The sequence below is a fragment of the Agrobacterium sp. DE0009 genome, assembly GCF_007680755.1.
Taxonomy (GTDB): Bacteria; Pseudomonadota; Alphaproteobacteria; order Rhizobiales; family Rhizobiaceae; genus Agrobacterium; species Agrobacterium tumefaciens_B.
In genome coordinates this window covers 111,545-167,128 of the sequence record NZ_VEIU01000001.1, presented here as the reverse complement: position 1 = coordinate 167,128, position 55,584 = coordinate 111,545, and the positions used below count along the sequence as shown (strand labels likewise).

The following is a 55,584-nucleotide window of genomic DNA, read 5'->3' as shown; positions in this document are numbered from 1 at the left end:
CGCCCACCTGATTCTCGTCGGGCGAACACTCACAGGCAAATCAGGACAAAGAAAAGGCGTCACCCGACTTTTCGGGTAACACCTTTCCGAGAGGGGAGTTTGTGTTAGCGGCGGGCGGCGCGGTCGACGCTGCGTCCCGCGTCCTGCGTTGCATCAACGGCGTTTGCCGTATCCCGGCCCATACCACGGATGGTATTGCCGCAGGAACTCAGGGTGACAACGGTCAGCAAAGCCACGAAAACGGTAGAAAGAATACGTGTGATCATGTGAAACAACTCCCCTATGACTTGCCGTCCACGGCAAGCGCCGATGTGATGTGCGTCACAATAACGTGAGTCCAAAAAAACGGTTCCAGCGGCGTTTCAAAAAATCCCGTCGATGAAAATTAACATGGTTTTGAACTTCACAGGCGACACTCCAGCAGCAGTGCAGGTTTAGGATAACTTCCGTGGGCGACATGACCGAATTCAACAAACGGCTCCTGGTGATGACGGCGGGCGGCGTGAACCCCAATGTCATGATCAACGCGCTCTCAGCGCAGTTCCCGGATATTCACGTGTTCCTGGAAGAGCCGGAAGGCAAATCGGCCATTCTGAAGCGACGGGCGCGGCGGCTCGGCTGGATTGTTGCTCTCGGCCAGATGGCGACGATGATCGCTTCCCGGCTTGGCAAACGTGTCGCCGCCCGAAGAAGCAGTGAGATCATCGCCGAGCACGGTCTTGTCGCAGACCTCTCTCCCGACATTCCCGTTACTCGCTTTACCTCGCTCAATGACGAGGAATGCCGCAAGGCCGCCAATATGCTGGAACCGGCGGTGATCTTCACCATTTCCTGCCGCCTGCTGACGGCACAGACACTGCGTTCCCTCCGCTGCCCGGTCATCAATTTCCACGCCGGTATCAACCCTGCCTATCGCGGCCAGATGGGCGGTTATTGGGCGCTCGTGGAAAAGGACCGCAGCAACTTCGGCGCAACCGTGCATCTGGTGGACAAGGGCGTCGATACCGGCGCGACGCTTTATGAAAAGCGGCTGAAACCCTCCTCTTCCGACACCATCGCCACCTACCCGCTGCTTCTGACGGCGGGTTCGGTCGATATCGCCATCAGCGCCATCGAAGACGCATTTTCCGGCAGCCTCTCCCCACAGCCACCTTCCCACGGCCGATCCGTCCTGCGGTTTCCGCCGACGATCTGGACATGGCTCTGGAACGGCCTGACGAAACGAATCTGGTGACGGCCGTGGAGGCAGCTGCAAGCGAGCTTCGTCGCAGATGCAGGCCTGTCTTGCCGCAACAACTACAGACTTCGCCCTGGAATCCGTGCATGATAATAAAAAGGAACATGCACAAATTGCCCGATAACGTCACCACGTCCGCTATCCCCGCCTCCATCGAAGCCTCGCCCGCGCAGGTGCTCGGCGCGACTGATCTATCCGGTGTTTTTCCGAAGGGTGTGCGGGTCTATCTTACCGATACCGGGGCGGCCTCGCAGGAAAAGCTTGTGCAAGCCGCAGCGCATCTGCACGACTTGGGTTATGTGCCAGTGCCGCATCTCGCAGCACGGCGCCTTCCCTCCCGCGCAGGATTTGAGGAACAGGTAAAGCGGCTGGCGGGCGAAGCGGGCGTGACCGATGTCCTTGTTGTCGGCGGTGGCGTCGACCGGCCCGTGGGGCCCTTCGCATCCAGCATGGACCTGCTCTCGACAGGCCTGTTGGACAGTTGTGGGATCACGCAGATCGCCATTGCCGGCCACCCGGAGGGCAGCCCGGACTTCAGCGACGATATCGCGGTAAACGCCCTGAAGCTGAAACGTGAGTTTGCCGAACGGACGAACGCCGACATGCGCATCGTCACCCAGTTCGGTTTCGATCCCGGCCGCTTTATCGCCTGGGCGGAAGGGCTCGCCCTCTCCGGCATCGATTTGCCGGTTCATATCGGTGTGTCCGGCCCGGCCAAAATCACGACGCTTCTGAAATATGCCGCCCTCTGCGGGGTCGGCAACTCCATCGCCTATCTCAAGAAAAACGCGCTGTCCTTGACGACGCTTGCAAAAGGCCATTCGCCGGAAGGTGTCGTGGGCCCGATTGAGCGTCACTGGCGCGCCAATACGCAAGGGCCGATCCAGCAAATTCACGTCTTCCCCTTCGGCGGCCTGCAGAATTCAGCCGATTGGCTGGTTCAACGCGGAAGTTGGAAAAGGGACCCAACCGCCCACGCCTTGTCCCCGGATTCGATGACGGGATAGCGAGTGATAGAGGCTGCGCACCAGCGTGGCCGCTGCGCCTGCCTGCGATATCAGGCCGCCTTGGCAACCTCTCCAAAAGCATTTCGAATGCTCTCCGCCACGGCCAGAACCGGGCGTGAGGCCTTATCACCCATGATCAGGCGGATATCGAAACTGCCAAGCTCCGGCAGGCCCTCCTTGTCACCCAGGATCACCATGTCGTTCTGGACATAGGAGCGCGGCAACGGCGCGATGGCAAGATCCGCCACGATCGCCGCGCGTTGCGCCATGGTATGGCCACTGAGATAGGCCACGCGGAAATTGCGCCCGCGCCGTTCCAGCGAGTTGATCGCTTCCGAGCGCCAGATGCAGCCTTCTTCCCAGATCGAGATCGGCAGCGGATCACGCAGATGAGCAGTCCCGCATTTCGCGCCGGCCCAGACCAGCCGCTCGCGCATCAACACCTCGCCGGTGTCGCGCAATGGATGCGAGGCACAGTTGACCAGGGCAAGGTCAAGCCGCCGTTCATCCATGCGCTTGTAAAGATTGGAACTGGAATCGATGGTGACATCGATCATGATGCCCGGGAAAACATCGGCAAAACGCTTGAGAATGCCTGGCAGCAGGCCACGCTCGCCGATATCTTCCGGCGCGCCCAGCCGGACGACACCCGACAGTTCCGGCATGACGAAACGCGACACCGCCTCATTGGAAAGCGCGATCATGCGCCGCGCGTAGGTGAGCAGCGTTTCGCCGTGCGCGGTCAAGGTGACGGAGCGCGCGTCTCGCAGGAAGAGCGTCGTCTTCAACTGCTCCTCCAGCTTCTTGATCTGCATTGAAACGGCCGAAGGCGTCCTGAACACGACTTCCGCAGCGGTGGAGAAATTCCCTGTTTCCGCAATTGCGACGAAGGTTCTCAAGATGTCGTTATCCAGCAACGGCAGTGGTTGGCGGAAAGTCACGGTCATGGCACGTACCTTCAAATATTTTGATTTATAGATGGATATCATTTCGTTTGATTGAATGTCAACCGAGGCGCATCCTTCTGACATGCATTGATGGCGCGCACTGGTCGCCGGGAATGAGTGTCAAAGGCATTGATAGGGTTACACCCTGCTCGACAATTCATTCCGAAATTTGATGAATGACATAAGATTCATTCTATTGCCTGATGGAACAGGCAAGCGCATACCGAAGTCGCAAACAGGATCGTGGTTCACGAAAGGACAAAGACATGACCATGGTACATTATCTGCCGGTAACGAACCGGTCTCCACATCGTCCGTCACCCGGAGGCTGGCTCAATCGCCTCTCAGAACAGGTCGCTGCCCGTTATGCGGAATGGCGCCGCGACAGGATGCTTCGTACACTGGAGGGCCTGCCGCCCGAAACCTTAAAGGACATTGGATGGCCGACAGCCGAAACCCCCAGCATGCGCGACATCCGCAAGTGATGGATAACCGATGGCTCGCAATCTTTGAATGCATTGCGAGCCACCACTATAATCTTAAGTTATATCATGAAGGGCGCAAATAAGCCTGCCTGTTTTGCATGCGACAGACCGCCTGTATAAAAGGCGCATCGCAAAATTTGCTTATTTCAAAAGCGATTCTTTGACAGCTCCATTTTCGCGACGTATTTTTCGCGAAAGATGTCGCAATGGGGACATCCAGAATACCAATTCCAAGAGAGGAATTGTGTATTCGCAACGGAGCACGGGCAAATGAGCAGAGACTCCCAGAAAAAGCGCTCAATCGTCTTTTTTCTCATTCCGCAATTTACCATGCTGCCTTTTACCGGAGCCATCGAGACACTTCGCCTGGCCAACCAGATGCTGGGTTACACGGCCTACCAATGGCGCCTGGCGTCTCTGGATGGCGGCAAGGTCATGTCCTCAAGCCGTATCTGTCTTGAGGCCGATACCTGTCTTGCCGACGAACGACGTTTCATTAACGGTGAAAAGCGTCCGGATATGGCAATCGTCTGTTCGGGTCTGAATGTGGAGCAATACGGCAATAAATCCGTCAATGCCTGGCTGCGCGAAGCCTATAATCGCGGCATCACGCTCGGCAGCCTCTGTACGGCCACCCACATTCTCGCCGAGGCGGGGCTTCTCAACGGCAAGCGCTGCGCAATCCATTGGGAGAACCTCCCGAGCTTTGCCGAAGCCTTTCCGCAGGTCGAGGTCTATGCCGACCTCTACGAAGTCGACAGCAACATCTACACCTGCGCCGGCGGGACCGCATCGCTGGACATGATGCTGAGCCTGATCGGCCAGGATTTCGGTGAGAACCTCGTCAACCGCGTTTGCGAACAACAGCTGACGGACCGGGTGCGCAGCCCGAACGATCGCCAGCGCCTGCCACTGCGTGCACGACTTGGTGTCCAGAACAGCAAGGTTCTTTCGATTATCGAGTTGATGGAAGGCAATCTGTCGGAACCGCTCTCCCTGCTTGATATTGCCGACGCCGCCGATCTGTCGCGGCGGCAGGTAGAACGCCTCTTCCGCCAGGAAATGGGCCGCTCCCCCGCCCGATATTATCTCGAAATCCGCCTCGATCGCGCACGGCATCTGCTGATCCAGTCCGCAATGCCGGTCGTTGAGGTTGCGGTTGCCTGCGGTTTCGTTTCCGCCTCGCATTTTTCGAAGTGTTATCGCGAAATCTACAATCGCACGCCGCAGCAGGAACGCGCCGAGCGCAAACTGTTGATGAGCGCGTCACGAATGGCAATGGCGAGCCAGGCGGGCAAAGCCGCGCATTGAAGACGCGGCCTTACAAAGCCTCGGACACGATCGCAGGCAGATCGAAGACAAAGCACCTCCGTCATGCAGGAGTTGATCCGGCATCCGGCCACGGCGCGTCGGCGCCGTGAAAGAGTATCTCGCGATTAAGGACTTGATCGCGCTGGACCCTCGACCGAATTCGGGGTGACGGAAGTGAAGATGAGTATCCTACATCACCCAAACGGCCGGACCGCATGGGCGAGGTCCTCCGCGGTCATGCCATCTCCGGCCCGATGGCCCGCCTCACCGTGCAGCCAGACACCGGCGGCAGCGGCCTCGAAAGCGGGCGTTCCCTGGGCCAGCAACGCGCCGACAATACCCGCAAGCACATCGCCCGAACCCGCCGTGGCAAGGCTTGCCGGTGCGTTGGCGTTAACGACTGCCCTGCCATCGGGGGCAGCGATGATGGTATCGGCCCCTTTGTAAACCAGCACAGCGCCGCTGAGAGCCGCCGCTTCTTGCGCCTTCTCAATCTTGCCCAGCGTCCTGTCGTCGGCGAGATCGGGAAACAATCTGGCAAATTCACCCTCATGCGGCGTCATCACGAATTTGCCCTGCCCGGCTCGGATCGCCTCGAACAGGGTGTCGGTCTGCGCCTTGAATGCGGTGATCGCGTCAGCATCCAGCACGACAGCCTTGTCTCCAAGCAGCGACACGAACCGCCTTGCCTTGTCGAGATCGCCGAACCCCGGACCGATCACAAAGGTGCCGTGGCGATTGTCGTCGAGCCACGCGCGAAGCTCGTCCTCGTCGTCCATCGGCGTGTTCATCACCGCCGTCAACGTCACCGAGAGCACGTCCAGCGCTTTCCTGGGCGCTGCAACGGTGACGATGCCTGCGCCTGCCTTCATCGCCGCCATCGCCGTCATTCGGCTGGCACCCGTTGCGTGCGGCGGGCCGGCAAAGACCGTCAGATGCCCTCGGCGAAATTTGTGGGTTTCGATCTCCTGCGCCGGCAAGGCATCGCGCCACACAAGCGGATCGTTTTCCGATACAGACCCCGCATGATCGAGCAGGATGCGCGAGGGAATGCCGATGTCGAAAACCTCTAGCGAGCCGCACAGCTCCCGCCCCGGCATCAGCAGATGCCCCGGCTTGCGTGCCATGAAGGTCACCGTCCGTTCCGCCCGGAATGCCGCCCCGAGAGGAACGCCCCGTCGGCCGCAGAGCCCTGACGGCAGATCGACCGCAAGAACCGGAACTTTCGCCGCCGAAACGGCATCAATCACGCGCACAAGCTCTTGCGGAACATCGCGAGAAAGTCCCGCTCCGAAAACGGCGTCGATCACCACATCGTCCGGCTGCGGCGCGTATTCAGCCAGGGGCAAAGGCTTGACGCCGCTCCGCTCGAATGCTCGCCCCGCGTCACCCTTCAGAGCGTCTACATCGCCCAGATGATGAGCCGTCACCGCCGCTCCGCTCTGCAGAAGCGCCCGCGCCGCCACATAACCATCGCCACCATTATTGCCGCCTCCACAAAGAACGACGAAACGCCGCGCCTGCGGATAGTGCCGCAACGCAGAAGCTGCGACCGCCTGGCCCGCCCGCTCCATCAGGTCATAAAGCGGGATGCCTGACTGGCCGGCTGCCGCGTCGATCCGGGCCATGGTTTCGGGGGCAATGAGAAGCAGGTGCCTAAGAGATGTCATACCCCGATCATCCCTGCAAAACGCGGCAAAGGCAATCGATACAAAAATGAGCAGATTCCAGTGAGGAAATAATAGTCAATTGCATAAAATATAAACAAATCAACATTTAAGCGATCATAAAATTATAAATATTCAAAATTACTAAAATAATACAAATCGGTCGAAATGCAGATGATTTTTTAGAAGTCTGACGAGAAATTGGCTGGAAAATCGCAAAAACTAGATGCATTTTGTGCTGGTGGGGCCGGTGAGCGAAGTTTTTTCTTCAAGCTGGCTTCCGATCTGGCACAATACGTGCATTCTTGTGGCAGAGCGGGATTTACCTGCTTTAACGGGAGAAGCGGAGAGATATTTTCTCATGAAAAAGATCGAAGCGATCATTAAGCCTTTCAAGCTCGACGAAGTGAAGGAAGCCCTTCAGGAAGTCGGTCTTCAGGGAATCACGGTCACGGAAGCAAAAGGCTTTGGTCGTCAGAAGGGACACACGGAACTCTACCGCGGTGCAGAGTACGTTGTGGACTTTTTGCCGAAGGTGAAAGTCGAAGTCGTATTGGCAGATGAGAATGCGGAAGCCGTCATTGAGGCGATCCGCAATGCGGCACAGACAGGACGCATCGGCGATGGAAAGATTTTCGTTTCCAATGTCGAGGAAGTCATCCGCATCCGTACCGGTGAAACAGGCGTTGACGCCATATAATTAAAAACGTCCCGAGCCGGGGAGGCTTGGGTTTTCACCTCGTCATCATCACACTCAAGGAAAATGTTTAAATGACGACCGCAAACGATATCTTGAAGCAGATCAAGGATAACGACATCAAGTTCGTGGACCTGCGCTTTACCGACCCCAAGGGCAAGCTGCAGCACGTCACCATGGACATTGTCTGTGTGGACGAAGACATGTTCGCCGATGGCGTCATGTTCGACGGCTCCTCGATCGCCGGTTGGAAGGCCATCAACGAGTCCGACATGGTGCTGATGCCCGATCCGGCCACGGCCCATGTCGATCCGTTCTTTGCCCAGTCCACCCTGGTCATCCTTTGCGACATTCTCGACCCGGTTTCGGGTGAAGCCTACAACCGCGACCCGCGCGGCACCGCCAAGAAGGCCGAAGCCTACCTCAAGGCATCAGGTATCGGCGACACGGTTTTCGTCGGCCCCGAGCCTGAATTCTTCGTCTTCGACGACGTGAAGTACAAGGCAGACCCCTACAATACCGGCTTCAAGCTCGATTCGTCCGAACTGCCGTCCAACGACGACACCGACTACGAGACCGGCAACCTCGGTCACCGTCCGCGCGTCAAGGGCGGTTACTTCCCGGTTCCGCCGATCGACAGCCTGCAGGACATGCGTTCCGAAATGTTGACGGTTCTCGCCGAAATGGGTGTCGTCGTCGAAAAGCATCACCACGAAGTGGCTGCTGCACAGCACGAGCTGGGTGTGAAGTTCGATACGCTCGTCTCCAGCGCCGACAAGATGCAGATCTACAAGTATGTCGTGCACCAGGTCGCCAATGCCTATGGCAAGACGGCAACCTTCATGCCGAAGCCGATCTTCGGCGACAACGGCTCGGGCATGCACGTTCACCAGTCCATCTGGAAGGGCGGCAAGCCGACTTTCGCAGGCGACGAATATGCCGGTCTTTCCGAGACCTGCCTCTATTACATCGGTGGCATCATCAAGCACGCCAAGGCGATCAATGCCTTCACCAACCCCACCACCAACTCCTACAAGCGTCTGGTGCCGGGTTATGAAGCGCCGGTTCTGCTCGCTTACTCCGCGCGCAACCGTTCCGCCTCCTGCCGTATCCCCTTCGGCTCCAATCCGAAGGCCAAGCGCGTCGAAGTCCGCTTCCCGGACCCGACCCAGAACCCCTATCTCGGTTTTGCGGCCATGCTGATGGCCGGCCTCGACGGCATCAAGAACAAGATCCATCCCGGCAAGCCGATGGACAAGGACCTTTACGACCTTCCCGCCAAGGAACTGAAGAAGATCCCAACCGTCTGCGGTTCGCTGCGTGAAGCGCTGGAAAGCCTCGACAAGGACCGCAAGTTCCTGACCGCCGGCGGCGTGTTCGACGACGACCAGATCGACTCGTTCATCGAGCTGAAGATGCAGGAAGTCATGCGTTTCGAAATGACCCCTCACCCGGTCGAATTCGACATGTACTACTCGGCCTGATCGGTCCTGCGAGCGCTCCACCGGGGCGCTCCAGTCATCGCGGCGGTTTTCCCCGGAAAGCCGCCGTTTTTTATTCTACCTGATGTGACGCAAGCCCATGCCAACGAAACCAGTCTCTCAGCCCGCACGCTTCACGGACTGGCTCATCTTTCTGGCTGTGCCGTTCTTTTTCTCCAGCAACGTCATTTTCGGCCGTGGCGTCGTCGGCGAAGTCTCGCCTTTCATTGCCGCCTTCATCCGCTGGATCGGCTCGACCCTCATCATCGCACCTTTCATGGTGGCCGACTGGCGCAATTGCCTTGCCTTCGTCCGGCGCAAGACCCTGCTCTGGCTCATTCTGGGTATGCTCGGCATGGGCGTCTGCGGGGGCGTGGTCTATTGGGGCCTCACCATGACGACGGCCGCCAATGGCACGCTGATCTACACCACGTCGTCGCTGTTCATCATCCTGTTCCAGCGCATCTTTCAGGGCCGGGTCATCAGGAGGCTGGAAGTGGCCGGCATGGTGATCGCATTTACCGGCGTTGCCGCCATCGTGCTCAAGGGCGACCTCTCCGCGCTGCGTCACATGAATTTCAACATCGGCGATTTCGCAATCCTGACCGCCGCCATCGCCTTCGCGACCTATTCGCTGCTTCTGCGCGATCCGGCGGCCCGGCAGATGGCCTCCTTCAGCCTTTTTGGGCTGATCGCCTTTTCCGGCGCGCTGGTGCTTCTGCCGCCGGCGGCACTGGAACTGGCGCAGGGCGGCATGTTGCCCGCCACAGGCCTGGCCTGGGCGAAAATCGGCGGCATCATTCTCTTCGCCTCGCTTCTCGCCTTTTATTGCTTCACCCATACGGTACGCGTTTTCGGCCCGGCGACGGCAGGCATTAACCTTTACATGATGCCGCCAGTATCAATCGTCATGGCGACGCTGTTCCTCGGCGAGACTTTCGAGAGCTACCACGCCATCGGCATCGTGCTGGTCACGGGCGGCGTCATTCTGGCCACCGCGCCGATTGGCAGAAAGCGCTGAGCCTTTCGGCAGCCGCCGCCGCGACCGCTAGCCCTTGATATTTCCTAATCTACACCCAACTAATATTGGGAAAGGAAGTACATGCCATGAAACAAAGAGACGCAAAATTTACGCTTGGCGAGATCGTTCGCCACAAGGTGTTTCCGTTCCGCGGTGTGGTAATCGACGTGGACCCGGAATATTCCAATACCGAGGAATGGTGGAATGCCATCCCTGCGGAAATTCGGCCGGAACGCGACCAGCCCTTCTACCATCTCCTCGCCGAAAACGACGAGACTGAATACGTCGCTTATGTCTCCGAGCAGAACCTCGTCCACGACGAAAACGAGACGCCGCTGAGAAATCCCAATATCGGCCGCATCTTTGACAAGGCGCCAAACGGGGAATGGCGTCCGAAAATGTCCACGGCGCACTGACGCCCGCCAAGCATTTCCCTCCTCCCGGGGATGTCGAACGCGCATAAAAAAACCGGTCTGTCGCCAGACCGGTTTTCTGTTTTTTCTGAAGCTTGCGCTTAAATCAGGGCTTCGGCGCGCCCTTGGCAGCGTCCTGAGCGGCTTCCAGCTTCTTGCGAGCCTCTTCCGCCTTCTTCTGCATGCCTTCCTGCAGGCTGCGCTGGCTTTCGGCCAACTGCGACTGCGTGATCGCCGGGCCGTCATAGGCGCCGGTGAAGCCGGAAAGCGCGATCTTGATGGGGTTCGGCGCGCGGCGGAAGTTGATGGAGGTGAAGACCACCTCGCTACCCTTCTTGAGCGACGCGATCATGGCATCGGTCAGCGGAACTTCGGCCGTGCACTTGTCGGGAAGGCAAACGGCGTAGTCGAGCTTCTGGCCCTTGCCTCCGTCGATCTGCATCATCACACCAGGAGGAATGAGACGCGCGGTCGGAACGGAAACCTGCAACAGCTTGCGGTTGACCTTGCCTTCAACGGTGATGAGGCCGACCGCCGTAATCATCTGGCCATTCTGGGCGAGAACCACGTTCTGCACGACGCAGACATCGTTGTCTTCCTGCTTGGAGCAGGTCTTGAACCAGCCGAGCGGAGGAGCGCCAGCGCCGCCCTGGGCAGCCGGGGCAGCATCCTGCGCCTGCGAGATGGCCGGAGCGGAAACTGCGCCGAGAGAAAGGACCAGAGCGGACAGAGCCGTCCGGGTGAATGTGTTTGCCTTGTGCATCATAAGAGTTCCGTCTCCTGAATGTCTGCCAGAACAGAACCGCAAAGTCCTGTTCGCCGATGGCGGTATCCTTCTGCCCGTTCAACTGTCGTTTAAATGAGGCAAATGCGTGACCCGTCTCTTCCGGCCACCCTGTTACATGCCGATCGCGGCGATATCCAGCACTTCTTTAACTTTTTCTTGAGCGGAGCCAAGATTTCCCGCTCCCGCATGGGTCGTGCAATGTCCCTGTGCTACATATCTGCCAGAATCATGACGATAAACCATCGTGACGATCATCGGACGGACAGTTAGACAGGATAATAACATGCGCAACCTTGCGGCCCTCATCCCCGCATTGTTCCTTTTGGGATCATCCCTGCTTCCAGGCGGCGCCGCGCAGGCACAGCCGCTGCACGGCATCTCCATGCATGGCACACCTGCCCTTCCTGCCGATTTCCGGCACTTGCCCTATGTCAATCCGGACGTGAAAAAAGGCGGGCGTATTTCCTATGGCGTGGTCGGCACGTTCGACAGCCTGAACCCCTTCGTTCTCAAGGGAATGCGCACCACGGCGCGCGGCGTCTGGGATCCGGAATTCGGCAATCTGCTTTACGAGCCACTGATGCTGCGCTCTAGCGACGAGCCCTTCAGCCTGTATGGCCTGCTGGCCGAAACCGTGGAGTGGGACGAGGAGCGAAGCTTCGTCCAGTTCAACATCAACCCCAAGGCAAAATGGTCGGATGGCGAGCCCGTCACGCCTGACGATGTGATCTTCAGCTTCAACCTCCTCAAGGAGAAGGGCCGGCCGCCCTTCAACACCCGCCTTGCGGGCGTGGCCAAGATGGAGAAGACCGGCGATCGCAGCGTGCGCTTCACCTTCAACGACAAGGCGAATCGCGAGACCCCGCTCATTCTCGCCTCCTCGACACCGATCCTGCCGAAACATGCGACGGATCCTGAAAAATTCGAACAGGCGGGCCTTGGCGACGTTATCGGCTCCGGCCCCTACCGAATCAAGACGCTGCGCCCGGGTGAACGAATCATCTGGGAGAGAAACCCCGACTACTGGGGCAAGGATATTCCCGGCAAAGTTGGCTTCGATAATTACGACGAAATCAGCATCACCTATTTCCTCCAGGTCACCACCATGTTCGAGGCCTTCAAGAAGGGCGATATCGACATCTACCCCGAAGGCGACGCCATCAACGGCACCTCCGATACCTCCCATTGGGGACAGGCTTACAATTTCCCGGCCGTCCATCGCGGCGATATCGTCAAGGACGTGTTCCAGCCACGCCTGCCGACCGGCATGTTCGGCCTCGTCTTCAACACCCGCCGAGCCGTCTTCGCTGACGAAAAGGTACGCGAAGGTCTGACCTATGCGTTCGATTTCGAATGGATGAACAAAAACATCCTCGGCGGCTCCTTCAAGCGCACCCAGAGCTACTGGCAGAACTCGCCGCTCGGCGCCTATGGTAACGCCGCCGACGAGCGTGAGCTAGCGCTGCTCGGTGACGCGGCGAAGACCATGTCTCCGGAACTGCTGGCCGGCACCTACGCCCTGCCCACGACAGACGGCACGGGCGCCGACCGCAAGGTGCTCAAAATGGCCGTCGACAAGCTTAAAGAGGCTGGTTACAGCATCAAGAACGGCAAGATGTCCGATACCAATGGCCGCCAGCTCGCCTTCGAAATCATGACGCAGAACCCGGCGCAGGAACGCATCGCGCTAGCCTATCAGCGTTCGCTGAACCTGATCGGCGTCGCCATGGGCATCCGCTCGGTCGATGACGGGCAATATCAGGCCCGCTCGAACAGCTTCGATTACGACATGATCATCCGCTCCCTGCCCTCGTCGCTTTCGCCTGGCATGGAGCAACTGAACCGCTGGAATTCGCTTTCGCGTGATGCGCAGGGCAGCTTCAACTATGCAGGTGTTGCCAATCCCGATATAGACCGGATGATAGAGGCGCTGTTGCAGGCCCGTTCAACGGAAGATTTCCAGGCAGCCGTGCGCGCCTACGACCGCCTGCTGGTGGCGGGACATTATATCATTCCGCTCTATTATATAGGCGCCCAATGGGTCGCGCGCTGGAAATATATCGACCGCCCGGATATGACACCCATACAGGGCAATCAGAAACAGACCTGGTGGGATGCGCGGGCGCAATAACCTGCCGCCATCATGTCGATCATATAAGGAATATCAGCCATGGAACGCATCGTTGTCGACGTCGTATCGGACATGGTCTGCCCATGGTGTTATCTCGGTAAAGCTCGGCTCGATCTTGCCATTGCCGAGGTGCAGGACGAAATCAGCGTCGATGTGAACTGGCGTCCCTATCGCCTCAACCCCGATTATCCGCCAGAAGGCGTCGACCAGAAAGCCGCACTCGAGGAAAAGCTCGGCAAGGAACGTCTGGAACAGGCCCATGCGACGCTGGTCCAGCTGGGCAAGGAAGTCGGCATCAACTACGATTTCGACGCGATCAAGATCGGCCCGAACACGCTCGATGCCCACCGCCTGTCGCTCTGGGCCCATTCCGAAGGCCGCGACGTTCAGGAACGCGTCGTGACCGGCCTGTTCAAGGCCAATTTCGAAGAGGGCCGTAATATCGGCGATCACACCGTGCTGACAGACATTGCCGCAAAGGCTGGCATGGATGCGAAAGTCATCGAGCGGCTGCTGGCTTCAGATGCGGACAAGGATACGGTCATCGCTGAAATCGATGCTGCCCAGCAGATGGGCGTCGCCGGCGTGCCCTTTTTCATCATCGACCAGAAATATGCCATAAGCGGTGCACAAACACCCGATGTCCTGATTGCTGCATTGCGGGATATTGCAAAAATCAAGGCGGACGAGCATAGATCGATGAACTGACGGTCAAATCACCGGCGGTTTTCAACAACTCGATTTTTGCCGGTGTTTCCGTGTCCGACCAGACCCTGAAAGGCATTCTGCTCGCCTTTGCAGCCTTCGCTGCTTATGCCTGGAGCGATGCCAGCGTTAAACTCATTGAAGGCCAGATTTCGCCGATTGAATCGGCCTTCTTCGGAGCCCTGTTCGGCCTCGTCGCCCTACCCTTCATCCGCAAGCGCAATGACAGCTGGCTGGATGTGGTAAAGACGACCAACCGGCCTTTGTGGATCATCCGTTTTTTCGCCGCCGGCACGGGCGCGGTCGGCAGCGTCACCGCTTTCACCCATCTGTCCATGGCCGAAGCCTTCGCGCTGATCTTCCTGCTCCCCTCCTTCGTCACCATCATGTCGGTGGTGTTTTTGAAGGAACAGGTCGGCATCCGCCGCTGGTCCGCCGTCATCATCGGCTTCCTTGGCGTGCTCGTCATCCTGCGGCCGGGCTTCCGTGAACTTGGCATCGGTCATCTCGGTGCCATCATCGGCGGCTTCAGCGGCGCGCTCAGCATCGTCATCTTCCGCGCCATGGGCCCATCGGAAAAGAACGTCTCGCTGTATGGCGCGGGGGTGCTCGGCTGTCTCACCATCAGCGGCATCGCCATGGTGCCGACATTCATCATGCCGGGTGGCGAACAATGGCTGCTGCTGGCGGGATATGGCCTGCTCGGCGCGCTCGGCAACGTCCTGGTCATGTATGCCGCCCAATATGCGCCCGCCGCCATGATCGGCCCGACGCAATATAGCCAGATGCTCTGGGCCATCCTGTTCGGTTATCTGATTTTCGGTGATCGTATCGACGGATGGATGCTGATCGGCATCGCCCTCATCGTCGGCTCCGGCCTGTTGACGCTGATCCGTGAAAAGCAGAGAAAAGTACCGCTGCCCGCCTCGATCGCCGCGACCGACCAGAACGTGGCCGTCGGCATCACGCCGGAAGACAGCCGCTAGCTGAAAGCATGCAAAAACCGGCGACGCTCTGCACGCCGCCGGTCTGCCCGTCGATCAATCACAAACCCTGACCCGATACATGTCGCCCCAGGCATTCTGCCTCCAGGCCACATGGCAGCGGGGATAGACCGGCTGGTAGACAACAGGCGGACCATAGGCCGGAGAAGCGTAAACAGGCGGACCGTATGCAGGCGCATAATAGGCCGGGCCGTAAGCGTAGCCCGGATGTCTTGCCCCGGCAATCAGCGCTCCGCCAATGATCGTGCCGGCAATGCCTGCGGCAAGGCCGCGGCCGAAATTATTGCGCGCTTCCGCTTGGCTGGTGGTGGCAATTGTGGTGCCCGCAATTGTCAAAGCAACCAGACCAGCGGTGGCAAACCTGTTGATATTGGTCCACATCGTCCTGCTCCTTAAAAACCCGGCGGCAATCACTGATCCGCCGCACCGGGTATGAGGAAAAGATTACGCCCGCGAAGACTACCGATACATGTCCGTTTCGTTACATCGGGGTAATTTTCGCTGAGCCGCGTGGGGGGCATTTGTGAGTGGCCACACCCACCAACGCCGCGTCAGGACCGAGCCAGCTCCGCCAGTTGCGTCATGATCATCGCCGCTCCCGTCAGCCGCTTTTCCGGCGTCGGCAGATCGCGGTTGAGGAACAGGCTGTGATCGGGTCGGATCTTCGCCATCGATCCCTGCTTGCCGATATACCCCACCAGCGCTGCCGGGTTCGGGAACTCCTTGTTGCGGAACTGCACCACGACGCCCTTCGGACCAGCATCGAGTTTCTCGACATTGGCAATGCGGCAGAGCGACTTGATGTAGACGATTTTGAGGAGGTGCTGCACCTCTTTCGGCAAGGGGCCGAAGCGGTCGATCATTTCCGCGCCGAAACCGTCGATCTCGCTGATATCCGCAAGCTCGCCAAGGCGGCGGTAAAGACCCATGCGCAGATGCAGATCAGGAACATAATCTTCCGGGATCATGACCGAGGTGCCCACAGAGATTTGCGGCGACCAGCCGCTATCCTGCACCTGCTCGTCACCCTTCACTTCTGCGACAGCTTCTTCCAGCATCTGCTGGTAAAGCTCGAAGCCGACTTCCTTGATATGGCCGGATTGTTCCTCGCCGAGCAGATTGCCCGCGCCGCGAATATCAAGGTCGTGGCTCGCCAGCTGGAAACCCGCGCCGAGCGTATCGAGCGATTGAAGCACCTTCAGCCGGCGCTCGGCAGTCGTCGTCAGTACCTTGTTGACCGGCAGGGTGAAGAGCGCGAAGGCCCGCACCTTGGAACGGCCGACACGGCCGCGCAGCTGGTAAAGCTGGGCGAGACCGAACATATCGGCGCGGTGCACGATCAGCGTATTGGCCGTCGGCACGTCAAGGCCGGATTCGACGATGGTGGTCGACAGCAGCACATCGTATTTGCCGTCATAGAAGGCATTCATGATGTCTTCCAGCTCGCCCGCCGCCATCTGGCCATGCGCCACCGCCACCTTCAGCTCCGGCACATCCGATTGCAGGAAGGCGTGGATATCGGCGAGATCGGCAAGCCGCGGACAGACGTAAAAACTCTGGCCGCCGCGGTAATGCTCACGCATCAGCGTCTCGCGAATGACGAGCGGATCAAACGGCGAGATGAAAGTGCGCACCGCCATGCGGTCGACAGGCGGCGTGGTGATGAGCGAGAGTTCGCGGACACCGGTCATGGCGAGCTGCAAGGTGCGCGGAATGGGCGTCGCCGATAGCGTCAGCACATGCACATCGCTTTTCAGTTCCTTCAGCCGCTCCTTGTGCTTCACGCCGAAATGTTGCTCTTCATCGATGATCAGCAGGCCGAGATTGGCAAAGCTGATACCCGCACCGAGAAGCGCGTGCGTGCCGACGACGATGTCGGTCTTGCCATCGGCGACTTCCTTTTTGGTCAGCGCCAGTTCCTTGGAACCAACAAGGCGCGACGCCTGCTGCACGCGGATGGGCAACCCGCGGAAACGCTCCGAGAAAGTCCGGAAATGCTGGCGGGCGAGCAGCGTGGTCGGAACCACGACAGCCACCTGCACGCCATTCATGGCGGCAAGGAAAGCGGCGCGCAGGGCCACTTCCGTCTTGCCGAAGCCGACGTCGCCGCAGATAAGGCGGTCCATCGGCCGGCCGGCCGCGAGATCATCCCGCACCGCCTCGATGGCGTTCAGCTGGTCCTCGGTTTCGTCGTAGGGGAAACGAGCTGCAAACTCGTCGTAGAGCCCGTCCGGCGCAATGAGCTCCGGCGCATGGCGCACCAGGCGCGCGGCCGCAATGCGGATGAGCTCATCGGCCATGTCGAGAAGGCGCTTCTTGAGCTTGGCCTTGCGCATCTGCCATGCGCCGCCGCCGAGCTTGTCGAGCGTTGCCTCTGCCGCATCCGAGCCGTAACGCGAGAGAAGATCGATGTTTTCAACCGGCAGAAACAGCTTGGCATCATCGGCATAGTGCAGTTCTAGACAGGCACGCGGTGCGCCCGCCGCCTCTATGGTCTGCAAACCGACAAAACGGCCAATGCCGTGTTCCGCGTGAACGACGAGCGAGCCCTCGTCCAGCCCGGCCACTTCCGAAATGAAATCCGCACCGCGCTTGCGGCGCTTGGAGCGCCGCACCATGCGGTCGCCGAGAATATCCTGCTCGCCGATAACGGCGAGATTTCCGGTTTCGAAACCCGCCTCAAGGCTCAGCACCGCCGAGGCGGCCTCGCCCTTGCCAAGCTTCTCCACCTCTTTCAGCGAGGCAACCGGCTTGATCTTCTCAAGCCCGTGCTCGTTCAGCACCTGCAGCAGCCGGTCGAGCGAACCTTCCGACCAGCCTGTTATCAGCACCTTCCAGCCCTGGGCGCGGCGCTCGGCTATGTGTTTCACGGCCAATGCAAAGACATTGACCCGCTCTTCGCTTTCGCCTTCGGTTGGCTGCCGCGCCCAGCGCGGGCCGACATGCGCGTCCAGCGTGGCGACGGGCCTTCCCTCGCTATCTTGCTCATTAAAGGGTGTCAGACGCACCGCATTGACGGCAGAAAGGGCCGTGTCGAAATCCTTGCCGTTGAGATAAAGCTGGCCGGGAGACACGGGCTTGTAGGGCGCACCCTGCGTCGATCCTTTCGTCTCACCGGAACTGCGTCGCGCTTCGTAATAATCGAGCACCAGCTTGGACCGCTCCTTGGCCGCCTCTTTCGCCGTATGGTCCGTGACGATGCGAAAACCCTTGAGATAATCGAAGGCGGTTTCCAGCTTCTCGTAAAACAGCGGCAGCCAGTGCTCCATGCCGGCATAACGGCGGCCTTCGGAGACGGCCTGATAAAGCGCATCGTCGCGCGTCGCAGCACCGAAAAGCGAGAGGTAATTCTTGCGGAACCGGCTGATCGTATCGGGCGTCAGCGTCACTTCGCTCATCGGATTGAGGTCGAGCGACCGCGCCTGGCCGATGGTGCGCTGGCTGGCCGGATCGAAGGTGCGGATGCTCTCCAGCGTATCCCCGAAGAAATCGAGCCGCACAGGCTCTTCGGTCCCTGGCACGAAAACATCGAGAATGCCGCCGCGCACGGCGAACTCGCCCACTTCACGCACCGTCGCCACCCGGTCGAAACCGTTGCGCTCCAGCCGCGCGGCGATATCCTCCATGCGGATCTGGTTGCCGGGTTTTGCGGAGAAGCCAAGGCTTTCGATGATGTCGCGCGGCGCCATCTTCTGCAGCATGGCGTTGACGGTAACGAGAACGATGGCGGGATGCGGTTTTTTGGCGTGACTGATGAGACCGGCAAGCGCCGCCAGACGGCGCGCCGACGTGTCGGCGCTTGGTGACACGCGGTCATAGGGAAGGCAGTCCCAGGCCGGCAGCGTCATGACCGGAATATCGGGCGCAACAAAGCCGAGGATTTGTTCGAGATCGGCGATACGCTGGCCATCCGACATCACATAGGCAACCGAGGTGCCTGCGCGCGCCATCTCGGCAAGCAGCAGCGCCTCCATGCCTGCGGGCACGTTTCCGATGGTCAGCGGCGTATCGGCCGACGACACCAGCTTTGCATCGAATCCGGCTATCATGGTTTCAGGCTTTCAGTTTGTCTGCGGTGACGAGATCGAAATCGGGACGATAGGATGCGATCTTCATGAACAGAGGGGTCTGGAACTTTTCAGGAATGGCAAGGGCACCCGTCACCATCTTGACGAGGTCATTGTCTTCTTCCGACATGATGACTTCAAGCTCATCGAGCTGCTCATCGGTAAGCAGCGCGATATTGTCTTCTGCGAATTGCCCGAGAACGAGGTCCATCTCGCGAATGCCGCGGTGCCAGCAGCGGTAAAGTATCCGCCGGCGTCTCGGATCGAGATCGGCACTCGTGCGCACCAGTCCAGTCATCGCATTCACCTTTCGGTTGACCATTCAACAGCATGTTGATCGCGACCTCCTATAGAACAGGAGGCGAACGCTTGGGAACCGGTTTTTATCGAAATAATGCCACGGCCGCGAAAATCTGCCGGTGATAACCCGGCTTTGTGACCCGCGAAGTCTTGCATAAGCCATTCCCTTCCCTGATTTTGCTGGCCATGCGCCCGGCCATTCTCGATCCGCTGTTTGCCTCCGTCTCCACGCTCGCCGGCGTGGGGCCGAAGCTTGCCGATCTCCTGGCGAAACTTCTGGGACGGGAGAGTGCGGACGATACGCGCGTCATTGACCTTTTGTTCCATGCGCCCTCCAATGTCATCGACCGGCGGAACCGCCCCGGCATCGCGCTCGCAGCCCCGGGCGCCATTGTCACCATTCAGGGACGCATTGACCGTCACCAGCCGCCACCGCCGGGAAACCGCTCCGCCCCCTATCGCGTCTTCCTGCATGACGAAACCGGCGAACTGGCTCTGACCTTCTTCCGCGCCAAGGGTGACTGGCTGTCCAAGGCGCTGCCTGTCGATGAAGAGGTTCTGGTCAGCGGCAAGGTGGACTGGTTCAACGGCCGCGCCTCCATGGTGCACCCGGATTTCATGGTGAAGCTTTCCGAGGCGGACAACCTGCCTTTGGTCGAAGCCGTCTATCCCATGACCGCCGGCCTTTCCGCCAAGGTGTTGCGCAAGGCGATCGAAGGCGGGCTGTCGAAGCTGCCGGTTTTCCCGGAATGGATCGACGAGACGCTCAAGACCCGGCAGGGCTTCGGTGACGTGGCGTCCAGCTTCCGCGAATTGCACGACCCGCGCGACAGCGCCGATATCGAACCGCAAGCCCCGGCGCGCCGACGGCTTGCCTATGACGAATTCCTGGCTGGGCAATTGTCCCTGGCGCTGGTGCGCCAGCGGCTGCGCAAGGTCGCGGGCCAGCCGATCCGCGCCAAAGGCGATACCGCCGCAAAGATCCTGTCGCAACTGCCCTTCTCGCTGACGGCAAGCCAGAGCGCGGCGGTGAAGGATATCCTGACCGACATGGCTGGCGAAGACCGCATGTTGCGGCTGTTGCAGGGCGATGTGGGGGCCGGCAAGACGCTGGTAGCGTTGATGGCCATGGCGACGGCGGTGGAAGCCGGCGGACAGGCGGTGCTGATGGCGCCGACGGAAATCCTCGCCCGCCAGCACTATGCCACCATCTCCAAACTCGCGCAGGCCGTGGGCCTCACGGTGGAAGTGCTGACCGGCCGTACCAAGGGCAAGGAACGCCGCGAGATAGAGGAGCGCGTCGCATCGGGTGAAGCGCAGATCGTCATCGGCACCCATGCGCTATTTCAGGATAGCGTCACCTATAAGAACCTCGTGCTGGCCGTGGTGGATGAACAGCACCGTTTCGGCGTGCATCAGCGCCTGCGCCTCACTGCCAAGGGCATCACGCCGCATATGCTGGTCATGACCGCCACGCCCATTCCACGCACGCTGGTTCTGGCTGCCTTCGGGGACATGGATGTCTCAAAGCTCACCGAAAAACCGGCGGGCCGCAAACCCATCCAGACCGTGACGATCCCCACCGAACGCATCGGCGATATTGTCGAGAGGCTGCGCGCAGCGCTGAAGGAAGGCAAGAAGGCCTACTGGATTTGCCCGCTGGTGGAGGAGACGGAGGAGTCCGACCTGATGTCGGCGGAGGAGCGACACGCGGTTCTCTCGCAGATGCTCGGCGCAAATATCGGGCTCATTCACGGACGTATGAGCGGCCCGGAAAAAGACGCCGCCATGTTGGCCTTCAAGAACGGCGAAACCCGGCTTCTGGTGGCAACGACAGTGGTCGAAGTGGGCGTCGACGTGCCTGACGCGACGATCATGGTCATCGAACATGCCGAACGTTTCGGCCTTGCCCAGCTTCACCAGCTGCGCGGCCGCGTCGGACGCGGCGATGAGGCCTCCACCTGCATCCTGCTTTACAAGGGCCCACTCAGCGAAAACGGTCGCGCACGGCTCTCCATCCTGCGCGACAGCGAAGACGGATTCCTGATCGCGGAAGAGGATCTGAAGCTGCGCGGCGAAGGGGAATTGCTCGGCACACGTCAATCAGGCACGCCGGGCTTCCGCATCGCCAGCCTGGAAGCCCACGCCGATCTTCTCGAAATCGCCCGCAAGGACGCAGCCTATGTCATCGAGCGTGATCCCGAGCTGACAGGTCCACGCGGCGATGCGCTACGCACCTTGCTCTACCTGCACCGCCGCGACGAAGCGATCCGCTTCCTGCACGCCGGCTGAAAGTGATCGCCATGAACATGATCGACCCCCGCCGCCCGCCACCCGCCTTCCGCAAGGGATACGCGCTGTGCTCGCCGCAGAACATCCTGCAACCCGAGACATTTGCGAAGAGCGAGAAAAAGGCGATCGGCAAGATGTTCAAAAAGCCCGGCCGCAAGAAGGCTTGGAGCCTGGCGCTGGAAGAAGGCTGGAGCGTGAGGCTGGTCTATATGCGGCTTTTCGTGCCGGTGTTCCATGCCACGACCACGGGAACAGAGGTGGATGATCTGGATGATGAGGATTGATATGGTCCATTGAATGGACTAATATAACGCTAACTTTAACGCCCGAGGTTAGCCGTGCAGATATCCGTGACTGATGCAAAAAGTCAGCTTACCGAACTGGTGCGCCGCGCCGAAGCCGGTGATGAGGTCATTCTCACTCGTCATGGCCACGCAGCCGTGCGGCTGGTTCCGGTCACCGTCGTGGCGGATAAAACATCCCGTAGCGCCGCGCTCGCAAAAGTGCGCGCGACTGTCGCCAATAAAGGCGATAATGGCCCGGATGCCGCGCATAGTCAGGATTTTCTCTATGACGAGCACGGCCTTCCGAAATGATCGTTATCGATACGTCGGCTCTGATGACGATCCTGCTCGATGAACCCAAAGCGGATGCCTGCGCCTCAGCGCTCGAAACTGATGAACCTCTGCTCATTTCAGCGGGGACGCTTGCGGAGGCCATGATCGTGGCGCAGCGGCGCGACCGCAGCCGGGAACTAGAGATGCTGATCGAAGGTCTGGGCGCCGAAATCAAGCCCGTCACCCCCAAATCGGCGCATGGCATTTCGGAAGCTTATCGCATTTGGGGCAAGGGCGTTCATCCTGCCGGACTAAATTTCGGCGACTGCATTGCCTACGAGCTGGCGAAAACAGAGGGTTGCCGTTTGCTTTATGTCGGTAACGACTTTTCGCAGACGGACATCCCGGGCGTTCTCTAGATTAGACCGGCGCAATCATCTTCGGCGGCGTGAAATCCGGCGCCACGAGACCACCCGAGATCAGCAGTTTTGCCGCGTCTTCCGGGGTCATGTCCAGCATCACGATCTTGTCCTTGGGCACGAACAGCAGGAAACCAGCCGTCGGCACCGGTGTCGGCGGCAGGAACACGGCGACCATCTGCTGACCCATCTCGTTGAAGCGATGCGCAAGCTCGCCCTTTGCTTCGGACGCTACAAAGACCATCGCCCATGTGCCCGAGGACGGGAACTCGATGAGGCCGACCTTCTTGAACGAGTTCGAGTGCTCCTTCAGAACGGATTCGAACAGCTGCTTGATGCTTTTATAGATCGGCCGCACCAGCGGCATGCGGTTGAGGATGGATTCGCCCACGCCGACGATCCATTTGCCGATCAGATTATTTCCGAGGAAGCCGATGAGGGTAATGCCGATGACGGCGATCAGCAGGCCAAAGCCGGGAATGGCGACATCGAAATATTGCTCGGGATCGTAACGGGCGGGAATGTAGGGCTTCACCCAGCTGTCGGCCCATTGCAGGAAACTCCACACCAGCCACATGGTGATGGTGACGGGCGCGAGGATCAGAACGCCCGTAAGGAAGCTGTTGCGCAACCGTGTCGCAAAGGAAATTTTGGGAGGAATGTCGGTCATTTACCGTTCGCGTTAAGCGCTGTCGCTATCGAAACCCGGATGAAAACTGACAATGCCGGATGGCGTTCCCCCATGCAAGCGAAGAACTGTGAAATATTCGTCAGGAATCCCAAGGGCGCCAAGGCCTTCGACGGCGCGAAAACCGAAGCGTCCATAATAATCGGGATCGCCAGCAACGACACATCCCGACGCGCTCAGCCGATCGAGCGCACCAAGCCCCTCACGCACCAGCCGTGAGCCGATGCCCTCGCCCTGCCGTTCCGGCGTCACCGAAAGCGGCGCAAGACAAAACCAGCCTGTCTCGCCGCTTGAAAGCGTCACGGGCGAGAAGCCGATATGGCCGACGATCCCTTCGCTGTCTTCGGCCACGAGCGAAACGGTGAGCGCACCGGCCTCACGCAGCCGCGCCACGATCAGATGTTCGGCCTTGTCGCTGTGGTCGACGTTACGGAAGGCTTCTTCCGTAACGCGGGCAATCGCCTCTTCGTCACCCTGCCGCTCCGGCCGGATGATCATTCCACCGTGACCGATTTTGCAAGGTTGCGCGGCTGGTCGACATCCGTCCCCATGAAAACGGCGGTATGATAGGCCAGCAACTGGATGGGCAACGAGAAGACCATCGGTGCGATCAATTCATCGACGGTCGGCAGCGTGATTGTCGCCATGGTATCGAGCTTGGAAGCAGCAGCTCCCTTCTCATCCGTGATGAAGATGATCCGGCCGCCACGGGCTGCGACCTCCTGCATGTTCGACACGGTCTTTTCGAAGAAGCGATCATGCGGTGCGATGACAATAACAGGCATGTTCTCGTCGATGAGCGCGATGGGGCCGTGCTTCAGCTCGCCAGCGGCATAACCTTCTGCGTGAATATAGGAGATTTCCTTGAGCTTCAGCGCACCTTCCAGCGCCAGCGGAAAGCTGGTGCCCCGGCCGAGATAAAGCACGTCCTTGAAACGCGACAGATCGCGCGACAGCGCCTCGATCTGCGGTTGGATGATGTTGAGCACCTTGCTCATGATGCGTGGCATCTCGATCAGATGCTGCACGAGTTCGGTTTCCTGCCGAGGTGTGATCGTGCCGCGCGCCTTGCCGGCGGCAATCGCCAGCGACGCGAGCACGGCGAGTTGGCAGGTGAAAGCCTTGGTGGAGGCGACACCGATTTCCGGCCCGGCAAGGATCGGGAAAATCGCATCCGATTCGCGTGCGATCGTCGATTCCCGTACATTGACGATGGCGCCGATCTTGAGATCATTTTCCTTGCAATAGCGCAGCGACGCCAGCGTATCGGCGGTCTCGCCGGATTGCGAAATGAACAGCGCCGCCTGCGATGGCTGAAGCGGCATTTCGCGATAACGGAACTCGGAGGCCACATCGATTTCCACCGGCAGGCGCGCATAACGCTCGAACCAGTATTTGCCGATCAGGCCGGAAAGATAAGCCGTACCGCAGGCGGAAATCGCGAGGCCGGAAAGCTTGGCGAAATCGATGGCTTTATCGGCTTCCTTCACTGTCTTGGAGGCGAAATCCACATAATGGCTGAGCGCGTGAGAAATGACTTCCGGCTGCTCGTAGATTTCCTTTTCCATGAAGTGACGGTGGTTGCCCTTGTCGACCACATAGGCCGTCGCCTGCGAAATCTGCCGCTCGCGCTTCACCGGTCTGCCGGAGAAATCGATGATCTCAGCACCCTGACGGGTCACGATGGCACAGTCGCCATCGACCAGATAGGTGATTTCGTTGGTGAAGGGCGAGAGCGCGATGGCATCCGACCCCAGGAACATTTCTCCGCGGCCATAACCGACGGCAAGCGGCGGGCCGGAGCGCGCCGAAAGCAGCGTGCCGGGATCGTCCTTGAACATCACCACCAGCGCAAAGGCGCCCGTGACGCGGTTGAGCATCTTCAGCATCGCCTCACGATGACCAAGACCATCGCGGGTGTATTTGGCCAGAAGCTGGGCAACCACTTCCGTGTCGGTCTGGGTGGTGAAGGTGGCGCCCTCGGCGGTCAGTTCTTCGCGCAGTTCGGCGAAGTTCTCGATGATACCGTTATGGACGACGGCTACGCCATCGACGAAATGTGGGTGCGCGTTGGTTTCGTTTGGCACACCATGGGTCGCCCAGCGGGTGTGCGCGATGCCGACCACGCCCGGCAGCGGCTGTTCGGACACCAGCTTTTCGAGATTGAACAGCTTGCCCTCGGCACGGCGGCGATCCATCGCGCCATTGTCGATGGTGGCAACGCCGGCTGAATCGTAACCACGATATTCGAGGCGCTTCAGCGCATCGACAAGCCGTTCAGCAACGGGCTCAGTTCCGACAATTCCGACAATTCCGCACATGTATATCTCCAGACGACGATCTCTTCGCCGAAACTACTCATCTTTCCCGCGCAATCAGCAATGATGCCGACGGTCAGGCTCAGTATCGTTTGGTAGCGTCCTTCAAGACGACTTCTTCTTTGCGTCCTTCAGCGCCTTTGCCCGCTCGCGGACCACCGTCGCCCGACCCGGCTTCACCTCCTGGCGCGCGCGCCCAAAAGCCAACGCATCGGCGGGCACATCATCGGTAATGACGCTGCCGCAAGCGATATAAGCCCCCTCGCCAATCGTCACGGGTGCGACCAGCGACGAGTTCGAGCCGACGAAGCTGTTGGCGCCGATCCGCGTTTCAGCCTTGTTGTAGCCATCGTAATTGCAGGTGATCGTGCCGGCACCGATGTTACTGCCAGCGCCGATAAAGGCATCGCCGATATAGGTCAGGTGATTGACCTTGGCGCCCTCGCCTATCTCGGCCTTTTTAACCTCGCAAAAATTGCCGACCTTGGAATTAGCGTGCAGGTTTGCCCCCGGGCGCAGCCGCGCATAGGGACCGATCTCGGCGCCTTGTGCAACATGCGCGCCTTCCAGATGCGAGAAGGCATGGATAACGACGCCGGACTCGATCGTCACCCCGGGTCCGAAGAAAACATTGGGTTCAATCAGTGTATCCTGTCCGATCACCGTATCGAAGGCGAGGAACACGGTCTCGGGCGCGATCATGGAAACGCCGTCCACCATCAATTCATGACGCCGGCGCTCCTGCCAGAGCCTTTCGATGAAGGCCAGTTCCGCGCGGTTGTTGCAGCCAACCAGTTCGGCCTCCGGCGCATCGATGGCGACAGCGCGGCGGCCAAGCGAGCGGGCGATTTCCACCACGTCGGTCAGGTAATATTCGCCCTTTGCATTGCTGTTGCCGATGCGGTCGAGCAGATCAAGCGCATTGCGGCCATTGATCGCCATCAAGCCACTATTGCACCATGTGACCTTGCGCTCCGCATCGGTTGCGTCTTTTTCCTCACGGATTGCCACCAGCTCGCCATCCTTGACGAGCAACCGGCCATAACCCGTTGGACGCTCGGTATGAAATCCGATTACGGCGACATCGGCGCCGGCCGCGATGGCATCTCTCGCCCGGTCGAGCGTTGCGGACGTGATAAGCGGCACATCGCCATAGGCCACGATGACATCATCGAAGCCGCGAGCGATGGCGGCGCGGGCGGCAAGAACGGCGTGGCCCGTGCCCTTCCGCTCTGTCTGCAGGAAAGCTTCGACCTCAACACCCGGCAGGCTCGCTGCCGCCGTGACGTTTTCGGCATCCCGTCCAACCACGAGGGCAACCGTTCCCACACCCGATCCTGCCACAGCGCCGACCACGTGCGCAATCATCGGACGCCCGGCGACCGGATGCAGCACCTTGGATTTCGACGATTTCATGCGCGTGCTGTCGCCCGCTGCGAGAATTACGGCTAGAGAGCTGCGCTCCATAAGACCTCCGACACCTTGTCACGACCGCAGGAAGCCGCGACGACGGCATATGTTTGACTTCGCGCCGCCCGGCGGACAGGCGGACGCATCGATAATTTCATTCCGGAATTGCTATAGCGGCGGCCCGCTTAAGAAACCATGCAAATATGCACCAAATTTCCGCACCGATTTTCATCAATCGTGATCAACGCCAGAGCGGAATCATCTATTTGCGCGGGTTGCGGGCGGTGAACTCCAGCACCTGCTGGCGACCGTTTTCGATAAGCCTTTCCATCTCGCGCCGCGCCGTAACCTCGTCGCGCTGACGAAATGCCTCGACAAGTCTCAGATGGGAGGCGGAGACATCGGATATCTCGTTTGGATCGGTATCCGGGTTGCTCATCCGGAAAATGCCAACGAGCGCCGCCTTGATCAATGACCCCACCGTGCGCATGAACGGGTTGCCGGACATTTCCGTGATGAGCACGTGGAAATTCATATCCGCGAGCGCCCGTTTCTCCTTGGAATAAGCGGTATTTCCCATCTCGTTGGCATAGGCGGCGAGCCTGGTGATGTCTGCATCCTTCGCCCTGACGGCGGCGAGCGCGGCACCATAGGGTTCGAAAGCGTGGCGGATATCGTAGAGATGCAGCAGAAATTCGTCACTGACCCCGGCTTCGAAATGCCAGAGCAGCACTTCGCTGTCGAACATGTTCCAGCTGTCACGCTCCGTTACCCGCGTTCCGATCCGCGCCTTCGGCGAAATCATTCCTTTGGCGGTCAGCGTCTTCATCGCCTCGCGCAGCACGGTGCGGGAGACTTTCAGCCGCTCCATCAACTCGGCATCACCGGGAAGAATGTCGCCAGTTTTGAAGGTGCCGGAGACAATATCCAGACCGAGTTTGTGAACGACCTGTGCATGATTGGTCCGCAGCTTTCGAAAACCGATCGCTGCATCGAGCATTCCGCGCTGCAAATGTCATGTCCTTCCGTTCGGCTGGCGATCCCAAAAAATCGCGCCAGACGCGTATATCTCAAGTCAGATTATAGTGAAAAACATCAAGTTGCGTGAAAAGCAAAGGCAAACTTCGTTCAAGCAATAAAACCAGTGAAAATAACAAAGGCCGCGCATGAATTCATGCACGGCCTGCGTTGATGAAGTGGTCGCTACTCTCTCCGGTCATGCCAGACCTGATCCGGCATCCAGCCACGGCGTGTCTGCGCCGTCAGAAGACTCTTTGCGATCAGGACTTGATCGCGCTGGATCCCGGCTGAAAGCCGGGATGACGGCGTGCGGATGCGGCCTAGGCGACGCGCGTCATTACTGCGGCAGCTTGTCATCCACGCCGGCGACGTAGAAGTTGAGGCCCAGCAGCACCTTGTCTTCAGCCTTTTCACCAGCCTTCAGCCACTCCGAACCGTCCTGCTTCTTCACCGGGCCGGTGAAGGGGTGCAGTTCGCCGGACTTGATCTTGGCTTCGGTTTCCTCAGCCATCTTCTTCACGTCGTCGGGCATGTTGGTGTAGGGGGCCATGGTCAGGATGCCGTCCTTCAGGCCGTCCCAGACCGATTCGGACTTCCAGGTGCCGTCAAGAAGCGCCTGCGTGCGCTTGATGTAATAAGCGCCCCAGGTGTCCTTGATGGCGGTCAGCTGCGTCTCGGGGCCGGCCTTGATCATGTCGGAAGCCTGACCGAAAGCCTTGATGCCGCGCTCGGCTGCAACCTGCATCGGCGCCGTCGTGTCGGTGTGCTGCGTCAGGATGTCGACACCCTGGTCGATCAGCGCCTTGGCGGCATCGGCTTCCTTGCCGGGGTCGAACCATGTGTTGGCCCAGACGACCTTGACCTTGAAGTCCGGATTGACGGACTGTGCGCCGAGAACGAAGGCGTCGATGCCCATCACCACTTCAGGGATCGGGAAGGATGCGATGTAACCGGCAACGCCCTTCTTGGACATTTTCGCGGCGATCTGGCCCTGAATGTAACGGCCTTCATAGAAGCGCGAATTGTAGGTCGCAACGTTCTCAGCCGTCTTGAAGCCGGTGGCATGCTCGAACTTCACCTTCGGGAATTTCTGGGCAACCTTCACGGTGGCGTCCATGAAGCCGAAGGAGGTGGTGAACACCAGCTCGCAGCCCGAACGGGCCATACGCTCGATAGCGCGTTCGGCATCCGGGCCTTCCGGAACGCTTTCGAGGAACGGCGTCTCGATCTTGTCGCCGAAGTGCTTCTGCAACTCTTCGCGCCCGATATCATGTGCCTGTGTCCAGCCGCCATCTGTGCGGCTGCCGACATAGATGAAGCAGACCTTCTTGGCGTCTGCGGCTTCAGCGGAGGAAACAACGCCTCCAAGTGCCGCGATGGAAGCGGCAAGTGCGATGACCAGTTTTTTCATTTTTACCCCTGTTGGTTTGGAGACGTGAGAATTTTTCATCTGTCCGGCACGAAGGATTTGCCGAGCGATGCCGGTGTGTTGATCAACGTCGTGCGGCGATTATGCGAGATGATGACCAGCACGACAATGGTTGCAAGATATGGTAGCGCCGAAAGCAGCTGCGACGGCACCCCGATGCCGAAGGCCTGCGCGTGCAGCTGCCCGATGGTCACCGCGCCGAACAGATAACCGCCAGCCAGCAGACGCCACGGACGCCAGGACGCGAAGACGACAAGCGCCAGTGCGATCCATCCGCGCCCGGCGGACATGTTTTCCACCCATTGCGGCGTGTAGACGAGTGACAGCTGCGCACCGGCCAGACCGGCACACGCGCCGCCGAACATGACGGTTAGATAACGGGTCCGGATAACGTTGATGCCGAGCGCATGGGCCGAAGCATGGCTGTCGCCGATAGCGCGGATTTTCAGGCCCGTACGGCTCTTGAACAGGAACCAGCCTATGCCGGCGACAAGCGCTATGGAGAGGTAGAAGATCAGATCCTGCCGGAATAGGAGCGGCCCGATGAAGGGTATTTCCGACAACACAGGAAACACGATCGGCTGCAGCTTGATGCCCGGCAGACCAACGAAGCTTTCGCCCAGCATGCCCGATACACCGAGGCCGAGAATGGTCAGCGCGAGGCCGGTCGCCACCTGGTTCGTCACCAGCGTCAGCGTCAGGAAGCCGAACAGCAGCGAAAACACCGCGCCCGAGGCAATGCCGGCGAGAATGCCGAGATAAGGCGAACCCGTCATATGCGCGGTCGCGAAAGCGCAGACCGCCCCCATGATCATCATGCCCTCGACGCCGAGATTGAGCACGCCCGAGCGCTCCACCACCAGCTCGCCGGAGGCGGCTATGACGAGCGGCGTCGCGGCGGTGATGACGGTGAGGAGAATGGCCTGAAGCATATCCATCATGCCGCTCCTTCTCTGCGATGCGCCCTGCCGGAAAAAACGACACGGATGCGATAGAAGATCAGCGTGTCGCAGGAGAGCACGAAGAACAGCATCAGCCCCTGAAACACGCGCGTGACCTTGTCCGAAACACCGATCGAAAGCTGGGCTGCCTCGCCGCCGAGATAGGTCAGCGCCAGAACCAGGCCGGAGAGGATGATGCCGAGCGGATTGAGGCGGCCAAGAAAGGCGACGATGATGGCGGTAAATCCATAGCCCGGCGAAATGCTGGGCTGCAGGTGGCCGATGGAGCCGGACGCCTCCGAAATGCCGGCAAGCCCGGCCAGCGCGCCGGAAAGCAGCAGCGAAAACCACACCATGCGGCTGGAGGAGAAACCGGCAAATCGCCCTGCCCGGGCCGACTGGCCAAGCACGGTGACTTCGAAGCCCTTCAGCATGTAACGCATCATGAACCACAGCGCGATGGCCGCAACGATGGCGAAGACGAAGCCCCAATGCGCCCGGCCGGACGCCAGCATTTCCGGCAGCACGGCGCTTTCGTTGAAGGGTTTCGTCTGCGGAAAATTATAGCCCGCCGGATCGCGCCAGATTCCGCGCGTCAACCAGTCGAGAAACAGCTGCGCGACATAGACCAGCATCAGGCTGACGAGAATTTCATTGGTGTTGAACTTGGTCTTCAACAGCGCCGGAATACCCGCATAAAGCGCGCCACCGGCAGCGCCCATCACCATCATCAGCGGCAGGATGAGCGGGGAATGCCAGTCGGGATAAAGCACCGGCAGAATGGAACCGGTAATCGCACCGATGGTGAATTGCCCCTCCGCGCCGATATTCCAGTTGTTGGAGCGATAACAGATGGAAAGACCAACGCCGATCAGGATCAGCGGCGCGGCCTTGATCGCCAGCTCATGCAGCGACCAGACCTCAAGCAGCGGCTCGACGAAAAAGGCATAAAGCGCATGGGCCGGATTTTTGCCAAGCATGGCGAACATGATGGCGCCGACCAGCAGCGTCAGCACCAGCGCCAGAAGGGGCGAAAGCAGGGTGAAAAGTTTCGAGACCCCTGCGCGTTTTTCAAGTTCAATGCGCATGCTGGGCGGCTCCCGAATGTGACGTGTGAATGCCGCCCATCAATAGGCCGATCTTTTCAAGCGTCATCTCCTCCACCGGATGAACATCGGAAAGCTTGCCGTCGGAAATGACTGCGATATTGGTGGCGACTTCGAAGATTTCATCGAGATCCTGGCTGATGACGATAACGGCCGAGCCGGCCTTGGCGAGATCGACAAGCGCCTGACGGATGCGGCTCGCCGCACCCGCATCCACACCCCAGGTCGGCTGGTTGACGACGAGCACGGACGGCTGGCGGTCAAGCTCGCGCCCGACGATGAATTTCTGCAGATTGCCACCCGAAAGCGATCCGGCCAGCGGATCAGCGCCGCTCTTGCGCACATCCATGTTTTCGCAAATACGGCGCGCCGCCGCCTTGATCACCGAGCCCCTGATGACCCGAAGGAACCCGCCGGCGAGAAATGCCTTGCGGTCGGACCGCGCGCGCGCAAGCAACAGATTGTCGGAAAGGCTCATGCCGGGAACGGCAGCGTGACCGTGGCGCTCCTCCGGCACGAAACCCGCCCCCATCAGCCGGCGGCCATTGATGCCGAGTCGACCGACCGGCTTGCCGCGCAGATGGATAGCGTCGTTATTGTAGACGGGATACTCGCCGGAGAGCGCATCGAACAGCTCGCCCTGCCCGTTGCCGGCCACACCGGCAATCGCCAGCACCTCGCCTGCGCGAACATTCATCGAGATCGATTTAAGCGCCACCGCGAATGGCGTGCGCGGTGCAACTGACAGCCCCATCACCTCGATCTGCGGCGCGCCGAGCGCTTCGCCCGTCGCCCGCGAGACGCTGGCGACATCGCTGCCGACCATCATACGCGCCAGCGACGCCGGCGTCTCCTTGCGCGGATCGCAAGCTCCCGTCACCTTGCCGTGGCGCAGGACCGTGGCGCGGTCGCAAATGCGCTGCACCTCTTCCAGCCTGTGGCTGATATAAAGCACCGAACGGCCTTCCGACTTTAGTTTTGCCAGCGTCTCAAACAGCTTGTCGGCTTCCTGCGGCGTCAGCACCGAGGTCGGCTCGTCGAGGATGATGAGGCGCGGGTTCTGCAACAGGGCGCGGACGATCTCGATCCGCTGGCGTTCTCCGACCGAAAGATCGGCCACATGCGCGTATGGATCAAGCGGCAGGCCATAGGCGCGCGACAACGTCTCGGCTTCCTTCGCGATTTCCTTCAATGATATTTTTGGGTCTAGCGACAGGGCGATATTTTCAGCAACCGTCAGCGCTTCGAACAGTGAGAAGTGCTGGAACACCATGCCGATGCCGAGCCGGCGCGCTTCGCTTGGCGAGCCGACGGATACCGGCTGGCCCTGCCACACGATCTCGCCTTCGCTTGGCGCGAGAACGCCGAACAACATCTTCACAAGCGTGGATTTGCCGGCGCCGTTTTCACCCAGAAGCGCGTGGATTTCACCCGTCGCGATATCGAGGTCAATGCCATTGCAGGCGGCAAAATTGCCGAAAAGTTTGGTCAGCTTGCGAACCGACAGGAGAGGCACGGCCTCTGGCGCCATAGTTCCAGTCACGAGTTCCCTCTCTCACCAGCCATCCATGCCTTCTTCGAGGCGTTTCAACGGCCGTGGTCATTGTTCCCAATCGCGCGGCAAGTCGTATGCAATGCTGCGCCATCATGATGTATTGATAACTGTTTTGCTGCTGCGCACAACTGAAAAAGACGGTGCTTAAATGCAATTTGCACAAACAATAAACAGCTTTATCTTTTCATCATTCTGCCCCGAGGGACGGGAAAAACTGCAGGATTCCGCCAATGCAATAGAGGTAGATGCCGCTCGCCACAAAACCGATGACCGCCCAGGTGGGCGTCTGGAAGTGCATGAGCAGGGCATAACCGCCAAGCGCGCACCAGATGGCGACGACCAGCAGATTAAGCGGCCGCAGCCGCTTCACCCGCACCGGGTGCAGGAAGTTGATCGGCAGGAATGTCAGGAACACGGAGACTGTCACGACAGTCATCGCGGTGGTCGCGCTGGCATCCATCACGAACAGGGTAAAGATCACCATGTTCCATACGACGGGGAAGCCCGAGAAGAAATACTCATCGGTCTTCATGCCCATATCGGCATAATAGATGGCGCTCGATACCACGATCATGCCGGCCGCCACAAATGACCATGGTTCGCCGATCATGCCACTCTGGTAAAGCGCAAAGGCGGGCAGGAGCACATAGGTGACATAGTCGATGATATTGTCCAGCGTATCGCCGGACCAGTTTGGCAGTACTTCCTTGACCCGCACCTTGCGTGCGATGGGTCCGTCGATGCCATCAACGAGCAGCGCCAGCCCCAGCCACCAGAACATATCCACGAAGCGGTGTTCGGAAGCCGCGACGACGCCGAGGAAGGCCAGAAATGAGCCGGATGCCGTCAGAATATGAACGGAAAAGGCGCGGATTTCCGCATAGGGAACACGCTTGTAGTTGAAAATTTTCATGGTCAGCGTCTGCGCCCCGTTTATTCATCCGCCCTGTTCCTTCCGGTATGCGGCCATTCACCACGCTTTGCAACCGGCTGATTTCGCTTATCCTAGGACTAATATAGCCCGGCCATCAACGAATCGTCTTGATGGCATGTTCCCGTACCCATGTGGATTTGCCCCGGCAAAGGCACTATGTTGGTGCGGAAATAACAATGGATCAGGACCATGAGACACTTTGATATTGCTATTACCGGTGCGGGCCTTGCGGGCCAGATAGCGGCCATCGCTTTGGCGCGCGCCGGCCGGCATGTGGTTCTCATCGCTCCCTCCAGCGGCCGCAGGGACCAGCGCACCACGGCGCTGATGGATCAGTCCATCCGGTTCATGGACCGACTCGGCCTGTGGCAGCGCATAGCCCCTTCGGCGGCTCGCCTTTCGACCATGCAGATCATTGACGGCACGGACCGACTGCTGCGTGCGCCGACGGTCCAGTTCCGCTCGTCCGAAATCGGCCTTGACGCTTTCGGCTGGAACATTCCCAATGAAGCGCTGCTCAGCGTTCTCACCGAAGCGGTTGAACAGGAGAACAATATCACGCGGCTGGAAACGACAGCGGAGACGATTGATATCGGCAATGACCGCGTCTCCGTAACGCTTGGGGACAAAGAGGTCGTCTCGGCCGATTTTCTGATTGGGGCCGATGGCAGGAAATCGATGGTGCGGGAAGCGGCAGGCATCGGCGTCAAGTCGTGGACCTATCCGCAGACTGCCGTGGTTCTGAACCTCAGCCACACCCGCCCGCACGGCAATGTCTCGACGGAATTCCACACGCCGACCGGGCCTTTCACACAGGTCCCGCTGCCGGGAGATCGCTCCAGCCTCGTCTGGGTCGTCACGCCGGAGCAAGCGAAAGAACTGACGGCCTTACCGCTCGATACGCTGAGCCTTAAGGTTGAAGAACGCATGCAGTCGATGCTCGGCACCGTGACCGTCGATGACAGCGTGCAGGCATGGCCGCTCTCCTCCATGACCGCGCATCGCTTCGGCAAGGGTCGTGTCGCCCTGATCGGCGAGGCTGCGCACGGCTTCCCGCCTATCGGCGCGCAGGGGCTAAACCTCAGCCTTCGCGACATTATTGCCCTGACCGAACTGCTGGGCGCCGTCTCCGACCGCCCGATTGCCGCAGACGCTGGCAGCAGTTTCGACCGCAGGCGGCGCGCGGACGTCTATAGCCGCACGCTGAGCGTCGATCTTCTCAACCGATCCCTGCTATCGGATTTTCTGCCGGTGCAGGTGGCTCGGGCGGCGGGCCTGCATGTCCTCTCCGGCATCGGCACACTCAGGAGCATCGTCATGCGCGAGGGCATCGAGCCCGGTCGCGGACTGAAGGCCCTGCCCTCGCTCCTGTTCGGCAGCTTCAAAAAGGCTGGATAAAATAAACCACGCCCGTCAGCGTGAAGACTGAAAGCACCGTCGAAATCAGGATCGTTGCAGACGCCCGCTCCTGCCAGACATGATATTGCTGGCCTATGACGAAGACATTCGTCGCGGTCGGCAGCGCCGCCAGCAGCACGGCGGAGTAGATCCAGACCGGTTCGAAGCGCCCGAGCGATGACAGCAGCATATAAGCCGCCAGCGGATGCAGGATAAGCTTTGCGGGCACGATATAGCTGATCTCCACCGGCACCCGTTTCATCGGCCGCAACGCCAGCGTCACGCCCATGGCAAACAGGGCACAGGGAGCGGCCGATTGTGCCAGATAATCAACCAGCCGCTGCACCGCCTCCGGCGGCTGCCAGGAGAGCGAGGCGGCCAGGAACCCCGCAATGACCGAGACGATGAAGGGATGGGTGATGACCTTGCGCGCCACATCCAGGGCAAGTTTGCCTGCCGAGCGCTTGTCGCCACCCGCAACCGCCATCATCGCTGGCGCCACGATGAAGTGGGCAGCATTTTCAAGACAGACGATCAGTGCCACCGGCACCGCCGCTTTTTCCCCTAGCGCCAGAAGCGCGATGCCCGGCCCCATATAACCGATGTTACCGTAGCTCGCCGCAAAGCTCTGGATCGTGGTTTCGGAAAGACTGTTTTTCCGCACAAAGCGGCTGATCAGAAACACCAAGATGAAAACGCCGTAGGTGCAGGCAAGGCTTGCCGCGACAAAATCCATCCGCGCCAGCTCTTCCACCGGCGTCTTGGAGACGAGCTTGAAAAACAGGGCCGGCAGCGCCGCGTAGATGATGAAGGTATTCAGCCAGCCCATCGCCTCGACCGGCTGCTTCGTGAGACGCGCCGCCACGTAACCGATGAAGATCAGGCCGAAAAATGGCAACAGCAATCCCACGATATCGGCCACGATCATTCCCCTCGCCTAATATGTCAGCGGAGGCTTAGCCGATTTTCATCAGGATCGGAAAGGTCTCCTGGAACCAGATCGCCACATTGGTGATGAAACCGGACATGAAAGCGAGGCCGGTGAGCACCAGTAACACGCCCAGCAGCTTTTCAACCAAGCCGAGATGGCGGCGGAAGCGGACAAGGAAACGCATGAAGGACCCGGAAAACGCCGCCGCGATCCAGAACGGCACCGCAAGGCCAAGCGAATAGACTGCAAGCAGCATCGCGCCGTCGCCCACGGTATCACGCGCGGCGGCGACACCCAGGATCGCCCCGAGTACTGGACCTATGCAGGGTGTCCAGCCGAAGGCGAAGGCAAGCCCCATCACATAAGCGCCTGACACTGTCGCTGGCTTGCCCCCACTTTGAAACCGCGCTTCGCGGGCAAAGAGGCCGATGCGGAAAACACCGAGGAAGTTCAGGCCCATCAGGATGATGATGAAACCGCCGATCTTGGCGAGAATGTCGAGATTCTGGCGCAGCAAGGTGCCGATCGTCGAGGCGCCTGCCCCAAGCGCCACAAACACGGTCGCAAAACCCAGCGTGAAGAAAAAGGCCGAAAGCAACACCGCCCGGCGAATCTCTGGCCGCGGCGCCGCATCTTCCGCCCTGAACTGCTCCACCGAAACGCCGGCCATATAACAGAGGTACGGCGGCACCAGCGGCAGGACGCAGGGCGACAGGAACGAAAGCGCGCCAGCCAGGAGGGCGCTGAAAAGGGAAATATCGGCGATCGACAAGAAAAACTCCGCATCCCGCAAAGCCGATGCGATTCCTTCGATTCGCCGCCGCTTTACACATTCATTTCGTGCATGTCATTGCTGCAAAAGGATTTCACCCATCGGCCCGACATGTCTGAAGCCGGTTTTAGCCCCAGCCGCCGCCTCTCTCCAATCACCTTTTTGGGGGTGCGACAAAAAAAACCGTATTGAGTGTTGAAACCGCTTTTTTTGGGTTGACCGAACGGATCGCTCTACCTATGTTCCGCGCACTTCCGAAGGGCAACCAAGCCCGCCGCGGGAGAGCGTAGCTCAGCCGGTAGAGCAACTGACTTTTAATCAGTAGGTCCAGGGTTCGAATCCCTGCGCTCTCACCACCTCAAAATATCTTTTCCGTTTGCTTATGAAAGACTTAACCGCTCCGCGACCGTTGGTCAGCCGCAATGCGTCAAAAGCTTGATATTGGGTGGATTGAAACCACGTGGCCGGCTCCCGCCGCCCACGCGCCGAGCCCGACGTTGATCTAGCTCAAGCTGTGCAGGTCAGCGATAGGCGTAGATGTAGCGCGCTATATTGTCGTAGAAGCTGGAAAGGTAGGCTGGCACGCGCTTTATGCGCGCGAATTTGCTCTTCTTATATTCCGCTCGTGTCGCGACCAGCGTATTCGGGTCGCCGAAGGGCAGGAAATCCTTGTCTGTCACGTAGACCTTTGTGCCGTAACCCCAGCCGCATTCCAAAGCGCGGTCGAAAGGCAGCGTCATGACGCGCGCGGCGTTTACGAAGCGTTGCGCGGCGCGGCGCGAGATGATGTAGCATGCGGAAGACCCCTGCGGGCCGTAAATGCAGCGGCCGAAACTGTCGCCAAGCGCGCTGGTTCCGCGACCCTTGAAACCTTTGCGGCGGTGGTTTGTCAGTTTCACGATCGCATCGTCCGGCATGATCGCCACGATCGCCTTTACCCGCTCCGAAAAATCAGGCGTGAAAGCGACGTCATCTTCGACGACGACGGCGACGGGCGCATCGGTCGACAGGAAGAGTTCCAGCGCCTTGATGTGGCTGGCATAACAACCATATTCGCCCGGCAGCGCATGGCGGCCATTGCGCAATTCAAAACCGCTTCGGTCGAAATCGCGCCAATTCTCAGGGGCGATGGTTTTACCATCGACACCGTCGACCGGCCGCAGATCAAGATCGAGGCCAGAGGCACCCTCCAGCATTTTCTCCAGCCGCGCCCGCGCACGGGCGATTGAAATAATATAGACAGGAAAGGTGGAGATCGGCTGCATTTCGCGGGCACCATAAGCGGAAAATCGGATGGCCGCGTCCTACAGCAAAGAAAGCCTGGCGTCCACGGTTGCGGCGCTCGCGGGCGAACACGCCCGTGCATTGGCTTACAATCTGATCAATTGGGAATCAGCGACGCGCGGCGGTGCGGCGGCAGCGCCAGTTCCAGTCTCTTGGCTCGCCCGTATCCATATGAACGGACTCCGTGTGGCAATAGGTGCCCACCCCACCGCGATCTGGCAGGGACCGCAGATAGGTGGCGAGCTCCCACTTGGAAACACCCTTGATCTGAATATCGGCGGCATCACACGTATAATGTTTGGAGCCCTGCCTGATGCCTTTCGGCGGGCGGTAACCCGAGGTGACGATCGCCGGGCTATTATAGTGCCGCTCGACATCCTTGATCATGCGCACCAGTTCCGGCTTGAAACAGCCGACCTCGACGTGATCGGTCTGGAGAAACAACCCGTTCGGGGAGACACGCGTGAGGCCTGAAAGAGAGGCAAGCTTCATCAGGCCGGTCGGCTGGTCGTCTTCTTCATCGAGATGCGCATCATCGAACTCATCGGACATCACCGAGCGACCGGAAAGCGCAATGCCCATCGTTCCCCCCCGCCCTGCCGGCAAGGCCGCCACCTGCGTAGTATCAGCCGACCCGCTCTCGATCATCTTGGGCAGGCGCTTCTTGGCAGCCCCTGCGAAAAATGCCGCCAGCGTCACGCCCTTGCCATCACTTTCCGGCGCCTCACCTGCCGCATCCGAAGCCGGTTGCCCGGCAACCGCTGCCACCTGCCCGGAGGCCGGCTGCGGGACCGGCACGGCAACCGGAACCGGCTGGCGATTTTCCGTGTGCTGTTCCGCTGGCAGCTGAGCCGCCGGGGGCACGGCCGGTGCTGAGACCGGTTGCGGTTGCGCCGCTGGCACGGGCGCGGAATAAACGCTGCTGACCGCGGGGACAATCCTGTTTGAAGCGGCTCCAGGTGCGCCTGCTACAACGGCGGGTGCGGCACTGGAATAGATGCTTGTCGTTCCAGCGGAAATCGCCGTTGGCTGGGTTGCCAGGCCGCCGATATCAGCGGCGGCGCCATAGGCCTGAGCCGGGGTGCCAGGACCCTGGGGATGGGCAGGTGTTGCCGCCGCACCGGCAGCGGACGCCACGGCGGGATCCACATAATGGCCGGGCTGGGTGGCGGCGGCAGACGCTGGCGCCTGGGGCTTCTGCGGCGCGGCAATTTCCGGCTTTTTGGCGGCGGCGGCCATCTCGTCATCGGTCACTGCCGAAACGCATCCGGAAAGCCCAAGCAGCGAAACAGCGGCGAGAAAACGCCGACAGACAACGCGTCCTTTCGCGCTTTCGACAGATTTCATGGGTGCCTCCGTATCTTGCATTTACAACAGCAGCACGGGAACGGAATCGTGTGCTTTTCCAAAACGGAACAGGCCGTTTTTGATTCGCGGACTATGCCTCATCCTTTCGGGACAAGGCAAGAGCACCCGAAAACGCCGCTACCTCACCGGATAATCCCTACCAGGAGCCGGTGTTCTGCATAGATATCCACGGCTCGGCTGGTGCGAGGCTTTCGCCTTTCTGCAAAATTTCGAATGAAATGCCGTCCGGTGACCGCACGAAGGCCATGTGGCCGTCCCGCGGGGGGCGGTTGATGACGACGCCGTTCTCCTGCAGGTGCGCGCAGAAGTCGTAGATATTGTCGACTTCATAGGCCAGATGGCCGAAGTTGCGACCGCCCGTATAGTCTTCGGTATCCCAATTATAAGTGAGCTCGAGGCAGGGAGCCTTGTTCTCCTTCGCCGCAGCAATGTCATCACGCGCGGCAAGAAAGACCAGCGTAAACTTGCCTTTTTCGTTCTCGATCCGGCGTATTTCCGTCATGCCAAGCAGGTCGACATAGAATTTCAGTGATTCGCCAAGGTCTTTGACGCGAACCATCGTGTGCAGATACCGCATTTTAGTTCTCTCCATTACAAGGTCCGGAACCGATAAACGCCTGATGGCAAGCCCCGGACAAGGACGGCGACATAAAAGCAGCTGAGTAAATCAAAAACTAGGGCTTGCGTGAAACCGTTACCAAGATGTTAATCTGGCGCCTGGGAATCAGTTGACCGGTGTGTGGCGCGTAATCGAGGGGTTGGCAGGATATGGCTGATAGGATGTCATCGAAAACGATAGTCGATGTCGAGGACCTTTCGGGCGATGCCGTGGACCTGACCGAAATCACCGGTGTCGTTAAGTGGTTCGATGTCGCCAAGGGTTTTGGCTTCATCGTGCCCGATAATGGCACACAGGATGTGCTCCTGCACGTCTCCTGCCTGCGTCGCGACGGTTACCAGACAATCCTTGAAGGCACGCGCATTGTCGCCCTCATCCAGCGGCGCGACCGCGGCTTTCAGGCGTTCCGCATTCTCTCCATGGACCAGTCGACCGCCGTTCACCCATCGCAGCTGCCGCCGGTGCGCACCCATGTCCAGGTGACGCCGTCCAGCGGGCTGGAACGCGCCATCGTCAAGTGGTTCAACCGCACCAAGGGTTTCGGCTTCCTGACGCGCGGCGAAGGCACGGAAGATATCTTCGTGCATATGGAAACGCTGCGCCGTTTTGGCCTGACGGAGCTCCGCCCCGGCCAGGTCGTGCTGGTGCGGTATGGCGACGGCGACAAGGGCCTCATGGCGGCGGAAATACACCCCGACAACCCGGTTTCGATGGGGATGTCGCACTAATGTCCGCCCTGCCACAGTTGCTGAAGAGCGCCGTCGCGGCGCTTCTTTTTTTCGCATTTGCCAGCGCCGCACAGGCGCAGGAACGCGTGACGTTCACCTCCGAGCCATTGGCGATCGAGACAGCGGCAGGAAAAACATACGATTTCACCGCCGAACTGGCATTGAACGACGCCCAGCGGGAACAGGGGCTGATGTTCCGCAAGTCAATGCCGCCTGACCACGGCATGTTGTTCGATTTCGATGAACCACGCGCCGTCGCCATGTGGATGCGCAATACGCTGATCCCACTCGACATGCTGTTCATCGGCAGCGATGGCCGAATCACCCATATCCACGAAAATGCGGTTCCGCATTCCGAAGCGATCATCAGTTCCCGTGGACCGGTCAAATTTGTGCTGGAGTTGAATGGCGGCGCCGCGCAACGCTATGGCATCAAGCCGGGCGATATGGTTCGCAGCGCGCAAATTGGCAACCGGAAGTGATCCTGCCGCGTTATTGCGTTTGAATGCGCCGGACGAAATGTCGCCCGGCTCTCGCAATAATCAGTAAACCGGCTCGATATGGCTCAAAATCCGGCAATTCGAAATGGAAGCGGCAAGGTTGATGGCGATATCGATCGCCTCAACCGAGTCAGCAGTGCCTTCGAGATAAATCGTGTCGTTCTCGACGCTTGCGGAAATACGCGACTTTTCAAGACCTGATTCGAAGGCCAGGGCCGAGGTGATCGCCTGGCATACGCCTGCCATGCGGTCGCCGAAGAAGCTTTCCTGAATGCCTGACATATTGAACATGTGCGTTCTCCTTCTTATGGACATACCAACGCATGAGCGCCAGCTTTGTTCATCTCCGGTTCATCTATTCGTTCATCTTCCATTCATCTTGAAAAAATGGAACCCCCCTGCCGATCACATTTTAGGTGATCGGGAACAATTCCGTGAGGCCGGCATTACGCGCATGGGAGTTGGGAAGGCCTGCAGAGCAGGCAAAACAGGGAGGAGAATGGCATGCTGATTCATAAAACGGAGCCGTGTCACCACGCCTCGTGGATGAAGCCTGTGGCGATCCATCTTCCGCTTTCGGCGGCGGTGGAAATCTATAGCCCACTGGTGGCGCTCGACATGCTGATGTACCGCTGGCCCGAAGAACACGGGCCTGAATATGAGGAGGCGCGCAGGAACTGCCTCGATGCCATCGCCGGACGTTGCGATATCGAAAAGGCGAGAGAATCGTTTCTCGTTGCGAGCAGCCATGCGCATATCCTGAACGTGCACTGAAACTGACAACCATCATGAAGACTGGGCCCTTCGATACGGAGGGCTTTTCTTTTGCGCGGAACCCGATGGCCCGCCCCGTCATGATGACATGTAACTGTCACGCAAACGTTATAATCGGCAGAGACGAATTCCATGGAATCGGCGGCTGGACCGCCCCAACATCGGAAGTGGAACTGGCCCGCATGGAAACCGTCTTCGCTCTTTGCGCAACGCTGCTCATCGGCTTCAATCTTCTCGGAATCGTTCTCGCTGGTTGGCGGCTGATGCGGCGAGATGCGGATAATGACCTTGTCAGGCAACGTCCGCCTGTCTCGGTCGTGGTCCCGCTGCGAGGGGTGGAAACCTTCACGCCGCTCACGCTTGCGCGCGCCTTCGAGCTGGACTGGCCAGATTATGAACTTCTCTTCTGCGTGGCCGACCAAGACGATTCCGTCATCGATGAAGTCCGCAGGGCTGAAGCGGCCCATCCGATGATCCCGACGCAATTGCTGACGGGTGATGATCGCATCAGCGCCAATCCAAAACTGAACAATTGCGTCAAGGGCTGGCGGGCAGCGCGACATGACTGGGTCATTCTCGCCGATTCCAACGTGCTGATGCCGACATCCTATATCAAAACCATGATGTCAGCCTGGCAATCGGATAGCGGGCTCGTCTGCTCGCCGCCGCTCGGATCACGCCCGATCGGCTTTTGGGCGCATGTCGAATGCGCCTTCCTCAACGGTTCCCAGGGTCGCTGGCAATATGCGGCGGAAGCAATCGGAATTGGCTTCGCACAGGGCAAGTCGATGTTGTGGAACAAACCGTTCCTCGAAGACCATGGCGGAATTCGCGCATTGGCGGCGGAAATTGCCGAGGATGCAGCGTCGACGAAGCTCGTGCGAAACGCCGGTCTTAAGGTGCATCTGGTTTCCACCCCGTTCGAACAGCCACTTGGCCGCCGCCACGCGGGCGAAATCTGGTCCCGCCAGGCGCGCTGGGCGCGGCTGCGCCGCGTGACTTTTCCCCAGTACTTCGCCCCCGAAATCCTCACCGGTGCGTTGCCCCCGCTTCTCTTCGCCGTGGCAGCCGCCGCCATGATGGAGATGAGCCTCGTCGCAACCGCCTTTGCGGTTCTCGCGCTGATGTATGTACCGGAACTCGCGCTTGCCGCCCTCAACCGCTGGCCTATCTCGTTCCACACGCTCCCCGCCATGATTGCGCGGGACATGGTCATGCCCCTCGTTTGGGCGAGAAGCTGGATCGGTACCGCCGTCGCGTGGCGCGGCAACGTCATGACGATAGGCACGGCGGAAAGCACGCTTGCAGGGCCGCACGCCGAATAATTGTTATGTTGGGAAGGCTTACGCCGAAAAGCTGATATTCAGCTTTAAAATGGTCGGAGTGGAGAGATTCGAACTCCCGACCCTCTGGTCCCAAACCAGATGCGCTACCAGACTGCGCTACACTCCGCCGAGGCGATGGCTGGGGAATACACGGTTCACCCGCAGTCCGCAACAGGGAATTTCATCTTTATTGGGACAACATGCCGTCGGTCGGAAGTGAACGGGTAAGCGGGGCGGCGCGATCCGGCTCCAAGGGGATAATCGTCTTGACTCTCAACTGAAGTCAGTCCATTTCAAATTCAACGTTCCTGACACGATTTGGTTATTCTATTCAGGTACGTGATGGATAATTTCGGGGTCATATGCCCCACTCGTCAACCGGAGCAGTTTCGACATGTCTGCGAAGATTTACCGCCCTGCAAAAACCGCCATGCAATCCGGCAAGGCGAAGACCAATGTCTGGGTTCTGGAATTCGACGCCGAGGTTCCGCGCAAGATCGATCCGATCATGGGCTATACTTCCAGTTCCGACATGAAGCAGCAGGTGAAGCTGACATTCGACACGCAGGAACAGGCCGAAGCCTATGCCCAGCGCAAGGGCATCGAATACCGCGTGATCCAGCCGAAGGAAGCAGCGCGCCAGGTGGTTTCCTACACCGATAATTTCCGTTTCAACCGCACCCAGCCCTGGACGCACTGATACACCGCAGTTTTCGCCGGCAGCACCGCTGCCTGGCAGGACGGCCCCTTAGCTCAACTGGATAGAGCAACTGCCTTCTAAGCAGTAGGTCGCAGGTTCGAGTCCTGCAGGGGTCGCCACCTTCCCTCCGAGGCGTAAATCTTCACCGCGCCGCCGGAATCCAGATCGCGGACGTCTCGTCGCCGTAAGGGATCGCATCGCCCTCCAGAACGCAGATGCCGATCCACGCGCAAACAACTGCATCCATCATGTCTTCGAAAGCCTTCATTTCCCATGCTCGCGCCCCGATGGGGGGAATGGCAAGAGCATCGGCAACGCCGTCGATGCGGGCATCGAGATGCGCGATAATCGAGCGCCACACGTCGACCAGTTTCATGCGCCGAATGGGAATGGTATCTGATCGCCAGTAACTGCCGATTTTCGCGTGTTTGTACGGCAGCCGCTTCTCGGATTTCGTCAGCTCAACCAGTGCGGGGTGGGGATAGACCTCGAGCAGACCGCGGTCAGAGACCTGCGTCGTCAAGAGCGGATATCCTGCATGCTCGAATGATAGCTTGAGATCGTCGCTGATCTTGCCTGGCCTCAGGGCATTCGGCGTGTGAGTGCCGCAGTAGCGGGCACCATAAGCTGAGGAAACCCTGTTGTCCGAAACCCGCCGCGCCGTTATCGGGGCATGTGACAGCGGCATATCAATTGCGACGAGGTTGACCTGACCGCCGAGCGCTTCGGCAGCATCCAGAAGCGCCGTCGCCTGTACAAACGAACCACGAGGACGGTCGGTGCGCGCAATTGCATCGTCCTGTCGTGCAAGAAAATGATCGTAAGAGGCGGCAACCGCGCGCAGCCGCCAGCATGAGCCATCATTGACGACCAGGGCGACGCCGCTTGGCTCGGTTGCCGTCCATGCGGCGTCAATTCCCAATATTGCCGTCATACGCCGCTTCCGGATTTCCGTTGCGAACGCGTTACCCCTGCCCCACGAACGTGAAATAACCCCAGGCGGCCACAAAGAATGCGATGACCGCCGCGATCGTCAGCGCCTTTTTTGCCTTCGGCCCCATCGGTTCGCGTGGTTTTTTCGGCGGCACCGGTTTGCGGAACTTCACCACGTTGTCGTTCATTTCATCATCGTCCTGAATGTCGCTGCTGAAACCTCTGCCAAAAAGATGGCATCGGCTTTTCGAATACCTATCTCTAGCAGACCAGAACTATCATAAATATTACCAAGTTTTCACTTCACCCTTGGGGAAAGCTATGCCACTTCCCACAATCAGAGGAATATAACGGCGACAGACGGACGGAAAAATCGGAGAGCGACGGCAACTCTCTGTAGTATTTTGAACTTTGCGAGTGACGAGAATGAATGACGCCAATACGAGTGGCAGCGATACCCAGCCCGATCTGCGCGAGATTTTGGGGACGACCAGAAACGGCCGCAAGAAAAAGTCGCGTCGGTTCCTCTATGTGGCAGCAGCCATTGTGCTGATTGGCGGCGGTCTTGGTTATTATTACCAATCACGCGCAGGCGGCGTGGCTTACACCTACACGACGGAACCCGCACGCCGTGGCGATCTCTCCGTCATCGTCACCTCTACCGGCTCGGTTCAGCCGACGGATCAGGTTGATATATCCAGCGAACTGTCCGGCACCGTGCGGAAGGTCAATGTCACCTATAACACGCCGGTCAAGGCCGGGGACGTTCTGGCGGAGCTGGATACCAACAAGCTGGAGGCCGACGTGCAGAGCGCCCGCGCCAAGCTTGCCTCCGCCAAGGCCAGTGTGCTCAAGGCGCGCGCCGATCTCGGCTCGGCAAAAACCTCGATGGAGCGCCTGAGATCGCTGGTGCAGAACCGTGTCTCCAGCCAGCAGGATCTGGATGCCGCGCAGTTCACCTACGATGCGGCGGCCGCAACGCTCGACGTCAATGAGGCGAGCGTGCTTTCAGCGGAAGCGGATCTGCGGCTCGCCGAGGTCAACCTTGGCAAGGCCAAGATCGTCTCGCCCATCGATGGCGTCATCCTTACCCGCAGTGTCGATCCCGGCGCCACCGTCGCCTCCTCGCTAAATGCGCCTGTGCTTTTCACCATCGCCGGCGATCTGCGGCACATGGAGTTACAGGTCTCGGTGGACGAGGCCGATGTTGGCAAGGTCGATACAGGCCAAAAGGCCACGTTCAATGTCGATGCCTATCCCGACCGCAGCTTCCCGGCCGAGATAGAGACGGTGCGCTTCGCCTCGGAGACGGTCTCCAACGTCGTCACCTACAAGGGCATATTGACGGTCGACAACGCCGAACTGCTGCTGCGCCCCGGCATGACGGCAACCGCCAATATCGTCGTGGAGGACATCAAGGATGCCCTGCTGGTGCCCAATTCGGCGCTGCGTTACACGCCGCCGCGCGAATCCGCCTCCCGCGGCGGCGGGTTGATGAGCCTGTTCCGCCCGCCGCGCATGGGCCGCTCGCAGAACCGCGACACCGGCCAGGCAGCGACCGGCAAAAGAACCGTTTGGGTGTTGCGCAACAACGCGCCCGTCTCCGTCGCCATCGAAACCGGCTCCACCGACGGCCAGCATACCGTCGTAAAATCGGGAGAGCTGCAGGGCGACGACCAGGTGATTACCGACGCCACCGCGCGCAACGCCGGCTGAGGGAGGGCATGCGTTTGGAACAGCCGCCGCTCATCGAATTTCGTGACGTCGTCAAGCAATATGGCCGCGGCGAAGCGACGATCCGCGCGCTCGATGGCGTTAGCTTTTCCATTCGTGAAAAGGAATTCGTCGCCATCATGGGGCCGTCAGGCTCCGGCAAATCCACCTCGATGAACATCATCGGCTGTCTGGATGTGCCATCGGCAGGCGAGTATCTCTTCCAGGGCGTGCCGACCAGCGGCTTCGATAACGAACATCTGACGCTGCTGCGCCGGCACATGCTGGGTTTCGTCTTTCAGGGCTTCAATCTTCTCTCCCGGACATCGGCCGTCGAAAATGTCGAGTTGCCGCTGATCTATCGCGGCATGAAGGCCTCGGAGCGCCGGGAGCGCGCCATGGAGGCGCTGGCGCAGGTGGGGCTCAAAGGCCGCGAAGATCATACCACGCAGGAGCTTTCCGGCGGCCAGCAGCAGCGTGTGGCCATTGCCCGCGCCATCGTTACCCGCCCCGCCCTGCTTCTGGCCGACGAGCCGACCGGCAATCTCGACACGAAGACGAGCGTCGAAATCATGGAACTGATAACCTCGCTCAATCGCGACAAGGGCATTACGGTCGTCATGGTGACGCATGAGGAGGATATCGCCGCTTATGCCGGGCGTCTGCTGCGTTTTGTGGACGGCCACCTCGCCTCCGATAGCGCCGCGGATGAAAAGGAGACATCGGATGTTCTTTGAAACGTCGCGTCTTGCGCTGCGCGCCATCAGCCGCAACCTTTTGCGCTCCTTCCTCACCGTGCTTGGCGTCGTGATCGGCGTGGCCGCCGTCATCGCCATGGTCACCATCGGCAATGGCACGACAGAGCAGGTAAAATCGGAACTGTCACGGCTCGGCACCAACATGCTGTTCGTGCGTCCCGGCCAGTTCGGTCCCGGCCGCGCCAGCACCGAAGCCAAGCGCTTCGATGACCGCGATGTCGAGGCCATCCGCAACCAAATCTCGGGCATCCGCGCTGTCGCGCCGCAAAACCGCAGCGCTGCGGCAACCGTCATTTTCGGCGGCAAGAACCACCAGACGAGCGTCATCGGCACCACGAACGACTATCTGATCGCGCAGGATTGGACCATCGCGCTCGGCCGTGACTTCCAGCCTGCCGAAGATCGCGGCGGCCAGATCGGCTGCATCATCGGCGAAACCGTGCGACAGGAGCTCTTCGGGGCGGAGAACCCTGTCGGACAGACAATCCGTGTCAGCAACATCTCCTGCCCCGTCATCGGTGTTCTCGCCAGAAAAGGCCAGTCCGGCCTCGGTGACGATCAGGACGACACCATCATCATGCCGCTAAAAATCCACCAGCGGCGCATTGGCGGCACCACCACCATTTCCTCGATCATGGTCTCGGCGCAGGATGGCGTTTCCACCGCCAAGGTGCAGAGCGACCTGCAGAACCTGCTGCGCGAGCGCCGCCGCATCGGCATCGGCCGTGAGGACGATTTTACCGTCAACGACATGACGCAGATCGCGTCCGCCATGACCGGCACGACGACGCTTCTCACCGGACTTCTCGGCGCGGTTGCCGCCGTCAGCCTTCTCGTGGGCGGTATCGGCATCATGAACATCATGCTGGTTTCGGTAACGGAACGCACCCGCGAGATCGGCATTCGCCTGGCGATCGGCGCGCTGGAAAAACAGGTGCTCACGCAGTTTCTGGTGGAGGCGGTGATGCTCTCGGCCTTCGGCGGCATCGTCGGCATCCTCACCGGCCTCGGCCTTGCTTATGCCGTCGTCAGCTTCCTTAACGTGCCCTTCGTCACCAGCCCGTCGATCATCTTCCTCGCCTTTGCTTTTTCAGCGGCTATTGGGGTGATTTTCGGATATTTTCCGGCGCGGCGGGCGGCGAGTTTGAGCCCGATCGAAGCGCTTAGACACGAGTGAGCACAAATGCTAGCGGGAGAGAACCTCGATGTTCAAATCGGTATCCGATAGCGCCGCTGCCGCTGACGGCGGATCGCTTGCGCTCTTTGTGGAACGACAGGACGGGCAGACAGAGCAGTTTGTGATCCATCGCTCTTTAGCGGCACGCGGAATGCCTGACTACAACAAGGTCACTTCGAGCCTTCGGCCGCTTGCCGACCAGGATTGCGCAATGATCGCGGCGGCTCTCGAGCCGCTGTTGAAAACAACGCCATCAATCCATCCGCTGGCGGATTTTATCGATACGCTGAAAAAACAGTCATGATCCTTCGAAAGCTGATTTGAGCGGGGCGGAGTTTGCAGAAAATCAATCCTTCCGACCCGTCATCCTCCGGCTTGCGGGAGCGCTGTGTGCAAAAGAAGGGTCTGTCTTTCTATCGCGGAGATCGCGTTAGCAATCAGACGCTTGCTTCCGCCTCACGCTGCTTTGCCAACGCCGCCAGATCCGCAGGCTTCAACTCGACCGATTCGCCGCAGCCGCAGGCCGAAGTCTGGTTCGGATTGTTGAAGGTAAAGCCGGAGCGCATCTTCGTCACTTCGAAATCCATCTGCGTTCCGAGCAGATAAAGGACTGCGGAAGGCTGAACCCAGACTTTCGCATCTTCGAATTCCACCAGATCGTCTTTCGCATCCGGCTCGGTCACGAGGTCGATGGTATATTCCATGCCCGCGCAGCCGCCCTTCTTGATGCCGACGCGGACGCCCTTGGCGTCCGGTCCGGAATTTTCGACGATTGCTTTAACGCGAGAGGCCGCAGCCCCGGTCATGGTCATGATTGCAAAGCCCATGGGCCCATTCTCCTTCAACAATCGAGTTCAAGGCTCGATGCTTATGGAATTCAATTTAAGTGTACGTGACGATGTCATCAAGGGATGACACCAGTCAAAATCAAATCAATACCAGCCGACAGCGACCTGCGCTTCTTCCGACATGCGATCCGGCGTCCATGGCGGATCGAAGGTCATCTCGACGGTGACGCCGGAAACACCCTCGACGGCGCCAACGGCGTTTTCCACCCAGCCCGGCATTTCGCCGGCGACCGGGCAACCGGGGGCCGTCAGCGTCATGACGATCTTGACCATCCGGTCGTCTTCGATATCGATCTTGTAAACGAGACCGAGTTCGAAGATATCAGCCGGAATTTCCGGGTCATAAACGGTCTTCAGCGCCGCGATCACATCGTCGCTGAGGCGTGCAAGCTCATCCGGCGGAATGGTGGATACCTTTTCCTGAGCTTCGGTCGCATCCTGGGTCTTTGCAGTGGCATCGGCAGTCATGGTCTTAAACCTCAATCCTGATTTCAAGCTGCGATATCAGGCGAAAAATTTGCGCGCATATTCCAGCGCCTCGACAAGAGAGTCTACTTCGGCGCGGGTATTGTAAAGGCCGAACGATGCCCGGCATGTGGAGGTGACCCCGAAGCGTTTCAAGAGCGGCATGGCGCAATGGGTGCCGGCCCGCACGGCAACGCCACGCCGGTCGATCACCATCGAGACATCGTGGGCGTGAATGCCCTCAAGCTCGAAGGAGAAGATACCGCCCTTGTCAGGCGCGTTGCCGATGATGCGCAGCGAATTGATCTCGCGCAGCCGCTCGGCGGCGTAAGCGGCAAGATCGGCCTCGTGTGCTGCAATTGCGGCGCGGCCGAGATTGTCCATGTAATCGAGCGCGTAACCGAGGCCGATCGCCTGGACGATGGGCGGTGTGCCGGCTTCGAAACGGTGCGGCGGCTCGTTATAGGTCACATTGTCTTCGGTAACGTCGAGGATCATCTCGCCGCCGCCCTGGAACGGCCGCATCTCGCGCAACCGGTCCGCCTTGCCGTAGAGCACGCCGATGCCCGAGGGACCATAAAGCTTGTGGCCGGTCATCACATACCAGTCGCAATCGATATCGCGCACATCAACCGGCATATGAACAGCGCCCTGCGAGCCATCAACAAGCACCGGAATGCCGCGCTCATGCGCGATGCGGCAGATTTCCTTGACCGGAACGATGGTGCCGAGCGCATTCGACATATGGGTGATGGCAACGAGCTTGGTGCGCTCCGTCAGGCTCTTTTCGAAAGCCTCGATGTGGAACGCGCCGTCATCATCGACGGGCACCCAGACGAGCTTGGCGCCCTGCCGTTCGCGGATGAAATGCCACGGCACGATATTGGAGTGGTGCTCCATGATCGAGATGACGATCTCGTCGCCCTCGCCGATCTTGGGCATGCCGTAGCCATAGGCAACCGTATTGATCGCCTCGGTCGAGGATTTGGTGAAGACGATCTCGTCCACCGAACCGGCGTTCAGGAACCGGCGCACTTTTTCGCGCGCCGCCTCATAGGCGTCGGTTGCGGCATTGGAGAGGAAATGCAGGCCGCGATGCACGTTTGCGTACTCATTTGCATAAGCATGCGAAACGGCGTCGATCACCACCTGCGGCTTTTGAGCGGACGCGCCGTTGTCGAGATAGACCAGCGGCTTGCCATAGACTTCGCGCGACAGGATAGGAAAATCCCGGCGCACGGCTTCGATGTCATAAGGGGCCGCCATTGCGGTCTGGTCCATTTCTCGGGCCCTTTCATGGTGCTCTTCTGGAGAGCTCCGGGTTTTGCAGTCGTTACCGCTGCTTCACGTCATCCTCGGGCTTGTCCCGAGGATGACGACGGAGAGGTTGCTAAGCGTGATGCTCCAGCCAGCCGGAAATGATCGTCTCCAGCGCCTCTACCAGATTTTCTTCTTCCAATTCCTCGACGATCTCCGCGACGAAGGCGTTGACGAGCATCGCCCGTGCTTTTGCCCGCGGCACGCCGCGCGCCATCAGGTAGTAGAGATGGTTGTCGCTGATATCGGCAACCGTCGCACCATGGCCGCACTGAACGTCATCGGCGAAGATTTCCAGTTCGGGCTTGGCCGAGAACTCGCCATCGTCGGACATCAGAAGCGTGTTGCAGGCCATCTTCGCATCGGTTTTCTGCGCATCCGGTGCGACCCGGATCATGCCCTGGAAAATGCCCTTCGCACGGTCGAACACCACATTGCGGAAAACTTCCGTCGAGGTCGTGTTCGGCACGTTGTGGCCGAGAACCATCGTCACGTCGGTATGGGTTTCGCCACCCAGAAGGTTGACGCCGCGAACGATGAGATCAGTGCCCTCGCCTTCCACGTCAATGCGCAGTTCCTGACGCACCAGCTTGCCGCCGGCATTGATCACGAAGAGACGAAGCTTCGCTTCCGCGCCAAGCTTGATGCGCAGCTGACCAAGATGAATATCGGCGGCACCCTGCTGTTGCAGAAGAATCCAGGTTGCTTCCGCGCCATCCTCGACAATGATATCGCTGACAGAGGACACAAGAGCGGCATCAGACGTCACCGAAAGGTGACGCTCAATGACGGTCGCTTTCGAACCCTTGCCAAAACGCACCGGAAAGCGGCTGTGAACCTGGCCCGCGCCATGGATCCCCTGCAGTTCGATCGGCTTATCGAGCTCAGCATCGGCGGGGATCTCGACCACGATGCCGTCACGCACGAAGCTGCCATTGATGCGGCCAATCGTGTCATCCTTGCTGGCTTCCGCCAGACCTGCGGCGGCGGAACCGTCGAGAAGGCTATCCGCAAAGCGCGATACGCTGACATCATCGACCCTGCCGATATCGGCCGTGCCATGCAGCATATAAGCCACAGGCGAACCGGCAATAATCGACGTCACCTTCTCGATCACAGGCGCGGGGCGATCCTCAGGGACGGTCCGCAGCAGGCTCTTCAGATCGGTATAGTGCCAGGCCTCGATGCGGCGCGTCGGAAGACCGCCGGTTTTGAGATCATCGAACAGCACATCGCGGGCGGCAACCACGGCGCCGTCACCGGGCAGCTCGCTGAACTTGGCGGTGTAGGCATCGACCAGCGCGGTTTCCGCTGGCGTCAGCCGGTTGGTAGCTTGAATGTTCATGGACATCACCTCCTGGCCTTCAATCAGGCCGCTTCACCGATGATGTCGGCGTAACCGTTGTTTTCCAGTTCCAGCGCCAGAGCCTTGTCACCCGAGCGGATGATCTTGCCCTTGTAGAGAACGTGAACGCTGTCAGGCACGATATAATCGAGCAGGCGCTGATAGTGGGTGATGACGACGGTGGCGCGATCCGGCGACTTCAGCGCGTTGACGCCGTCAGCCACGATCTTCAGCGCGTCGATGTCGAGACCGCTATCGGTTTCGTCGAGAACGCAGAGCTTCGGCTCCAAGAGCGCCATCTGCAGGATTTCAGCGCGCTTCTTCTCACCACCCGAGAAACCGACGTTGAGCGGACGCTTCAGCATCTCCATATCGATCTTCAGATCGCCGGCTGCTTCCTTGACGCGGCGGATGAAATCAGGCGTCGTCAGCTCGGACTCGCCGCGCGCCTTGCGCTGCTCGTTCATCGCAACCTTCAGGAACTGCATGGTGGCAACGCCCGGAATTTCAACCGGGTACTGGAAGGCGAGAAAAATACCCTTGGCCGCGCGCTCGGCGGCATCCAGTTCCAGAATGCTTTCGCCGTTATAAAGAATGTCACCGGAGGTGACTTCATAGTCCTCACGGCCCGACAGGATGTAGGACAGCGTCGACTTGCCGGAACCGTTCGGGCCCATGATGGCGGCAACTTCACCAGCGGCAACCTTCAGGTTGAGACCCTTGATGATCTCGGTTTCGGTATCGGCGATCTTTGCGTGCAGGTCGATGATTTCAAGCATGTTCAATTCTCTCGATCTTGTTTTCTCTTTCTGGAAGAGAAACGTTCAAATATCTCTGGTCTCAGTGTATCGGCCAGCCAGAATATCGCGGCCAACGCGAGACCGCTGCCTATCAGAAGAGGCTTGGCGAATGCCCACCCCGCCAGCAGCCCACCAACTCCCATAAAAACTCCGCACATCGATACGAACATGCAAAGCAATAGGAGAAGCGCGGAGCCGCCGAGTCGGGATGTCTCCATCAGCCCACGCTTCCTTCCAGCGAGATGCCGATCAGCTTCTGCGCTTCCACGGCAAATTCCATCGGCAGTTCCTGGATGACTTCCTTCACGAAGCCGTTGACGATCAGCGCGATCGCCGCTTCCTCGGGAATGCCGCGCTGCAGGCAATAGAACAGCTGATCTTCGGAAATCTTCGACGTCGTCGCCTCATGCTCGAAATGCGCGGAGGAATTCTTCGCCTCGATATAGGGCACGGTATGCGCGCCGCACTTGTCGCCGATCAGCAGACTGTCGCACTGCGTGAAGTTGCGCGTATTCGTCGCCTTGCGGTGGGCGGAGACCTGACCGCGATAGACGTTTTCCGAGAAACCGGCAGCAATGCCCTTGGCGATGATGCGGCTCGACGTGTTCTTGCCGAGATGGATCATCTTGGTGCCACTATCGATCTGCTGGTGACCGTTGGAGACCGCGATGGAATAGAATTCGCCGCGGCTGTCGTCACCGCGCAAGATGCAGGACGGGTATTTCCAGGTGATGGCCGAACCGGTTTCCACCTGCGTCCACGAAATCTTCGAACGATTGCCGCGGCAATCGCCACGCTTGGTCACGAAGTTGTAGATGCCGCCCTTGCCTTCCTTGTCGCCCGGATACCAGTTCTGGACGGTGGAATATTTGATTTCGGCATCGTCGAGCGCCACAAGTTCAACCACGGCGGCGTGAAGCTGGTTCTCGTCGCGCTGCGGCGCGGTGCAGCCTTCCAGATAGGAGACGTAAGCCCCCTCTTCGGCGATGATCAGCGTGCGCTCGAACTGGCCGGTGTTCTTCTCGTTGATGCGGAAATAGGTGGAAAGCTCCATCGGGCAACGAACGCCCTTCGGCACGAACACGAAGGAACCGTCGGTGAAGACCGCCGAGTTCAGCGTCGCGTAGAAATTGTCCGTCGTGGGAACGACCGAGCCCAGATATTTCTTCACCAGCTCCGGATGCTCGCGCACGGCTTCCGAGATCGACATGAAGATCACGCCGGCCTTCGCCAGTTCCGCCTTGAAGGTGGTGACGACGGAGACGCTGTCGAACACGGCATCAACAGCGACCTGACGCTTTTCGACGCCAGCGAGGATTTCCTGTTCTTTCAGCGGAATACCGAGCTTTTCATAGACCTTCAGCAGCTCCGGGTCGACTTCATCGAGCGACTTCGGGCCGGGGGTGCTTTTCGGCGCGGCATAATAATAGAGATCGTTGAAGTCGATCTTGGGGTAGCTGACGCGCGCCCAGGTCGGCTCTTCCATCGTCAGCCAGCGCCTGTAAGCCTCAAGACGCCATTCCAGCATCCATTCAGGCTCCTGCTTCTTGGCCGAGATGAAACGGATCACCTCTTCCGAAAGGCCCTTCGGGGCCTTGTCGACTTCGATAGTGGTTTCGAAGCCGTATTTGTACTGGTCCACATCGATCTGGCGGACCTGATCGATCGTTTCCTGAACCGCTGCCATGTCGTTCTCCAATCTCGCCGGAGCCAAGGTCCGGTGGCTTGTCAACGTATCAAGGCGGAAAGCCGCCTTATTTGATCTCTGGGTAAATCGTTCCGAGCCGTCAACCGGGGCGGAGCTTATACCCATATAGGTGCGGGATGGCGCTTTTCACACATCCCGGCAAGCGGAAAATTGCTAATCCGCAATTCTTTGCCGCATTTTACGCGGCCTGAC

General features: G+C 59.5%; 57 protein-coding genes and 3 tRNA genes (1 of these 60 running past the window's edge). 27 read left to right on the top strand and 33 right to left on the bottom strand.

Going from position 1 to position 55,584, the window contains the following annotated elements:
- Positions 1-104: 104 nt before the first annotated feature.
- Complete coding sequence (locus tag FS804_RS00895) at positions 105-266, bottom strand: entericidin A/B family lipoprotein (protein WP_004442283.1); 162 nt, start codon at positions 264-266, stop codon at positions 105-107.
- Positions 267-457: 191 nt separating this feature from the next.
- Here FS804_RS00895 and FS804_RS00890 point away from each other — a divergent pair, with 191 nt between their 5' ends.
- Both FS804_RS00890 and FS804_RS00885 read left to right on the top strand, forming a co-directional pair.
- Entirely contained in the window at positions 458-1,234 is a 777-nt protein-coding gene (locus FS804_RS00890; RefSeq protein WP_063949104.1) for a formyl transferase, read from the top strand.
- A gap of 89 nt (positions 1,235-1,323) precedes the next feature.
- The gene (locus FS804_RS00885) at positions 1,324-2,244 is read left to right on the top strand and encodes a methylenetetrahydrofolate reductase (protein WP_063948803.1); all 921 of its coding nucleotides are present in this window, start codon (positions 1,324-1,326) and stop codon (positions 2,242-2,244) included.
- Positions 2,245-2,294: 50 nt separating this feature from the next.
- On the opposite strand, the gene FS804_RS00880 is transcribed toward FS804_RS00885, so the two are convergent.
- Positions 2,295-3,233 (bottom strand): LysR family transcriptional regulator, encoded by a 939-nt coding sequence (locus tag FS804_RS00880; RefSeq protein ID WP_172801597.1) that lies wholly within the window; start codon positions 3,231-3,233, stop codon positions 2,295-2,297.
- A gap of 224 nt (positions 3,234-3,457) precedes the next feature.
- On the opposite strand from FS804_RS00880, the gene FS804_RS00875 reads away from it, so the two are divergent.
- Positions 3,458-3,676, top strand: a complete 219-nt coding sequence (locus FS804_RS00875) for a hypothetical protein (RefSeq protein ID WP_063949102.1) — start codon at positions 3,458-3,460, stop codon at positions 3,674-3,676.
- 270 nt (positions 3,677-3,946) lie between these two features.
- Positions 3,947-4,987 (top strand): GlxA family transcriptional regulator, encoded by a 1,041-nt coding sequence (locus FS804_RS00870; protein ID WP_063948802.1) that lies wholly within the window; start codon positions 3,947-3,949, stop codon positions 4,985-4,987.
- Positions 4,988-5,181: 194 nt separating this feature from the next.
- On the opposite strand, the gene FS804_RS00865 is transcribed toward FS804_RS00870, so the two are convergent.
- Positions 5,182-6,657, bottom strand: a complete 1,476-nt coding sequence (locus FS804_RS00865; RefSeq protein WP_144574009.1) for an NAD(P)H-hydrate dehydratase — start codon at positions 6,655-6,657, stop codon at positions 5,182-5,184.
- A gap of 358 nt (positions 6,658-7,015) precedes the next feature.
- Between FS804_RS00865 and FS804_RS00860 the strand changes: the two genes are divergently transcribed.
- The 4 genes from FS804_RS00860 (at position 7,016) to hspQ (ending at position 10,269) form a co-directional block, all read left to right on the top strand.
- A complete protein-coding gene (locus tag FS804_RS00860; RefSeq protein ID WP_003515720.1) occupies positions 7,016-7,354 on the top strand; it encodes a P-II family nitrogen regulator in 339 nt (112 codons plus the stop codon).
- A 71-nt stretch (positions 7,355-7,425) separates the two neighbouring features.
- Positions 7,426-8,835, top strand: coding sequence for a type I glutamate--ammonia ligase (gene glnA / locus FS804_RS00855; RefSeq protein ID WP_063948800.1), 1,410 nt, complete (start codon positions 7,426-7,428; stop codon positions 8,833-8,835).
- Between the two features lie 97 nt (positions 8,836-8,932).
- On the top strand, positions 8,933-9,853 hold the full coding sequence (locus FS804_RS00850; protein WP_144574007.1) for a DMT family transporter: 921 nt from the start codon (positions 8,933-8,935) through the stop codon (positions 9,851-9,853).
- 86 nt (positions 9,854-9,939) lie between these two features.
- A complete protein-coding gene (hspQ, locus tag FS804_RS00845; RefSeq protein ID WP_063948798.1) occupies positions 9,940-10,269 on the top strand; it encodes a heat shock protein HspQ in 330 nt (109 codons plus the stop codon).
- A gap of 103 nt (positions 10,270-10,372) precedes the next feature.
- On the opposite strand, the gene FS804_RS00840 is transcribed toward hspQ, so the two are convergent.
- Entirely contained in the window at positions 10,373-11,032 is a 660-nt protein-coding gene (locus FS804_RS00840; RefSeq protein WP_063948797.1) for an invasion associated locus B family protein, read from the bottom strand.
- 304 nt (positions 11,033-11,336) lie between these two features.
- Here FS804_RS00840 and FS804_RS00835 point away from each other — a divergent pair, with 304 nt between their 5' ends.
- The 3 genes from FS804_RS00835 to FS804_RS00825 are packed head-to-tail and all read left to right on the top strand — an operon-like array spanning position 11,337 to position 14,875.
- Entirely contained in the window at positions 11,337-13,184 is a 1,848-nt protein-coding gene (locus FS804_RS00835) for an extracellular solute-binding protein (RefSeq protein WP_144574005.1), read from the top strand.
- 39 nt (positions 13,185-13,223) lie between these two features.
- Positions 13,224-13,892 (top strand): DsbA family oxidoreductase, encoded by a 669-nt coding sequence (locus FS804_RS00830; RefSeq protein WP_144574003.1) that lies wholly within the window; start codon positions 13,224-13,226, stop codon positions 13,890-13,892.
- A 50-nt stretch (positions 13,893-13,942) separates the two neighbouring features.
- Positions 13,943-14,875, top strand: a complete 933-nt coding sequence (locus tag FS804_RS00825) for a DMT family transporter (protein ID WP_144574001.1) — start codon at positions 13,943-13,945, stop codon at positions 14,873-14,875.
- Between the two features lie 54 nt (positions 14,876-14,929).
- Here FS804_RS00825 and FS804_RS00820 read toward each other — a convergent pair whose 3' ends face one another.
- The 3 genes from FS804_RS00820 to FS804_RS00810 all read right to left on the bottom strand — a co-directional run bounded on the left by FS804_RS00820 (position 14,930) and on the right by FS804_RS00810 (position 19,258).
- On the bottom strand, positions 14,930-15,274 hold the full coding sequence (locus FS804_RS00820; protein WP_144573999.1) for a hypothetical protein: 345 nt from the start codon (positions 15,272-15,274) through the stop codon (positions 14,930-14,932).
- Between the two features lie 170 nt (positions 15,275-15,444).
- Entirely contained in the window at positions 15,445-18,942 is a 3,498-nt protein-coding gene (gene mfd, locus FS804_RS00815; RefSeq protein WP_144573997.1) for a transcription-repair coupling factor, read from the bottom strand.
- Between the two features lie 4 nt (positions 18,943-18,946).
- Positions 18,947-19,258 (bottom strand): succinate dehydrogenase assembly factor 2, encoded by a 312-nt coding sequence (locus FS804_RS00810; protein ID WP_144573996.1) that lies wholly within the window; start codon positions 19,256-19,258, stop codon positions 18,947-18,949.
- Positions 19,259-19,446: 188 nt separating this feature from the next.
- Between FS804_RS00810 and recG the strand changes: the two genes are divergently transcribed.
- Genes recG through FS804_RS00790 form a run of 4 tightly spaced genes read left to right on the top strand, consistent with a single transcriptional unit; the run spans position 19,447 to position 22,528 of the window.
- Complete coding sequence (recG, locus tag FS804_RS00805) at positions 19,447-21,552, top strand: ATP-dependent DNA helicase RecG (protein ID WP_144576283.1); 2,106 nt, start codon at positions 19,447-19,449, stop codon at positions 21,550-21,552.
- Between the two features lie 11 nt (positions 21,553-21,563).
- Positions 21,564-21,836 (top strand): hypothetical protein, encoded by a 273-nt coding sequence (locus tag FS804_RS00800; protein WP_144573993.1) that lies wholly within the window; start codon positions 21,564-21,566, stop codon positions 21,834-21,836.
- A 54-nt stretch (positions 21,837-21,890) separates the two neighbouring features.
- Positions 21,891-22,148 carry a type II toxin-antitoxin system Phd/YefM family antitoxin gene (locus FS804_RS00795; RefSeq protein WP_004442323.1) on the top strand — a complete coding sequence of 86 codons (258 nt, stop codon included), beginning with the start codon at positions 21,891-21,893 and terminating at the stop codon, positions 22,146-22,148.
- Entirely contained in the window at positions 22,145-22,528 is a 384-nt protein-coding gene (locus FS804_RS00790; protein ID WP_144573992.1) for a type II toxin-antitoxin system VapC family toxin, read from the top strand. Before FS804_RS00795 ends, FS804_RS00790 begins: the two co-directional genes overlap by 4 nt.
- Before the next feature lies 1 nt (position 22,529).
- On the opposite strand, the gene FS804_RS00785 is transcribed toward FS804_RS00790, so the two are convergent.
- From FS804_RS00785 to pcsA, 10 genes are all read right to left on the bottom strand, one after another.
- Positions 22,530-23,198: a DUF502 domain-containing protein gene (locus FS804_RS00785; protein ID WP_063948789.1), complete on the bottom strand. Its 669-nt coding sequence runs from the start codon at positions 23,196-23,198 to the stop codon at positions 22,530-22,532.
- A gap of 12 nt (positions 23,199-23,210) precedes the next feature.
- Positions 23,211-23,714, bottom strand: a complete 504-nt coding sequence (locus tag FS804_RS00780; RefSeq protein ID WP_144573990.1) for a GNAT family N-acetyltransferase — start codon at positions 23,712-23,714, stop codon at positions 23,211-23,213.
- Positions 23,711-25,537, bottom strand: coding sequence for a glutamine--fructose-6-phosphate transaminase (isomerizing) (glmS, locus tag FS804_RS00775; protein ID WP_144573988.1), 1,827 nt, complete (start codon positions 25,535-25,537; stop codon positions 23,711-23,713). The genes FS804_RS00780 and glmS overlap by 4 nt, the downstream gene beginning before the upstream one ends.
- 102 nt (positions 25,538-25,639) lie before the next feature.
- Positions 25,640-27,001: a bifunctional UDP-N-acetylglucosamine diphosphorylase/glucosamine-1-phosphate N-acetyltransferase GlmU gene (gene glmU / locus FS804_RS00770; protein WP_063948786.1), complete on the bottom strand. Its 1,362-nt coding sequence runs from the start codon at positions 26,999-27,001 to the stop codon at positions 25,640-25,642.
- 205 nt (positions 27,002-27,206) lie between these two features.
- Entirely contained in the window at positions 27,207-27,944 is a 738-nt protein-coding gene (locus FS804_RS00765; RefSeq protein ID WP_063948785.1) for a FadR/GntR family transcriptional regulator, read from the bottom strand.
- Between the two features lie 357 nt (positions 27,945-28,301).
- Entirely contained in the window at positions 28,302-29,375 is a 1,074-nt protein-coding gene (locus tag FS804_RS00760) for a BMP family ABC transporter substrate-binding protein (protein ID WP_144573986.1), read from the bottom strand.
- 35 nt (positions 29,376-29,410) lie between these two features.
- Positions 29,411-30,331 (bottom strand): ABC transporter permease, encoded by a 921-nt coding sequence (locus FS804_RS00755; protein ID WP_063948783.1) that lies wholly within the window; start codon positions 30,329-30,331, stop codon positions 29,411-29,413.
- The gene (locus tag FS804_RS00750) at positions 30,331-31,422 is read right to left on the bottom strand and encodes an ABC transporter permease (protein ID WP_144573984.1); all 1,092 of its coding nucleotides are present in this window, start codon (positions 31,420-31,422) and stop codon (positions 30,331-30,333) included. The genes FS804_RS00755 and FS804_RS00750 overlap by 1 nt, the downstream gene beginning before the upstream one ends.
- Entirely contained in the window at positions 31,412-32,971 is a 1,560-nt protein-coding gene (locus FS804_RS00745; protein ID WP_144576282.1) for an ABC transporter ATP-binding protein, read from the bottom strand. The genes FS804_RS00750 and FS804_RS00745 overlap by 11 nt, the downstream gene beginning before the upstream one ends.
- Before the next feature lie 211 nt (positions 32,972-33,182).
- The gene (pcsA, locus tag FS804_RS00740; RefSeq protein ID WP_063948780.1) at positions 33,183-33,908 is read right to left on the bottom strand and encodes a phosphatidylcholine synthase; all 726 of its coding nucleotides are present in this window, start codon (positions 33,906-33,908) and stop codon (positions 33,183-33,185) included.
- Between the two features lie 210 nt (positions 33,909-34,118).
- Between pcsA and FS804_RS00735 the strand changes: the two genes are divergently transcribed.
- Entirely contained in the window at positions 34,119-35,327 is a 1,209-nt protein-coding gene (locus FS804_RS00735) for a UbiH/UbiF family hydroxylase (RefSeq protein WP_144573982.1), read from the top strand.
- Here the strand turns inward: FS804_RS00735 and FS804_RS00730 are convergent.
- Together FS804_RS00730 and FS804_RS00725 are read right to left on the bottom strand one after the other, a co-directional pair.
- A complete protein-coding gene (locus tag FS804_RS00730) occupies positions 35,311-36,249 on the bottom strand; it encodes an AEC family transporter (RefSeq protein ID WP_144576281.1) in 939 nt (312 codons plus the stop codon). The two genes, FS804_RS00735 and FS804_RS00730, sit on opposite strands and share 17 nt — an antisense overlap.
- A 34-nt stretch (positions 36,250-36,283) precedes the next feature.
- Positions 36,284-37,030 carry a cytochrome c biogenesis CcdA family protein gene (locus tag FS804_RS00725; RefSeq protein ID WP_063949098.1) on the bottom strand — a complete coding sequence of 249 codons (747 nt, stop codon included), beginning with the start codon at positions 37,028-37,030 and terminating at the stop codon, positions 36,284-36,286.
- 280 nt (positions 37,031-37,310) lie between these two features.
- Here FS804_RS00725 and FS804_RS00720 point away from each other — a divergent pair.
- Positions 37,311-37,386 (top strand) — tRNA-Lys (locus FS804_RS00720).
- A 165-nt stretch (positions 37,387-37,551) separates the two neighbouring features.
- Here the strand turns inward: FS804_RS00720 and FS804_RS00715 are convergent.
- The 3 genes from FS804_RS00715 to gloA form a co-directional block, all read right to left on the bottom strand.
- Positions 37,552-38,295, bottom strand: coding sequence for a glycosyltransferase family 25 protein (locus FS804_RS00715; RefSeq protein WP_144573980.1), 744 nt, complete (start codon positions 38,293-38,295; stop codon positions 37,552-37,554).
- Positions 38,296-38,422: 127 nt separating this feature from the next.
- On the bottom strand, positions 38,423-39,661 hold the full coding sequence (locus tag FS804_RS00710) for a YcbK family protein (protein ID WP_186376620.1): 1,239 nt from the start codon (positions 39,659-39,661) through the stop codon (positions 38,423-38,425).
- A gap of 157 nt (positions 39,662-39,818) precedes the next feature.
- Positions 39,819-40,259, bottom strand: a complete 441-nt coding sequence (gloA, locus tag FS804_RS00700) for a lactoylglutathione lyase (RefSeq protein ID WP_063948773.1) — start codon at positions 40,257-40,259, stop codon at positions 39,819-39,821.
- Between the two features lie 191 nt (positions 40,260-40,450).
- On the opposite strand from gloA, the gene FS804_RS00695 reads away from it, so the two are divergent.
- Positions 40,451-41,029 carry a cold-shock protein gene (locus FS804_RS00695; protein WP_063948771.1) on the top strand — a complete coding sequence of 193 codons (579 nt, stop codon included), beginning with the start codon at positions 40,451-40,453 and terminating at the stop codon, positions 41,027-41,029.
- The gene (locus tag FS804_RS00690; protein ID WP_144573979.1) at positions 41,029-41,511 is read left to right on the top strand and encodes a DUF192 domain-containing protein; all 483 of its coding nucleotides are present in this window, start codon (positions 41,029-41,031) and stop codon (positions 41,509-41,511) included. The genes FS804_RS00695 and FS804_RS00690 overlap by 1 nt, the downstream gene beginning before the upstream one ends.
- 60 nt (positions 41,512-41,571) lie before the next feature.
- Here FS804_RS00690 and FS804_RS00685 read toward each other — a convergent pair whose 3' ends face one another.
- The gene (locus tag FS804_RS00685; protein ID WP_063948767.1) at positions 41,572-41,820 is read right to left on the bottom strand and encodes a BON domain-containing protein; all 249 of its coding nucleotides are present in this window, start codon (positions 41,818-41,820) and stop codon (positions 41,572-41,574) included.
- 213 nt (positions 41,821-42,033) lie between these two features.
- On the opposite strand from FS804_RS00685, the gene FS804_RS00680 reads away from it, so the two are divergent.
- Together FS804_RS00680 and FS804_RS00675 are read left to right on the top strand one after the other, a co-directional pair.
- Entirely contained in the window at positions 42,034-42,303 is a 270-nt protein-coding gene (locus tag FS804_RS00680) for a DUF982 domain-containing protein (RefSeq protein WP_063948765.1), read from the top strand.
- A 182-nt stretch (positions 42,304-42,485) separates the two neighbouring features.
- Positions 42,486-43,628, top strand: a complete 1,143-nt coding sequence (locus tag FS804_RS00675; RefSeq protein WP_144576279.1) for a ceramide glucosyltransferase — start codon at positions 42,486-42,488, stop codon at positions 43,626-43,628.
- 50 nt (positions 43,629-43,678) lie between these two features.
- Here the strand turns inward: FS804_RS00675 and FS804_RS00670 are convergent.
- A tRNA-Pro gene (locus tag FS804_RS00670) sits at positions 43,679-43,755 on the bottom strand.
- A gap of 267 nt (positions 43,756-44,022) precedes the next feature.
- Between FS804_RS00670 and FS804_RS00665 the strand changes: the two genes are divergently transcribed.
- Together FS804_RS00665 and FS804_RS00660 are read left to right on the top strand one after the other, a co-directional pair.
- Entirely contained in the window at positions 44,023-44,328 is a 306-nt protein-coding gene (locus FS804_RS00665) for an ETC complex I subunit (RefSeq protein WP_063948763.1), read from the top strand.
- A 42-nt stretch (positions 44,329-44,370) separates the two neighbouring features.
- A tRNA-Arg gene (locus FS804_RS00660) sits at positions 44,371-44,447 on the top strand.
- A 23-nt stretch (positions 44,448-44,470) separates the two neighbouring features.
- Here FS804_RS00660 and FS804_RS00655 read toward each other — a convergent pair.
- Both FS804_RS00655 and FS804_RS00650 read right to left on the bottom strand, forming a co-directional pair.
- Positions 44,471-45,262: a DUF429 domain-containing protein gene (locus FS804_RS00655; protein ID WP_246665836.1), complete on the bottom strand. Its 792-nt coding sequence runs from the start codon at positions 45,260-45,262 to the stop codon at positions 44,471-44,473.
- Positions 45,263-45,293: 31 nt separating this feature from the next.
- Entirely contained in the window at positions 45,294-45,449 is a 156-nt protein-coding gene (locus FS804_RS00650) for a hypothetical protein (protein WP_077224739.1), read from the bottom strand.
- A 238-nt stretch (positions 45,450-45,687) separates the two neighbouring features.
- Between FS804_RS00650 and FS804_RS00645 the strand changes: the two genes are divergently transcribed.
- From FS804_RS00645 to FS804_RS00630, 4 genes are read left to right on the top strand one after another with little or no spacing between them, the layout of a single operon-like run.
- On the top strand, positions 45,688-46,977 hold the full coding sequence (locus FS804_RS00645; protein ID WP_144573978.1) for an efflux RND transporter periplasmic adaptor subunit: 1,290 nt from the start codon (positions 45,688-45,690) through the stop codon (positions 46,975-46,977).
- Between the two features lie 14 nt (positions 46,978-46,991).
- Positions 46,992-47,711: an ABC transporter ATP-binding protein gene (locus FS804_RS00640; protein ID WP_144576277.1), complete on the top strand. Its 720-nt coding sequence runs from the start codon at positions 46,992-46,994 to the stop codon at positions 47,709-47,711.
- Positions 47,701-48,909, top strand: a complete 1,209-nt coding sequence (locus FS804_RS00635; protein ID WP_063948758.1) for an ABC transporter permease — start codon at positions 47,701-47,703, stop codon at positions 48,907-48,909. The genes FS804_RS00640 and FS804_RS00635 overlap by 11 nt, the downstream gene beginning before the upstream one ends.
- Positions 48,910-48,937: 28 nt before the next feature.
- Complete coding sequence (locus FS804_RS00630; RefSeq protein WP_144573977.1) at positions 48,938-49,213, top strand: hypothetical protein; 276 nt, start codon at positions 48,938-48,940, stop codon at positions 49,211-49,213.
- A gap of 133 nt (positions 49,214-49,346) precedes the next feature.
- On the opposite strand, the gene sufA is transcribed toward FS804_RS00630, so the two are convergent.
- The 7 genes from sufA to FS804_RS00595 form a co-directional block, all read right to left on the bottom strand.
- A complete protein-coding gene (gene sufA, locus FS804_RS00625; protein WP_144573976.1) occupies positions 49,347-49,736 on the bottom strand; it encodes a Fe-S cluster assembly scaffold SufA in 390 nt (129 codons plus the stop codon).
- 105 nt (positions 49,737-49,841) lie between these two features.
- Positions 49,842-50,225, bottom strand: a complete 384-nt coding sequence (locus FS804_RS00620; protein WP_004442386.1) for an SUF system Fe-S cluster assembly protein — start codon at positions 50,223-50,225, stop codon at positions 49,842-49,844.
- A gap of 36 nt (positions 50,226-50,261) precedes the next feature.
- The gene (locus tag FS804_RS00615) at positions 50,262-51,503 is read right to left on the bottom strand and encodes a cysteine desulfurase (protein ID WP_186376619.1); all 1,242 of its coding nucleotides are present in this window, start codon (positions 51,501-51,503) and stop codon (positions 50,262-50,264) included.
- Positions 51,504-51,612: 109 nt separating this feature from the next.
- Positions 51,613-52,884, bottom strand: a complete 1,272-nt coding sequence (sufD, locus tag FS804_RS00610; protein ID WP_144573975.1) for a Fe-S cluster assembly protein SufD — start codon at positions 52,882-52,884, stop codon at positions 51,613-51,615.
- 23 nt (positions 52,885-52,907) lie between these two features.
- Entirely contained in the window at positions 52,908-53,663 is a 756-nt protein-coding gene (sufC, locus tag FS804_RS00605) for a Fe-S cluster assembly ATPase SufC (protein ID WP_003522658.1), read from the bottom strand.
- A gap of 238 nt (positions 53,664-53,901) precedes the next feature.
- Complete coding sequence (gene sufB / locus FS804_RS00600) at positions 53,902-55,371, bottom strand: Fe-S cluster assembly protein SufB (RefSeq protein ID WP_144573974.1); 1,470 nt, start codon at positions 55,369-55,371, stop codon at positions 53,902-53,904.
- 199 nt (positions 55,372-55,570) lie between these two features.
- Positions 55,571-55,584: the final stretch of a cysteine desulfurase family protein gene (locus FS804_RS00595; protein WP_144573973.1), read on the bottom strand. The gene runs 1,156 nt beyond the window's last position; 14 of the gene's 1,170 nt are visible here — the last part of the coding sequence; its start codon lies off the right edge, out of view; its stop codon occupies positions 55,571-55,573.

Excerpts from the sequence above, each read along its gene's own strand:
- FS804_RS00635 (WP_063948758.1), top strand. The coding sequence starts at position 47,701 with ATGTTCTTTGAAACGTCGCGTCTTGCGCTGCGCGCCATCAGCCGCAAC.
- FS804_RS00755 (WP_063948783.1), bottom strand. The coding sequence starts at position 30,331 with ATGGATATGCTTCAGGCCATTCTCCTCACCGTCATCACCGCCGCGACG.
- FS804_RS00620 (WP_004442386.1), bottom strand. The coding sequence starts at position 50,225 with ATGACTGCCGATGCCACTGCAAAGACCCAGGATGCGACCGAAGCTCAG.
- FS804_RS00745 (WP_144576282.1), bottom strand. The coding sequence starts at position 32,971 with ATGGCGCCAGAGGCCGTGCCTCTCCTGTCGGTTCGCAAGCTGACCAAA.
- FS804_RS00715 (WP_144573980.1), bottom strand. The coding sequence starts at position 38,295 with ATGCAGCCGATCTCCACCTTTCCTGTCTATATTATTTCAATCGCCCGT.
- glnA (WP_063948800.1), top strand. The coding sequence starts at position 7,426 with ATGACGACCGCAAACGATATCTTGAAGCAGATCAAGGATAACGACATC.
- FS804_RS00785 (WP_063948789.1), bottom strand. The coding sequence starts at position 23,198 with ATGACCGACATTCCTCCCAAAATTTCCTTTGCGACACGGTTGCGCAAC.
- mfd (WP_144573997.1), bottom strand. The coding sequence starts at position 18,942 with ATGATAGCCGGATTCGATGCAAAGCTGGTGTCGTCGGCCGATACGCCG.
- FS804_RS00690 (WP_144573979.1), top strand. The coding sequence starts at position 41,029 with ATGTCCGCCCTGCCACAGTTGCTGAAGAGCGCCGTCGCGGCGCTTCTT.
- FS804_RS00615 (WP_186376619.1), bottom strand. The coding sequence starts at position 51,503 with ATGGACCAGACCGCAATGGCGGCCCCTTATGACATCGAAGCCGTGCGC.
- FS804_RS00880 (WP_172801597.1), bottom strand. The coding sequence starts at position 3,233 with ATGATATCCATCTATAAATCAAAATATTTGAAGGTACGTGCCATGACC.
- FS804_RS00810 (WP_144573996.1), bottom strand. The coding sequence starts at position 19,258 with ATGACTGGACTGGTGCGCACGAGTGCCGATCTCGATCCGAGACGCCGG.
- FS804_RS00765 (WP_063948785.1), bottom strand. The coding sequence starts at position 27,944 with ATGCTCGATGCAGCGATCGGTTTTCGAAAGCTGCGGACCAATCATGCA.
- FS804_RS00680 (WP_063948765.1), top strand. The coding sequence starts at position 42,034 with ATGCTGATTCATAAAACGGAGCCGTGTCACCACGCCTCGTGGATGAAG.
- FS804_RS00675 (WP_144576279.1), top strand. The coding sequence starts at position 42,486 with ATGGAAACCGTCTTCGCTCTTTGCGCAACGCTGCTCATCGGCTTCAAT.
- FS804_RS00890 (WP_063949104.1), top strand. The coding sequence starts at position 458 with ATGACCGAATTCAACAAACGGCTCCTGGTGATGACGGCGGGCGGCGTG.
- FS804_RS00650 (WP_077224739.1), bottom strand. The coding sequence starts at position 45,449 with ATGAACGACAACGTGGTGAAGTTCCGCAAACCGGTGCCGCCGAAAAAA.
- sufC (WP_003522658.1), bottom strand. The coding sequence starts at position 53,663 with ATGCTTGAAATCATCGACCTGCACGCAAAGATCGCCGATACCGAAACC.
- FS804_RS00800 (WP_144573993.1), top strand. The coding sequence starts at position 21,564 with ATGAACATGATCGACCCCCGCCGCCCGCCACCCGCCTTCCGCAAGGGA.
- FS804_RS00860 (WP_003515720.1), top strand. The coding sequence starts at position 7,016 with ATGAAAAAGATCGAAGCGATCATTAAGCCTTTCAAGCTCGACGAAGTG.
- FS804_RS00780 (WP_144573990.1), bottom strand. The coding sequence starts at position 23,714 with ATGATCATCCGGCCGGAGCGGCAGGGTGACGAAGAGGCGATTGCCCGC.
- recG (WP_144576283.1), top strand. The coding sequence starts at position 19,447 with ATGCGCCCGGCCATTCTCGATCCGCTGTTTGCCTCCGTCTCCACGCTC.
- FS804_RS00665 (WP_063948763.1), top strand. The coding sequence starts at position 44,023 with ATGTCTGCGAAGATTTACCGCCCTGCAAAAACCGCCATGCAATCCGGC.
- FS804_RS00895 (WP_004442283.1), bottom strand. The coding sequence starts at position 266 with ATGATCACACGTATTCTTTCTACCGTTTTCGTGGCTTTGCTGACCGTT.
- sufA (WP_144573976.1), bottom strand. The coding sequence starts at position 49,736 with ATGGGCTTTGCAATCATGACCATGACCGGGGCTGCGGCCTCTCGCGTT.
- FS804_RS00835 (WP_144574005.1), top strand. The coding sequence starts at position 11,337 with ATGCGCAACCTTGCGGCCCTCATCCCCGCATTGTTCCTTTTGGGATCA.
- FS804_RS00840 (WP_063948797.1), bottom strand. The coding sequence starts at position 11,032 with ATGATGCACAAGGCAAACACATTCACCCGGACGGCTCTGTCCGCTCTG.
- glmU (WP_063948786.1), bottom strand. The coding sequence starts at position 27,001 with ATGGAGCGCAGCTCTCTAGCCGTAATTCTCGCAGCGGGCGACAGCACG.
- gloA (WP_063948773.1), bottom strand. The coding sequence starts at position 40,259 with ATGCGGTATCTGCACACGATGGTTCGCGTCAAAGACCTTGGCGAATCA.
- hspQ (WP_063948798.1), top strand. The coding sequence starts at position 9,940 with ATGAAACAAAGAGACGCAAAATTTACGCTTGGCGAGATCGTTCGCCAC.
- FS804_RS00630 (WP_144573977.1), top strand. The coding sequence starts at position 48,938 with ATGTTCAAATCGGTATCCGATAGCGCCGCTGCCGCTGACGGCGGATCG.
- FS804_RS00850 (WP_144574007.1), top strand. The coding sequence starts at position 8,933 with ATGCCAACGAAACCAGTCTCTCAGCCCGCACGCTTCACGGACTGGCTC.
- FS804_RS00830 (WP_144574003.1), top strand. The coding sequence starts at position 13,224 with ATGGAACGCATCGTTGTCGACGTCGTATCGGACATGGTCTGCCCATGG.
- FS804_RS00645 (WP_144573978.1), top strand. The coding sequence starts at position 45,688 with ATGAATGACGCCAATACGAGTGGCAGCGATACCCAGCCCGATCTGCGC.
- FS804_RS00655 (WP_246665836.1), bottom strand. The coding sequence starts at position 45,262 with ATGACGGCAATATTGGGAATTGACGCCGCATGGACGGCAACCGAGCCA.
- FS804_RS00735 (WP_144573982.1), top strand. The coding sequence starts at position 34,119 with ATGAGACACTTTGATATTGCTATTACCGGTGCGGGCCTTGCGGGCCAG.
- FS804_RS00870 (WP_063948802.1), top strand. The coding sequence starts at position 3,947 with ATGAGCAGAGACTCCCAGAAAAAGCGCTCAATCGTCTTTTTTCTCATT.
- FS804_RS00710 (WP_186376620.1), bottom strand. The coding sequence starts at position 39,661 with ATGAAATCTGTCGAAAGCGCGAAAGGACGCGTTGTCTGTCGGCGTTTT.
- FS804_RS00820 (WP_144573999.1), bottom strand. The coding sequence starts at position 15,274 with ATGTGGACCAATATCAACAGGTTTGCCACCGCTGGTCTGGTTGCTTTG.
- glmS (WP_144573988.1), bottom strand. The coding sequence starts at position 25,537 with ATGTGCGGAATTGTCGGAATTGTCGGAACTGAGCCCGTTGCTGAACGG.
- FS804_RS00865 (WP_144574009.1), bottom strand. The coding sequence starts at position 6,657 with ATGACATCTCTTAGGCACCTGCTTCTCATTGCCCCCGAAACCATGGCC.
- FS804_RS00885 (WP_063948803.1), top strand. The coding sequence starts at position 1,324 with ATGATAATAAAAAGGAACATGCACAAATTGCCCGATAACGTCACCACG.
- FS804_RS00875 (WP_063949102.1), top strand. The coding sequence starts at position 3,458 with ATGACCATGGTACATTATCTGCCGGTAACGAACCGGTCTCCACATCGT.
- sufB (WP_144573974.1), bottom strand. The coding sequence starts at position 55,371 with ATGGCAGCGGTTCAGGAAACGATCGATCAGGTCCGCCAGATCGATGTG.
- FS804_RS00760 (WP_144573986.1), bottom strand. The coding sequence starts at position 29,375 with ATGAAAAAACTGGTCATCGCACTTGCCGCTTCCATCGCGGCACTTGGA.
- FS804_RS00750 (WP_144573984.1), bottom strand. The coding sequence starts at position 31,422 with ATGCGCATTGAACTTGAAAAACGCGCAGGGGTCTCGAAACTTTTCACC.
- FS804_RS00695 (WP_063948771.1), top strand. The coding sequence starts at position 40,451 with ATGGCTGATAGGATGTCATCGAAAACGATAGTCGATGTCGAGGACCTT.
- sufD (WP_144573975.1), bottom strand. The coding sequence starts at position 52,884 with ATGAACATTCAAGCTACCAACCGGCTGACGCCAGCGGAAACCGCGCTG.
- FS804_RS00790 (WP_144573992.1), top strand. The coding sequence starts at position 22,145 with ATGATCGTTATCGATACGTCGGCTCTGATGACGATCCTGCTCGATGAA.
- pcsA (WP_063948780.1), bottom strand. The coding sequence starts at position 33,908 with ATGAAAATTTTCAACTACAAGCGTGTTCCCTATGCGGAAATCCGCGCC.
- FS804_RS00685 (WP_063948767.1), bottom strand. The coding sequence starts at position 41,820 with ATGTTCAATATGTCAGGCATTCAGGAAAGCTTCTTCGGCGACCGCATG.